Origin of the sequence: Cyanobium gracile UHCC 0139, assembly GCF_034931325.1 — a bacterium.
Classification (GTDB): Bacteria; Cyanobacteriota; Cyanobacteriia; order PCC-6307; family Cyanobiaceae; genus Cyanobium; species Cyanobium gracile_B.
The window spans coordinates 1-55,067 of sequence record NZ_JAYGHX010000009.1 but is presented as its reverse complement, the minus strand read 5'-3'; the positions used below and the strand labels follow the sequence as shown (position 1 = coordinate 55,067).

Annotated in this window: 54 protein-coding genes, 2 tRNA genes and 1 pseudogene (1 of these 57 running past the window's edge); 25 read left to right on the top strand and 32 right to left on the bottom strand. The window is 69.6% G+C overall.

What is annotated here, in order from left to right; translation table 11 throughout:
• Together VB738_RS13415 and polA are read right to left on the bottom strand one after the other, a co-directional pair.
• Window positions 1-1,902 carry the 5' portion of a hypothetical protein gene (locus VB738_RS13415; RefSeq protein WP_323306213.1) on the bottom strand. Its footprint begins 18 nt before the window's first position, so 1,902 of the gene's 1,920 nt are visible here — the first part of the coding sequence; the start codon lies at window positions 1,900-1,902; its stop codon lies beyond the left edge, outside the window.
• A gap of 143 nt (window positions 1,903-2,045) precedes the next feature.
• On the bottom strand, window positions 2,046-4,988 hold the full coding sequence (polA, locus tag VB738_RS13410; protein WP_323306212.1) for a DNA polymerase I: 2,943 nt from the start codon (window positions 4,986-4,988) through the stop codon (window positions 2,046-2,048).
• A 62-nt stretch (window positions 4,989-5,050) separates the two neighbouring features.
• Here polA and VB738_RS13405 point away from each other — a divergent pair, with 62 nt between their 5' ends.
• Window positions 5,051-5,614, top strand: coding sequence for a DUF1643 domain-containing protein (locus VB738_RS13405; RefSeq protein ID WP_323306211.1), 564 nt, complete (start codon window positions 5,051-5,053; stop codon window positions 5,612-5,614).
• Window positions 5,572-5,814 carry a hypothetical protein gene (locus tag VB738_RS13400; RefSeq protein ID WP_323306210.1) on the top strand — a complete coding sequence of 81 codons (243 nt, stop codon included), beginning with the start codon at window positions 5,572-5,574 and terminating at the stop codon, window positions 5,812-5,814. Before VB738_RS13405 ends, VB738_RS13400 begins: the two co-directional genes overlap by 43 nt.
• A 32-nt stretch (window positions 5,815-5,846) precedes the next feature.
• Here VB738_RS13400 and gltX read toward each other — a convergent pair whose 3' ends face one another.
• The 6 genes from gltX to VB738_RS13370 all read right to left on the bottom strand — a co-directional run bounded on the left by gltX (window position 5,847) and on the right by VB738_RS13370 (window position 8,836).
• Window positions 5,847-7,292 (bottom strand): glutamate--tRNA ligase, encoded by a 1,446-nt coding sequence (gene gltX, locus VB738_RS13395; RefSeq protein ID WP_323306209.1) that lies wholly within the window; start codon window positions 7,290-7,292, stop codon window positions 5,847-5,849.
• A gap of 24 nt (window positions 7,293-7,316) precedes the next feature.
• A tRNA-Asp gene (locus tag VB738_RS13390) sits at window positions 7,317-7,390 on the bottom strand.
• 258 nt (window positions 7,391-7,648) lie between these two features.
• Window positions 7,649-7,837: a hyperconserved protein Hcp gene (locus VB738_RS13385; RefSeq protein WP_006043540.1), complete on the bottom strand. Its 189-nt coding sequence runs from the start codon at window positions 7,835-7,837 to the stop codon at window positions 7,649-7,651.
• Window positions 7,838-7,873: 36 nt separating this feature from the next.
• A tRNA-Trp gene (locus tag VB738_RS13380) sits at window positions 7,874-7,946 on the bottom strand.
• 65 nt (window positions 7,947-8,011) lie between these two features.
• Entirely contained in the window at window positions 8,012-8,512 is a 501-nt protein-coding gene (gene rplS / locus VB738_RS13375; RefSeq protein ID WP_323306208.1) for a 50S ribosomal protein L19, read from the bottom strand.
• A 42-nt stretch (window positions 8,513-8,554) separates the two neighbouring features.
• The gene (locus VB738_RS13370) at window positions 8,555-8,836 is read right to left on the bottom strand and encodes a peptidase (protein WP_323306278.1); all 282 of its coding nucleotides are present in this window, start codon (window positions 8,834-8,836) and stop codon (window positions 8,555-8,557) included.
• Between the two features lie 144 nt (window positions 8,837-8,980).
• On the opposite strand from VB738_RS13370, the gene map reads away from it, so the two are divergent.
• Complete coding sequence (map, locus tag VB738_RS13365) at window positions 8,981-9,841, top strand: type I methionyl aminopeptidase (RefSeq protein ID WP_323306277.1); 861 nt, start codon at window positions 8,981-8,983, stop codon at window positions 9,839-9,841.
• Window positions 9,842-9,868: 27 nt separating this feature from the next.
• On the opposite strand, the gene VB738_RS13360 is transcribed toward map, so the two are convergent.
• Window positions 9,869-10,597 carry an NAD-dependent epimerase/dehydratase family protein gene (locus VB738_RS13360; RefSeq protein WP_323306207.1) on the bottom strand — a complete coding sequence of 243 codons (729 nt, stop codon included), beginning with the start codon at window positions 10,595-10,597 and terminating at the stop codon, window positions 9,869-9,871.
• Window positions 10,598-10,659: 62 nt separating this feature from the next.
• Between VB738_RS13360 and VB738_RS13355 the strand changes: the two genes are divergently transcribed.
• Window positions 10,660-11,766 carry a phosphotransacetylase family protein gene (locus VB738_RS13355; protein ID WP_323306206.1) on the top strand — a complete coding sequence of 369 codons (1,107 nt, stop codon included), beginning with the start codon at window positions 10,660-10,662 and terminating at the stop codon, window positions 11,764-11,766.
• A gap of 39 nt (window positions 11,767-11,805) precedes the next feature.
• Window positions 11,806-12,318, top strand: coding sequence for a DNA recombination-mediator protein A (locus VB738_RS13350; RefSeq protein ID WP_094583973.1), 513 nt, complete (start codon window positions 11,806-11,808; stop codon window positions 12,316-12,318).
• An 11-nt stretch (window positions 12,319-12,329) separates the two neighbouring features.
• On the opposite strand, the gene VB738_RS13345 is transcribed toward VB738_RS13350, so the two are convergent.
• Window positions 12,330-12,839: an NfeD family protein gene (locus VB738_RS13345; RefSeq protein WP_323306205.1), complete on the bottom strand. Its 510-nt coding sequence runs from the start codon at window positions 12,837-12,839 to the stop codon at window positions 12,330-12,332.
• A 42-nt stretch (window positions 12,840-12,881) separates the two neighbouring features.
• Here VB738_RS13345 and VB738_RS13340 point away from each other — a divergent pair, with 42 nt between their 5' ends.
• Window positions 12,882-13,796: a stomatin-like protein gene (locus VB738_RS13340; protein WP_323306204.1), complete on the top strand. Its 915-nt coding sequence runs from the start codon at window positions 12,882-12,884 to the stop codon at window positions 13,794-13,796.
• 22 nt (window positions 13,797-13,818) lie between these two features.
• Here VB738_RS13340 and VB738_RS13335 read toward each other — a convergent pair whose 3' ends face one another.
• Entirely contained in the window at window positions 13,819-14,307 is a 489-nt protein-coding gene (locus VB738_RS13335; protein ID WP_323306203.1) for an MAPEG family protein, read from the bottom strand.
• Between the two features lie 60 nt (window positions 14,308-14,367).
• Between VB738_RS13335 and VB738_RS13330 the strand changes: the two genes are divergently transcribed.
• The 3 genes from VB738_RS13330 (at window position 14,368) to ggt (ending at window position 21,247) form a co-directional block, all read left to right on the top strand.
• A complete protein-coding gene (locus VB738_RS13330) occupies window positions 14,368-14,859 on the top strand; it encodes a YajQ family cyclic di-GMP-binding protein (RefSeq protein WP_323306202.1) in 492 nt (163 codons plus the stop codon).
• Window positions 14,860-15,644: 785 nt separating this feature from the next.
• Entirely contained in the window at window positions 15,645-19,427 is a 3,783-nt protein-coding gene (locus VB738_RS13325; RefSeq protein ID WP_323306201.1) for a hydantoinase B/oxoprolinase family protein, read from the top strand.
• Window positions 19,424-21,247 (top strand): gamma-glutamyltransferase, encoded by a 1,824-nt coding sequence (gene ggt / locus VB738_RS13320; protein ID WP_323306200.1) that lies wholly within the window; start codon window positions 19,424-19,426, stop codon window positions 21,245-21,247. The genes VB738_RS13325 and ggt overlap by 4 nt, the downstream gene beginning before the upstream one ends.
• A 3-nt stretch (window positions 21,248-21,250) precedes the next feature.
• Here the strand turns inward: ggt and VB738_RS13315 are convergent, their stop codons facing one another.
• Window positions 21,251-21,769, bottom strand: a complete 519-nt coding sequence (locus tag VB738_RS13315) for an HdeD family acid-resistance protein (protein WP_323306199.1) — start codon at window positions 21,767-21,769, stop codon at window positions 21,251-21,253.
• Window positions 21,770-21,825: 56 nt separating this feature from the next.
• Entirely contained in the window at window positions 21,826-22,212 is a 387-nt protein-coding gene (locus VB738_RS13310) for a hypothetical protein (protein WP_323306198.1), read from the bottom strand.
• 92 nt (window positions 22,213-22,304) lie between these two features.
• Here VB738_RS13310 and VB738_RS13305 point away from each other — a divergent pair, with 92 nt between their 5' ends.
• Window positions 22,305-23,072, top strand: coding sequence for a potassium channel family protein (locus VB738_RS13305; protein WP_323306197.1), 768 nt, complete (start codon window positions 22,305-22,307; stop codon window positions 23,070-23,072).
• Here VB738_RS13305 and VB738_RS13300 read toward each other — a convergent pair.
• A complete protein-coding gene (locus VB738_RS13300) occupies window positions 23,000-24,484 on the bottom strand; it encodes an NAD(P)/FAD-dependent oxidoreductase (RefSeq protein ID WP_323306196.1) in 1,485 nt (494 codons plus the stop codon). The genes VB738_RS13305 and VB738_RS13300 overlap by 73 nt on opposite strands.
• A 543-nt stretch (window positions 24,485-25,027) precedes the next feature.
• Between VB738_RS13300 and VB738_RS13295 the strand changes: the two genes are divergently transcribed.
• The gene (locus VB738_RS13295; protein ID WP_323306195.1) at window positions 25,028-27,190 is read left to right on the top strand and encodes a hypothetical protein; all 2,163 of its coding nucleotides are present in this window, start codon (window positions 25,028-25,030) and stop codon (window positions 27,188-27,190) included.
• A gap of 302 nt (window positions 27,191-27,492) precedes the next feature.
• Here VB738_RS13295 and VB738_RS13290 read toward each other — a convergent pair.
• Window positions 27,493-27,903: pseudogene (locus tag VB738_RS13290) on the bottom strand (NAD(P)/FAD-dependent oxidoreductase); the annotation flags it as partial.
• Window positions 27,904-28,015: 112 nt separating this feature from the next.
• On the opposite strand from VB738_RS13290, the gene VB738_RS13285 reads away from it, so the two are divergent.
• Genes VB738_RS13285 through VB738_RS13265 form a run of 5 tightly spaced genes read left to right on the top strand, consistent with a single transcriptional unit; the run spans window position 28,016 to window position 32,780 of the window.
• Window positions 28,016-29,002 carry a GTP-binding protein gene (locus tag VB738_RS13285; RefSeq protein WP_323306194.1) on the top strand — a complete coding sequence of 329 codons (987 nt, stop codon included), beginning with the start codon at window positions 28,016-28,018 and terminating at the stop codon, window positions 29,000-29,002.
• 7 nt (window positions 29,003-29,009) lie between these two features.
• Window positions 29,010-30,125 (top strand): hypothetical protein, encoded by a 1,116-nt coding sequence (locus VB738_RS13280; protein ID WP_323306193.1) that lies wholly within the window; start codon window positions 29,010-29,012, stop codon window positions 30,123-30,125.
• A complete protein-coding gene (locus VB738_RS13275; protein WP_323306192.1) occupies window positions 30,122-31,150 on the top strand; it encodes a metal ABC transporter solute-binding protein, Zn/Mn family in 1,029 nt (342 codons plus the stop codon). Before VB738_RS13280 ends, VB738_RS13275 begins: the two co-directional genes overlap by 4 nt.
• Window positions 31,150-31,938 (top strand): metal ABC transporter ATP-binding protein, encoded by a 789-nt coding sequence (locus VB738_RS13270; RefSeq protein ID WP_323306191.1) that lies wholly within the window; start codon window positions 31,150-31,152, stop codon window positions 31,936-31,938. The genes VB738_RS13275 and VB738_RS13270 overlap by 1 nt, the downstream gene beginning before the upstream one ends.
• Window positions 31,935-32,780: a metal ABC transporter permease gene (locus tag VB738_RS13265; RefSeq protein ID WP_323306190.1), complete on the top strand. Its 846-nt coding sequence runs from the start codon at window positions 31,935-31,937 to the stop codon at window positions 32,778-32,780. Before VB738_RS13270 ends, VB738_RS13265 begins: the two co-directional genes overlap by 4 nt.
• Here VB738_RS13265 and VB738_RS13260 read toward each other — a convergent pair.
• The 8 genes from VB738_RS13260 to hemL are packed head-to-tail and all read right to left on the bottom strand — an operon-like array spanning window position 32,772 to window position 40,295.
• Window positions 32,772-33,485 carry a 3'-5' exonuclease gene (locus VB738_RS13260; RefSeq protein ID WP_323306189.1) on the bottom strand — a complete coding sequence of 238 codons (714 nt, stop codon included), beginning with the start codon at window positions 33,483-33,485 and terminating at the stop codon, window positions 32,772-32,774. The genes VB738_RS13265 and VB738_RS13260 overlap by 9 nt on opposite strands.
• The gene (locus tag VB738_RS13255) at window positions 33,460-34,410 is read right to left on the bottom strand and encodes an ion transporter (protein WP_323306188.1); all 951 of its coding nucleotides are present in this window, start codon (window positions 34,408-34,410) and stop codon (window positions 33,460-33,462) included. Before VB738_RS13255 ends, VB738_RS13260 begins: the two co-directional genes overlap by 26 nt.
• A 2-nt stretch (window positions 34,411-34,412) precedes the next feature.
• Window positions 34,413-35,132 carry an ABC transporter ATP-binding protein gene (locus VB738_RS13250; protein ID WP_323306187.1) on the bottom strand — a complete coding sequence of 240 codons (720 nt, stop codon included), beginning with the start codon at window positions 35,130-35,132 and terminating at the stop codon, window positions 34,413-34,415.
• Window positions 35,129-35,923, bottom strand: coding sequence for an ABC transporter ATP-binding protein (locus VB738_RS13245; protein ID WP_323306186.1), 795 nt, complete (start codon window positions 35,921-35,923; stop codon window positions 35,129-35,131). The genes VB738_RS13250 and VB738_RS13245 overlap by 4 nt, the downstream gene beginning before the upstream one ends.
• On the bottom strand, window positions 35,920-36,831 hold the full coding sequence (locus tag VB738_RS13240) for a branched-chain amino acid ABC transporter permease (RefSeq protein WP_323306185.1): 912 nt from the start codon (window positions 36,829-36,831) through the stop codon (window positions 35,920-35,922). Before VB738_RS13240 ends, VB738_RS13245 begins: the two co-directional genes overlap by 4 nt.
• 5 nt (window positions 36,832-36,836) lie before the next feature.
• Entirely contained in the window at window positions 36,837-37,766 is a 930-nt protein-coding gene (locus VB738_RS13235) for a branched-chain amino acid ABC transporter permease (RefSeq protein ID WP_323306184.1), read from the bottom strand.
• A gap of 7 nt (window positions 37,767-37,773) precedes the next feature.
• Window positions 37,774-38,970 (bottom strand): ABC transporter substrate-binding protein, encoded by a 1,197-nt coding sequence (locus VB738_RS13230; protein WP_323306183.1) that lies wholly within the window; start codon window positions 38,968-38,970, stop codon window positions 37,774-37,776.
• Window positions 38,967-40,295: a glutamate-1-semialdehyde 2,1-aminomutase gene (gene hemL / locus VB738_RS13225; protein ID WP_254975970.1), complete on the bottom strand. Its 1,329-nt coding sequence runs from the start codon at window positions 40,293-40,295 to the stop codon at window positions 38,967-38,969. The genes VB738_RS13230 and hemL overlap by 4 nt, the downstream gene beginning before the upstream one ends.
• 145 nt (window positions 40,296-40,440) lie before the next feature.
• Here hemL and VB738_RS13220 point away from each other — a divergent pair, with 145 nt between their 5' ends.
• Together VB738_RS13220 and VB738_RS13215 are read left to right on the top strand one after the other, a co-directional pair.
• Window positions 40,441-41,922, top strand: coding sequence for an FAD-linked oxidase C-terminal domain-containing protein (locus tag VB738_RS13220; RefSeq protein ID WP_416233181.1), 1,482 nt, complete (start codon window positions 40,441-40,443; stop codon window positions 41,920-41,922).
• Between the two features lie 53 nt (window positions 41,923-41,975).
• On the top strand, window positions 41,976-42,275 hold the full coding sequence (locus VB738_RS13215; RefSeq protein ID WP_323243557.1) for a hypothetical protein: 300 nt from the start codon (window positions 41,976-41,978) through the stop codon (window positions 42,273-42,275).
• Between the two features lie 109 nt (window positions 42,276-42,384).
• Here VB738_RS13215 and VB738_RS13210 read toward each other — a convergent pair whose 3' ends face one another.
• Together VB738_RS13210 and VB738_RS13205 are read right to left on the bottom strand one after the other, a co-directional pair.
• Complete coding sequence (locus VB738_RS13210) at window positions 42,385-43,209, bottom strand: class II glutamine amidotransferase (RefSeq protein WP_323306181.1); 825 nt, start codon at window positions 43,207-43,209, stop codon at window positions 42,385-42,387.
• 50 nt (window positions 43,210-43,259) lie between these two features.
• Entirely contained in the window at window positions 43,260-44,324 is a 1,065-nt protein-coding gene (locus tag VB738_RS13205; RefSeq protein WP_323306180.1) for a sulfate ABC transporter substrate-binding protein, read from the bottom strand.
• Between the two features lie 144 nt (window positions 44,325-44,468).
• Between VB738_RS13205 and VB738_RS13200 the strand changes: the two genes are divergently transcribed.
• The 3 genes from VB738_RS13200 to VB738_RS13190 all read left to right on the top strand — a co-directional run bounded on the left by VB738_RS13200 (window position 44,469) and on the right by VB738_RS13190 (window position 45,887).
• Window positions 44,469-44,900: an Rrf2 family transcriptional regulator gene (locus VB738_RS13200; protein WP_323306179.1), complete on the top strand. Its 432-nt coding sequence runs from the start codon at window positions 44,469-44,471 to the stop codon at window positions 44,898-44,900.
• 176 nt (window positions 44,901-45,076) lie between these two features.
• Complete coding sequence (locus VB738_RS13195) at window positions 45,077-45,628, top strand: Crp/Fnr family transcriptional regulator (protein WP_106222534.1); 552 nt, start codon at window positions 45,077-45,079, stop codon at window positions 45,626-45,628.
• A gap of 67 nt (window positions 45,629-45,695) precedes the next feature.
• On the top strand, window positions 45,696-45,887 hold the full coding sequence (locus VB738_RS13190) for a hypothetical protein (RefSeq protein WP_323306178.1): 192 nt from the start codon (window positions 45,696-45,698) through the stop codon (window positions 45,885-45,887).
• A gap of 12 nt (window positions 45,888-45,899) precedes the next feature.
• On the opposite strand, the gene VB738_RS13185 is transcribed toward VB738_RS13190, so the two are convergent.
• Window positions 45,900-46,922, bottom strand: a complete 1,023-nt coding sequence (locus tag VB738_RS13185) for a sulfate/molybdate ABC transporter ATP-binding protein (protein ID WP_323306177.1) — start codon at window positions 46,920-46,922, stop codon at window positions 45,900-45,902.
• A 127-nt stretch (window positions 46,923-47,049) separates the two neighbouring features.
• Here VB738_RS13185 and cysT point away from each other — a divergent pair, with 127 nt between their 5' ends.
• The 3 genes from cysT to VB738_RS13170 all read left to right on the top strand — a co-directional run bounded on the left by cysT (window position 47,050) and on the right by VB738_RS13170 (window position 49,757).
• Window positions 47,050-47,901, top strand: a complete 852-nt coding sequence (gene cysT / locus VB738_RS13180) for a sulfate ABC transporter permease subunit CysT (RefSeq protein ID WP_323306176.1) — start codon at window positions 47,050-47,052, stop codon at window positions 47,899-47,901.
• 66 nt (window positions 47,902-47,967) lie between these two features.
• Entirely contained in the window at window positions 47,968-48,867 is a 900-nt protein-coding gene (gene cysW, locus VB738_RS13175; protein WP_323306175.1) for a sulfate ABC transporter permease subunit CysW, read from the top strand.
• Window positions 48,868-48,938: 71 nt separating this feature from the next.
• On the top strand, window positions 48,939-49,757 hold the full coding sequence (locus VB738_RS13170; RefSeq protein WP_323306174.1) for a glycosyltransferase family 25 protein: 819 nt from the start codon (window positions 48,939-48,941) through the stop codon (window positions 49,755-49,757).
• Here VB738_RS13170 and VB738_RS13165 read toward each other — a convergent pair.
• Genes VB738_RS13165 through VB738_RS13150 form a run of 4 tightly spaced genes read right to left on the bottom strand, consistent with a single transcriptional unit; the run spans window position 49,752 to window position 52,907 of the window.
• Window positions 49,752-50,912, bottom strand: coding sequence for a UDP-galactopyranose mutase (locus tag VB738_RS13165; protein ID WP_323306173.1), 1,161 nt, complete (start codon window positions 50,910-50,912; stop codon window positions 49,752-49,754). The two genes, VB738_RS13170 and VB738_RS13165, sit on opposite strands and share 6 nt — an antisense overlap.
• Before the next feature lie 21 nt (window positions 50,913-50,933).
• Window positions 50,934-51,725 (bottom strand): inositol oxygenase family protein, encoded by a 792-nt coding sequence (locus VB738_RS13160; RefSeq protein WP_323306172.1) that lies wholly within the window; start codon window positions 51,723-51,725, stop codon window positions 50,934-50,936.
• A 31-nt stretch (window positions 51,726-51,756) separates the two neighbouring features.
• Entirely contained in the window at window positions 51,757-52,659 is a 903-nt protein-coding gene (locus tag VB738_RS13155; RefSeq protein WP_323306171.1) for a cation diffusion facilitator family transporter, read from the bottom strand.
• Window positions 52,660-52,694: 35 nt separating this feature from the next.
• On the bottom strand, window positions 52,695-52,907 hold the full coding sequence (locus VB738_RS13150) for an acetyltransferase (protein ID WP_323306170.1): 213 nt from the start codon (window positions 52,905-52,907) through the stop codon (window positions 52,695-52,697).
• Between the two features lie 71 nt (window positions 52,908-52,978).
• Between VB738_RS13150 and VB738_RS13145 the strand changes: the two genes are divergently transcribed.
• On the top strand, window positions 52,979-54,256 hold the full coding sequence (locus tag VB738_RS13145) for an FAD/NAD(P)-binding oxidoreductase (RefSeq protein ID WP_323306275.1): 1,278 nt from the start codon (window positions 52,979-52,981) through the stop codon (window positions 54,254-54,256).
• Here VB738_RS13145 and VB738_RS13140 read toward each other — a convergent pair.
• Both VB738_RS13140 and VB738_RS13135 read right to left on the bottom strand, forming a co-directional pair.
• Window positions 54,234-54,647, bottom strand: coding sequence for a cyclic nucleotide-binding domain-containing protein (locus VB738_RS13140; protein ID WP_323306169.1), 414 nt, complete (start codon window positions 54,645-54,647; stop codon window positions 54,234-54,236). The genes VB738_RS13145 and VB738_RS13140 overlap by 23 nt on opposite strands.
• Before the next feature lie 38 nt (window positions 54,648-54,685).
• The coding region (locus tag VB738_RS13135) for a glycogen/starch/alpha-glucan phosphorylase (RefSeq protein WP_323306168.1) at window positions 54,686-55,067 on the bottom strand (382 nt) is incomplete at its 5' end.

Sequence of the window (55,067 nt, the reverse complement as noted above, 5' to 3'; positions counted from 1 at the left end):
CCCCTGGACGATCTGCACCGGCTTGCCGTCGAAGGAGCGGAACCGGAACGAAAGCGGCCGCTCGGCGTACTCGGCGGAGCGCTTGCGCAGGATCTCGATCGCCACCTCCTCGCCCAGGCGCAGGCTGCGGGTGTTGTCGCTGCGCCAGTGGACGCCGCCCATCGAGCGACCCATGGCCACGTTGCTGGCCAGCTTGTTGAGTTCGCCCCCCACCGTGATCCGCTCCGCGTCGGAGGACGCCGCCGGGGGGTAGGGCATCGGCGGGCCGAAGGCCTCCAGGTCGGTGCCGGTCCGGCGGTAGCCCGGCTGCAGCAGCTGCAGGGGGGGGGCGGGGGAGTCGGGGGGATCCTTGGGCCCCACCCGCTCCGCTCCGGCCCTGGCATTGGCCGTTGCGTAGATGTCGCACAGCCGCGCGTCCTCGTCGAACCAGGCCTTGAGCACCGTCACGCAGGCGCCGGCCACGGTGGCATGGCCCGCCCCGTAGGCCGGGTGGCTGGGGGAACCGGCGGAGAAGGCCATCGGCAGGAAGAGCGTGGCGGCGCCGCCGGCAAGGGAGGCGTTGTGGGCGCTCACCGCGGCGAGGGTGTCATCCACGGCGGCCTGGAAGTCCGGAACGGTGGGCACCGAGGTCTGGAGGCCGTAGTCCCGCAGGCAGCCCTCGTAGCCGTTGCGCTCCATCTGCAGCAGTCCACCGAACACCTCCGGCCGGCAGCGCCGGTGCACCAGCCACTTCTGCCGCCACACCACCTTCAGCGCCCGACTGGCCACCTCGGAGACCACCGTCAGCAGGTCGGGTCCACCGAGCGAGGCGAACGCCCCCTCCCTGGAAAACCGTTTGCCGCCATAGGGATTGCCGCCATCGACGGGGGCATCGATGTTGAGCAGGAACAGGGCGGCATTGAAGTAGGCCTGATGCAGGGCATCGCGGTTCACGAACCGAGCCAGATCACGCATCGTGCTGATCAGGCGGCGGCCGTTGCCCGGTGGGTAGTAGCTGGCACCCCGGTGCAGCTGGTCGCCGTAATTGTTGCCGTTGCCGTAATCACGGCCATAGCCGTCCTTGCCGGTGTTCTGCGCCAGCAGCCAGTCCCCGTGGGTGACCAGGAAATCCCGCTTGGCGATGTAGGGCACCTGGCTCTGGTCGATCGTCTGGGTGCCGTAACCGACGTTCTGCAGGAAGAACTGGCTCAGCAGCGGTCCGGCGTCCTCACCGGGCAGGCCGCTGCGGAAGAGGGTGTGAAGGTCGATGCGGGCGCCGCCGCCACCCGGCGCCAGATCCAGGGGGGTGCACAGCCGGCCGGGATCGCCGTCGAGGCGCACGGCGGCATCGAAGCAGCGGTTCACCGCCTGGCGGGCCGTGCCGATCCGGCTGGCGACGCCGTAGCCCAGCTCCCCGTCGTGTCCGCCCACGTCCGCATAGCCGCCTTCGGGGGCTGTGCGGTCGAACTGGAAGGCCACCAGCGGCGCGTCGCGCAGCAGCGCCATCCAGTACAGCTCGACCATTTCCGCGGTGGCGGAGATCGACTGGATGCTGGGTGCCGGTGGCATCTCAAGCGATTTCGGGTCGGGCCCGAAACCCTCGGCCGCGGCGCCGGCCAGGGGGCTGGTGAGCTTCGCGGCCGCCATGCCCAACTCCTGGATGGCGGGGGTGTCGCCTGAGCTGATCTTGAACGCCGTCTGGGGGACATCCGGCGAGGACGGGGCCACCGGGCCCTCCGCCACGCTCTCGAAGTTGATCGGAGCACCGGCCTCGATGGCGACGCAGGTCCGCTCGAAGCGCCGGTAGGCGGCCACGTCCACCTCGCCGAAGCGGTTGTGGGGCAGGGTCTTGTGGAAATTCCCCGCGAAGGGATGTGGACCGGTGACGAGGTTCTCGTCCTGATTGGGGGTGGGGCTGGCCATGGGATCCGTGCCTCTTGGCTGGGCCCCATGACTGTCGGGTCGCTCCCATCGAATCGGCTTGATCGTGGTGCCCGGCGGCTGGTGGGATGGCGACACCGTGCTGTCACCGGGATGCCACCCCACCGCCAGGTGGTCTCAGGCGGCTATTTCGCCTCCATCCAGTTGGGGCCGACGCCGGTGTCCACCACCAGCGGCACCAGCAGCCGCACCGCCTGCTCCATGGTGCGGCGGGTGAGCTCCCGCACCTCCTCGAGCGCCTCCGGCGCCGCCTCCAGTACCAGCTCGTCGTGCACCTGCAGCAGCAGCCGGGCCGGCAGGCCGGCCTCGCTGAGCGCCCGTTGCAGGCCCACCATCGCCAGCTTGATGATGTCGGCGCTGGAGCCCTGGATCGGGGCGTTGGCGGCGGCCCGCAGCTGCTGGGCCTCCATGCCGCCACGGCGGGCCACCTCCAGGTCGATCTCCAGCGGATCCCGCCCCAGCAGCCGGCCCAGGCCGCCGGGATCGAACTGGAACGGGCGCCTCCGCCCCAGGATCGTCTCCACGTAGCCGCGGCTGAGGGCCAGCCGCTCCTGCAGCTCCAGGAACAGGAACACCTTCGGGTAGCGCTGCTTGTAGAGGCTCAGGAACTCCTTGGCGCGGGCCTGGCCCATGCCGGTTTCGCGGGCCAGCCGCTGGGCCCCCATGCCGTAGATCACCCCGAAGTTGATCGTCTTGCCCAGCCGCCGCTCCTCGGGCGTCACCGTGTCGGTGTCCAGCAGCAGCCGGGCGGTGAGGGCGTGGACGTCGTCGCCGTCGTTGTAGGCCTGCACCAGCACCGGCTCGCCGGACAGGTGGGTGAGGATGCGCAGCTCGATCTGGGAATAGTCGGCGCTGATCATCTGCCAGCCCTCCTGGGGCAGGAAGGCCTTGCGGATGCGGCGGCTGAACTCGGTGCGGATGGGGATGTTCTGCAGGTTGGGGTTGCTGCTGCTCAGCCGCCCGGTGGCCGTCACCGCCTGGTTGAAATCGGTGTGCACCCGCCCGGTCTCGGGTTCCACCAGGGCCGGCAGGGCCTCCACATAGGTGCTCAGCAGCTTGCTGAGGGTGCGGTGCTCCAGCACCAGCTTCACCACCGGATGGTCGTCCTCCAGCTTCTCCAGCACCGCCGCGTCGGTGCTCCAGCCGGTCTTGGTGCGGCGCGACTTCTTGCGGTCGAGCCCCAGGGTGTCGAACAGCAGCTCCCCGAGCTGCTTGGGGGAGGCCAGGTTGAAGTCCACCCCCGCCGCCGCCTGGGCCTCCTGCTCCAGGCGGGCCAGGGTGGTGCTGAGCTCCTCGGCCAGCTCCTTGAGGTAGGGGACGTCGATGCGGATGCCGGTGGCCTCCATCTGGGCCAGCACCGGCTCCAGGGGCAGCTCCACCTGCTGCAGCAGCAGGGGCAGCTGGGGTCCCATCGCCGCCAGCTGCCCGCGCAGCACGGCGCCCAGGCGCCGGGTGAGGTGCACGTCCATGGCGCAGTAGAGAGCTGCGGCCGCGACCGGCACGTCGGCGAAGCTCTGCCCCTTGGCCACCAGATCGCCGTAGGTGGTGGGCTGGAGGCCGAACTCCCGCGCCGCCATCGCCTCCAGGCCATGCTTGGCGTTGGCATCCCGCAGGTAGTCCGCCAGCAGGGTGTCCATCACCACACCGGCCAGGGGCAGCCCATGGCGCAGCAGGATCAGGCGGTCGTACTTGGCGTTCTGGAGCGCCTTGGGGTGCGCGGCGCTGGCCAGCCAGGGCCCCAGGGCCAGCAGCACCGCATCGAGGGGCAGCTGCTCCGGCGCCGGCGGCGGTGCGCTGAGCAGGTCGGGGGCCGGTGGGCTGTGGTGGCCGATGGGCACGTAGGCCAGGTCCGCCAGGCCCTCCCCCCAGCAGAGGCCGATCCCCACCAGTTCCGCCTTGAAGGGGTTGAGGGAGGTGGTCTCGGTGTCGAGGGCCACCGGCGCCAGCGGATCGGTGCAGCCCATCAGCCGCTCGATCAGGGCGGCCAGGGTCTCCGGGGTGGTGACCAGCTGCGGCCGCAGCTCGGGCAGGCCGCCTTCGGCCGCAGGCTCCGGGGCGGCGGACTCCGGGGCCGGGGACTCGCCGGTGGCGAGCTCGGCGGCAGGCTCGGCGGCGGCGGAGGTGGCGGCGGCGGGCTCGGGAGGCTCCGAAGAGAACAGGCGGGCGAAGCCCTCGGTCTGCTTCACCAGGCTGAACAGCTCGAGCTCGGTCAGCCGGGCCCCCAGCCCCTGGCTGTCCACCCGCCCCAGGGCCAGGCGGGGCTCCTCGGGCAACGGGATCTGCACCAGGATCTCCGCCAGCATCCGGGAGCGGAAGGCGTTCTCCCGGTCGGTCTCCAGCTTGGTCTTCAGGGCCCCCTTCTGCTGGTCGAGGGCGGCGTAGATGCCGTCCAGGTCGCCGTGGGCCTTGAGCAGGGTGAGGGCGGTCTTGGGCCCCACCCCCTTGACCCCGGGGATGTTGTCGGAGCTGTCGCCGGTGAGGGCCTTGAGGTCCACCACCCCCTCGGGCGGCACCCCCAGCTTCTCGATCACCTGGGCGCGGCGGATCACGGTCGGCCCGCTGTTCTTCGCATAGGGGCCGCCGCCCATGTAGAGCACGGCGATGTCGCGCGCGTCGTCCACCAGCTGGAACAGGTCGCGGTCGCCGGAGAGGATCCGCACCCGCCAGCCCTCGCCCGCCGCCCGGTTGGCCAGGGTGCCGAGCACGTCGTCGGCCTCGTAGCCCGGCGCCATCGACAGGGGCAGGTCGAGGCAGTCCCTGAGGATGGCCTGCAGGTTGGCCAGATCGGCGAAGAAGTGCTCCGGGGCCTCCTCCCGATGGGCCTTGTAGGCGGCGTCCGCCTCATGGCGGAAGGTGGGCTCGGCCGTGTCGAAGGCGATCACCACGCCCTGGGGCCCCAGGCCCTTGCAGTTGTCGAGCAGGGCCTTCAGGAAGCCGTAGGTGACGCTGGTGGGCACCCCGTCCTTGGTGCTCAGTCCCCCCTCGCCGCCCTTGGCGAAGGCGTAGAAGCTGCGGAAGGCCAGGGAGTGGCCGTCCACCAGCAGCAACAGGGGCTTGTCCCGCTCCATGGCTGTTTCCGGGATCCGTCCGCCGTCCGCCACAGCCTGCCATCCGGCGGCCCGGAAGCGCCGTGAAGGCCACCGGCCGGGCCGTCTTCAGCCGCTGCGGCCACTACCGCTGGTGGCTGGAGCGGGTGTGGGAGCCGCGGGGCAGCCGGCTGCTGTTCATCGGCCTGAATCCCTCCCGCGCCGACCATCGCCACGACGACCCCACCCTGCGGCGGCTGATGGCCTTCGCCGCCGGCTGGGGGTACGGCGGCCTGGAGGTGCTCAACCTCTTCGCCCGCATCAGCCCCCGGCCGGCCGCCCTGGCCCTGGCCGCTGACCCGGTGGGCGGCGCCAACCTGGCCTGGATCCGGCGAAGGGTGCGGGCCGGGGCGTCGCCGCCGCTGATCTGGCTGGGCTGGGGCAACGGCGGCCGCCGCTCGGGCCAGGACGAACGGGTGCTGGAGCTGCTGGCCCCCCACCGTTCCCGGCTGGTGTGCCTCGGCTGCACCGCCTCCGGCGCCCCGCTCCATCCCCTCTACCGGCCGGCCACAAGCCTGTTGCGGCCCTATGGGGCATCCTGTGGACGACCAGCCGCCGCCGCTCCATGGCCCGCACCCCCCGCCGCTACGCCATCCACCTGTTCCTGACCGGCGGCCACCACCAGGAGGTGCACTTCAACACCCTCGAAGATTTCCAGAACTGGTACGGCGGCGTGCTGAACGCGGCGGCCCTCGACACCTTCGTGAACGTGCCGATCAGCGACCTGACCAGCGAGTTCCTCGTGCTCCGGGCCGGCAGCGTCCAGGCGATCCGGGTGGAGCCCATCTACGGCGCCCTTGACGACTGAGGCCCGGGGGGCCGGCGTCAGAGGGCTGAGGGTCAGAGGGCCGTGGCGATCCGCCCCCGGTCGCTGCCGAGCCGGTGCAGCAGCAGCCAGGTGGTGAGCAGGTCGGGCCCCTTGAGGCTGCCCAGCAGGGCGGCCCGCAGGCCCTTCATCAGCACCCCTTTCTTGACACCCGCGGCCGTGGCGGCGGCCCCCAGCAGCGCCTGGGCGGTGTCGGCATCGAGCGGCCCCTCCGGCAGCTGCTCCAGCAGGGCCGTCAGGGCGGCGCGCGTGGCGGCGTCGGCCCGCAGGGCCAGGGCGGCCTCGTCCGGCTCCGGCGTTGCGAAGAAGGGGGCCGCCTGGTCGACCCCGTCCGCCAGCAGGCTGAGGGAGGGCCCCAGCAGGGTGCAGAGATCCTCCTGCCAGCCGGCGTCGGCGGCGGGGCCGTCATCGGCCCAGCCCCGGGCCTGCCAGAGGGGCAGCAGCCGCTGGCGCAGTTCGCCGGCCGCCAGCCCGTGCAGCACCTGGGCATTGAGCCAGTTGAGCTTGTCCCAGTCGAAGCGGGCCCCGGCCCGGTTCACCCGCTCGAAGGAGAACACCGCCGCCGCCTGGTCGAGGCTGAACCGCTCGCCGATGCCCTCCGGTGGCGACCAGCCCAGCAGGGTCATGTAGTTGACCAGGGCCTCGGCGGTGTACCCCATGGCGCGGAAATCGCCCACGGAGGTGACGCCGTCGCGCTTGGAGAGCTTGCGGCCCTCCTGGTTGAGGATCAGGGGGGTGTGGGCGAAGTGGGGCGGGGTCAGCCCGAGGGCGGCGTAGAGCAGCAGCTGCTTGCCGGTGTTGGCGATGTGGTCCTCGCCCCGGATCACGTGGCTGATGGCCATGGCGGCGTCGTCCACCACCACCACCAGGTTGTAGAGGGGGTCGCCGATGGCATCGGCGGGCGCCCGGCGGGCGATCACCATGTCGCCGCCCAGGTCGCTGCCGGCCCAGCGCATCTCGCCGCGCACCAGGTCGTTCCAGGTGATCGTGGCGCCGTCGTCGATGCGGAAGCGGATCACCGCCTCGCGGCCCTCGTCGATGTAGGCCTGCTGCTGCTCGGCGGTGAGATCGCGGTGCAGGTTGTCGTAGCGGGGCGCCCGGCCCTCGGCCTGCTGCCGCTCCCGCATCGCCGCCAGCTCGGCGTCGCTGGCGAAGCAGCGGTAGGCGTGGCCGCTGGCGAGCAGCTGCTCGATCGCGGTCCGGTGGGCCGCGATGCGCTGGCTCTGCACCACCGGCTCCTCGTCCCAGGTCAGGCCCAGCCAGCGCAGGCCATCGAGGATGTTCTCCGTGTACTCAGCCTTGGACCGCTCCCGGTCGGTGTCCTCGATGCGGAGCAGGAAGGCACCCCCCAGGTGGCGGGCGAACAGCCAGTTGAACACCGCCGTGCGGGCGGTGCCGATGTGGAGGGTGCCGGTGGGGCTGGGGGCCAGCCGAACGCGTACGGGAACCGCTGCGGCCACGGAATCGGCTCCAGATGGTGAGAACGGGACTGACGGGGCTCGAACCCGCAACTTCCGCCGTGACAGGGCGGTGCTCTAACCGATTGAACTACAGTCCCAGACCGACATTCGAGCCTTGATCCGCCCCGGAGGGTGGAGGCGGCACCGATGGGCGATCGCGACGGCGCGGACGCCGACCAAGGAAGTATCCATCGTCACCGGTCCCTCCGTCAACGGCGCCCCAACGCCACCCGCAAAACCCGCGCGGCCCTGGTGCCCGGCTACGCCGGATTGGGGCAGCGAGGTTGGAACCACACAAAAAGCCCCGTGCGGGGCACGGGGCAGGCGCTGAGCAAAGGGACGCCGAAGCGGTGGGCTCAGGGACGGAAGCCGGCGGGTTCGATCAGACGCACCTGATTACCCCGGGCGGTGAATTCCCGCCCCTGGTCGCTCTGGACCACGACCCGACCTCCGGACTTGACCCGGATGACCCGGGCCCGGACCCAACCAAGGGCAGCTGATTCCAGCACCTTGACCACATCACCGGGTTGTAGATCCAACTCCATGTTCGGAACCACGAGACTGCAAATGGGACCATCGAACGCGCCGTGGAGGACTTGAACCCCCGACATCAGGTTTTGGAGACCTGCGTTCTACCAACTGAACTAACGGCGCAAGGCGATGGCCCCTGGAAAGCGTGAGAGGGATTCGCGGGCAATGGTCACCCGAGAAACCAGGCTTCAGCGATCGAAGCGCTGTTTGACGCGAGTGGCTTTACCCACCCGGTCACGCAGATAGAAGAGCTTCGCCCGACGCACCTTACCGCGCCGCTCCACCTTCACGGAAGCGACCTGGGGGCTGTGCAGCATGAAGACCCGCTCCACGCCGATGCCCTGGAAAATACGGCGCACGGTGATGGTCTGGTTGAGGCCACCATGGCGCTTGGCGATCACCACGCCCTCGTAGGGCTGCACCCGCTCCTTGTTGCCCTCCCGGATGCGCACGCCCACCTTGACGGTGTCGCCCACATAGATCTCGGGCAGGTCGCTCTTCAGCTGGGCCGCCTCGAACTCCTCGATCAGGGCACGGGCACTGAGCTTGCCGGTGGTGACGGTCACGGTGGCAGGGGCCGCCACGGCTTCCGCCGCTTCAGCCACCACATCAGGGGTCGCCTGGTCCACGGTCTGCGGGTCCACGTCGGTGGACTGATCGCTGGTGGTCGGATCGGTCTCGGTTGCCATCCCTTTTCTCGGAGCGCCTGGCCAAACCAACACCTTACCGCCTCAGGTGACCCCCCTCCCCCCGCGCCGTCGCCACTGACGCTGCAGCCGCTCCCAGGCCATGGCGCCGCCGGTCACCAGCATCCACAGCACCCCCAGCCCGTTGAGCAGCACGTAGAGCGTCTCTCCCACCGGGCCCAGCCAGCGCTGGAGCCATTCGCCCTCGTGCAGGACCATCAGCGGATGGACCTGGTCCCGGCCCAGCCCTCCCCAGTCGCGCAGCAGGCGGTAACCCACACCCGTGACGGCCGAGACCAGCAGGGGCGCCAGCACCAGCGGCGCCATCCAGGCATGGGCCTGCCGCAGGCGGGCGCCCCAGGACGGTGAGGCGGGCCGTGGGGGTGCGCTGGGGGTGGGGCTGGACACGGGGAACCGACGGCGGGAGGGACGCCATTGATAACTTGAATGTCCGGCCCCGACTCCCATCGCATGAACCTGTTCGCCGATCTGCTGGCCAGCACCAACGGCGTCAAGGGCGGTGGCACCCCTCTCACCCAGGCCGGCCCCCGCATCCAGAAGGGTCGCCGCGGGGTGGAGGTGAAGTCGGCGCGGGAGATCGCGATCATGCGCCAGGCCAGCCGCATCGTGGCCACGGTGCTGCGGGAGATCATCGACATGGCCGCCCCCGGCATGACCACCGGCGACCTCGACCGCCACGCCGAGGCCCGCATCCGCTCCATGGGGGCCACCCCCAGCTTCAAGGGCTACCACGGCTTCCCGGCCAGCATCTGCGCCAGCATCAACAACGAGGTGGTCCACGGGATCCCCAGCGCCAAACGGGTGATCAACGCCGGTGATCTGGTCAAGATCGACACCGGCGCCTACTTCGAGGGCTTCCACGGCGACAGCTGCGTCACCCTCTGCGTCGGCGAAGGGGTGCCCGAGGAGGCCCGCCGCCTCAGCCGGGTGGCCCAGGAATCCCTGATGAAGGGCCTGGCCACCGTGAAGGCCGGCAGCACCCTGCTGGAACTGGCCGGCGCCGTCCAGGACCACGTCGAGGCCCACGGCTACGCCGTCGTCGAGGACTACACGGGTCACGGCGTGGGCCGCAACCTGCACGAGGAACCCTCGGTGTTCAACTACCGCACCAGGGATCTGCCCAACATGCAGCTGCGTGCCGGCATGACCCTGGCGGTGGAGCCGATCCTCAACGCCGGCAGCAAGGCCTGCCGCACCCTCAAGGACCGCTGGACCGTGGTGACCGTCGACGGCAGCCTCTCCGCCCAGTGGGAGCACACCATCGTGGTCACCTCCGACGGCTGCGACATCCTCACCGACCGCGACTTCTAGGCCCGGCCGACACTCCCGCTTCGGCGTTCAGCGCCGCCGCAGCACGCCGTAGTAGGCCCAGCGGCCCAAGGTCGCCAGGGGCATCAGCACGTAGGTGAGCGGGTTGGGCGTCACGATGATCAGACCGCAGTTCCAGTCGGCCTGTCGCATGATCTCGCCGGCCACCCAGTCGGCGCCCATCACACCGATCGGATTGAGGGCCGAGCGGAACGGCCCCAGCACCAGCCGCCGCAGCCGCAACGCCTGTGCCAGCTCCGGGGCCCGCAGGCTGAGCAGCTGGCCCAGCAGCCGTTTGCTGATCTCGTAGAGGGGGCTCAGGGCCGGCTGGATCTCCGCTTCCGAGGTGTTCACCCACACCTGGGGCCGCCAGCGCCCCTCACGATCCCCCTGGCGCCGTGCCGCCACCACGGCGAACAGCTCCAGCAGCCGCCAGGCGCTCAGGGCATTGACCTCCAGGGAACAACCGGTCGCTTCGGCGCTGCCGTCGCCATGGACATTGATGCCGTGGTTGATCACCAGCACGTCCACCTCCTCGAGCAGGGATTCGAGGGCCGCCTCCTGGCCCACCTGCCAGTGCACCTGGCGCAGGGGGATCGGCTGCCCGTCCGGGCCGGCCAGCTGCAGCGGTGTGTGGCTGTGGCAGAGGGCGATCAGCCGGGCGCCGCGGCGGTGCCAGCGGCGCAGCAGGGCCTGGCCGAGGGCGCCGCTGGCACCGGTGACGGCAACGGTGAGCGCTTCGTTCGAGGGGTCCGGCATGGGCCTGCGGTGGTCGTGCTGCCTAGATTGCCCGGCACCTGCGGGACCGGCGAGGTCGCACCATGTCCATCCCCCTGCTGATCGGCTCCTGCGAACCCTTCAGCGGCAAGTCGGCGGTGGTGCTCGGGCTCGGCCGCCAGCTCGCCCGCCAGGGCGTGCCGCTCGCCTTCGGCAAGCCGCTGGCCACCTGCCTGGACGACCCGCACGACGCCCCCCCCGACGGGGTACCGGGCAACCCGCTGCTGGATCCCGATGTGCGTTTCATCGGCGCCACGCTCGGACTGGAGCCGGAGCAGCTGATTCCTTCGCTGCACGTGCTGGAGCCGGCCGCCGCCCGGGCCCGCCTGCTGGCCGGGGACCTGGCCCCGGGTGAGGGGCTGACGCTCCTGCAGCGACGCATCCAGGACGACGGCGATCGGTTGGTTCTGCTGGAGGCGGCCGGCAGCCTCAGCGAAGGGCAGCTCTACGGCCTGGGCCTGGTGCAGCTGGCCCAGGCCCTGCAGGCCCCGGTGCTGCTGGTGCACCCCTGGAGCGACAGCCGCAGCGTCGATTCCCTGCTGGAGGCCCGGCACCAGCTGGGCGATCTGCTGGCGGGTGTGGTGCTCAACGCCGTGCTGCCCGAGGTGGTGCCGGAGGTGCGGGAGGCGGTGCTGCCGGCCCTGGAGCGGCTCGGCATCCCGGTGCTGGGGGTGATGCCCCGCAGCCCCCTGCTGCGCAGTGTCACGGTGGAGGAACTGGCCCGCCGGCTCGCGGCCACCGTGCTCTGCTGCCACGACGGCCTCGACCTGCTGGTGGAGACCCTGTCGATCGGCGCCATGAACGTCAATTCGGCGATGGAGTTCTTCCGCCGCCGCCGCAACATGGCCGTGGTCACCGGCGCCGACCGCACCGACATCCAGCTGGCGGCCCTGGAGGCCTCCACCCAGTGCCTGATCCTCACCGGGGCCGGTGAGCCCCTGCCCCAGTTGATCAGCCGGGCCGAGGAGCTGGAGGTGCCGGTGCTCAAGGTCGACCACGACACCCTCTCCACCGTGGAGGTGATCGACGCGGCGATCGGCCATGTGCGGCTGCACGAAGCGGTGAAGGCCACCTATGCGATCCGGCTGGTGGAAGAGAACTGCCACTTCGAACGGCTGTTCCGCCGGCTGCGTCTGGCGGTCCATGCCTGAGGGCGCTGCTAGTTTCAGTTCGTTGGTTGTCGATAACGGGTGACCCGGTCCCTAGATCTTCCGGCCCTGGACCGGATCGATACGCTCGCCCAGGAGCTGGCCATGCTCCAGGACCGGGGCAAACGCAGAATCGCCTTCCTCGGCAGCCGCCATGTGCCGGTGGTGTCGATCCATCTGGTGGAGCTGGTGGCCCGCTCCCTGGCCCAGGAGGGCCACAACCTGATCACTTCCGGCGCCCAGGGGGTCAATGCGGCGGTGATCCGCAGCGTGCTGGAGGTGGATCCGGCCCGGCTCACCGTGCTGCTGCCCCAGAGCCTGGAGCGCCAGCCGGGCGAATCCCGCAGCCAGCTGGAGCGGGTGCTGCACCTGGTGGAGAAGCCGGAAAATGATGAGCTGCCCCTGCCGATGGCCAGCAGCCTCTGCAACCAGGAGATCATCAACCGCTGCGACCAGCTGATCTGCTACGCCTTCCACGACAGCGAGACGCTGCTCTCCAGCTGCCGCACCGCCGAGGACATGGGCAAGGTGGTCAGCCTGATGTTCTTCGACTGATCCCGCGGCTTTCAGTCCAGCAGGGTCTCCTGCCGGGGCAGCACCTGCAGCCGCGTTCCCTCCCGGCCCATCACGGTCACCTGGGTTCCCGGGGGCAGGGCCTGGCCGGGGGCCAGGTTCAAGGCGGCCCAGCTCTGGCCCTGCCAGCGCACCCGGCCCTCGCCGTTGGCATCAAAGGCCGTGGTCACCTCCGCCAGTTCGGCGCGGGCGCCGGGGGGGATGGCCCGGGCCTGGCGGCGGGCCGACCAGCGCCGCATCCAGCCGTAGCCCGTGCCCACCAGCACGGCGTAGAGGAGCAGCTGGGCCAGGGGCGGCACCACCGGCGCCAGGATGGCGACCAGCGTGAGCAGCAGGGCCGCCACGCCCCCGATCAGCAGCAGGCCGTCCCCGTCGGCACCCACCAGCTCCAGCAGCAGCAGCACCCCCGCCAGGGCCAGCCAGAGGATCGGGGGTGCGGGCATCGGCGGGGAGCGACGGGGCGGGGGCGGTGGAACAACGAAACCAACGGGACCGTTGGCCATCGCCCCCATCCTGCCTAGCGTTGCGCCAGTGAAGACGTCCGCATGGAAGCGCTCATCATCCCGGTGCTCGTGGTGCTCGCCGGACTGGGCATCAGCGGCGTCAAGGTCACCAGCAGCAGCCGCTCGATGCTGGTGGAGCGCCTCGGCAAGTACGACCGCCAGCTGCGCCCCGGCCTCTCGCTGGTGATTCCCGGCCTGGAGCGGGTGGTGAGCCACGAATCGCTCAAGGAGCGGGTGCTCGACATCCCCCCCCAGCAGTGCATCACCCGCGACAACGTCTCGATCGAGGTGGATGCGGTGGTGTACTGGCAGCTGCTGGAGCATGCCCGCGCCTACTACGGCGTCGACAACCTCCAGGCCGCCATGGTCAACCTGGTGCTCACCCAGATCCGGGCCGAGATGGGCAAGCTCGACCTCGACCAGACCTTCACCACCCGCAGCGAGGTCAACGAGACCCTGCTCAAGGAACTCGATCAGGCCACCGACCCCTGGGGCGTCAAGGTGACCCGGGTGGAGCTGCGCGACATCCAGCCCTCCCAGGGGGTGCAGCAGGCGATGGAGCAGCAGATGACCGCCGAGCGGGAGAAGCGGGCGGCGATCCTGCGCTCCGAGGGGGAGCGGGAATCCCAGGTGAACGCCGCCCGGGGCCGGGCCGAGGCCCTGGTGCTGGATGCCAAGGCCAAGCAGGAGGCGGTGCTGCTCGATGCCGATGCCCAGGCCAAGCAGCAGCTGCTGCTGGCCAAGGCCCGGGCCCAGGCCGCCACCGAACTGGCGGCCGTGATCGAGGCCCATCCGGCGGCGGCCGAGGGCCTGCGGCTGCTGCTGGCCAAGGACTGGATGGCCATGGGTCAGGAGATGGCCCGCTCCCAGGGGGGGTCGGTGCTGATGGTGGATCCCCAGAGCCCGGCCTCGCTGCTGGCGGCCCTCAAGGGGCTGCAGGAGAAGGGCGGCAGCTGAGGCCCGTCCGCCTCCCTGGCCCTCAGCTGCGCAGCACGGCCCGCAGCCCTTCCGAATACAGCAGGGCGGTGCAGAGGATGCCGCCGGCCCAGCAGAGGCTGCGCACCTGGGGGATGTTGGCCACATAGGCCGCCAGGTAGCCCACCCGCAGCAGGGGGTGCAGCCAGGCCACCAGCGCCAGCCAGGGGGAGGCCGCCAGGGCGCCGGCGGCCACCACCAGGCACAGCAGGCAGGCCGGCGCGTGCAGGGTGAAGGCCTCGAAGCTGTTCTGGTGGGCCCAGTTGGCCCGCTTGCCCCAGGCCGGCAGCCGCTCGAACATCGCCCGTGGCGCGGCCAGGTCGGAGGGTTGGAAATCGGCCTGGGAGCGGGCGGCCCCCAAAGGGATCAGGCTGAGCACCACCACGGCGCCCGAGAGCACCAGCGACCAGGCGAAGGGCCCGCCGGCGGCGGCGGGCAGCACCGGCAGGGCGATGCTGGCCGCCAGGAGGGGGGGGAGCAGGGAGGTGGCCATCGGGACAGGGCGGCTGGGGTCTCTTTTCTAGGCTGGCGCTGCCTTGCCTTCGCCCGCGCCATGGCCGACAGCTATTCCTTCGACGTCGTCTCCGACTTCGACCGCCAGGAGCTGGTGAACGCCGTCGACCAGGTGCGCCGCGAGGTGGGCCAGCGCTACGACCTCAAGGACTCCAACACCGAGATCGACGTGGAGGAAGCCACCCTCACGATCACCACCGCCAGCGACATGACCCTCGACGCGGTGGTGGACGTGCTGCGCCAGAAGGCCACCAAGCGCAATCTGTCGCTGAAGATCTTCGATCTGCAGACCCCCGAGCCGGTGGGCGGCAACCGGGTGAAGCAGGTGGTGAAGCTGCGCAAGGGCCTCAGCCAGGAGCTGGCCAAGAAGCTCAGCAAGAAGGTGCGCGATGAGGTGAAGAAGGTGACCGTGGCGATCCAGGGCGAGAGCCTGCGGGTGACCGGCAAGAACAAGGACGACCTCCAGCAGGTGATCACCCTGCTGCGGGCCGAGGATCTGGAGGTGCCGCTGCAGTTCGAGAACTACCGCTGAGGGCTGTTTCGGATCCTGCGTCTCAGCTGACGACTGAATCCGAAGGCGGTGGCGACGCCCAGGAAGGGGAGTGGACCTGGGACGCCGTCGTCTCCGGGGTCGCCATGGGGGGGTGGTGTGAGCCATCCGGACCGGGGCTCGCTGCCCGGGCCCGGAGCCGGACACCTCTCAGGATCGCCGTCCACTTCATAACCTGGGCAATACATCAGGGTTCCAAACAGGGGCCATGGAGATGGTGACGGGGAAGGGGACGTGATCAGAAGTTGCCAACCATCCTTATGGCCATGGAAGTGAGCTGGAGGTGTGAAAATGGATCCGTCGGCCGTCACCGAGACGTAGCCGCAGTCTGGAAGGATGCATCGCGGAGCCTTGGTGTAGCGCCCCTTGGGCGATCCTGATGACGAGGCGAAATTCATTTCGACTTCGGCGGGAGGGACAGCCGTGGCGGTTCCAGCTTCAAGATTGCGAAAGGTGCCGATCGTCCCGTCAAAGACGAAGATCAAGTCCAGAGCGAAAGCGGCTGGCGGTTGTACCAGCAGTGCTGATGCGAGGACTCCAATGAAGACCGCTGAAGATCCGCGAAGGCTTGCCGGCTTCATTGCGACTTGCTCCTACTTCACTATCATTGTTTGTTTTTGGGTTTCTCTGTGCCGTCCAATCGGATGCATCTTCATGATTGATGCAGATGTGCTGCAGGGGTGTTCGAGCAGCAGCGCTTCATTCTGGGAGGGCCCCTTTGCGCAGATTCCGGTGCGCCCCCTCTGCCACTGCCTTGACCCCCAGCCGTGACGCTTACGGGCTGGCGCTTCTGGATCGACCGCGGCGGCACCTTCACCGATGTGGTCGCCTGCACGCCCACCGGTGAGCTGCTGGTGCGCAAGCGCCTCTCCGATCCGCCGCGCCCGGCCGATGGCTCAACCCCGCAGGATCCCGCCGTGGCCGCCCTGCGCGAGCTGCTCGAGCTGGCGCAGGACCAACCCATCCCCCCCGGCCTCGTTGCGGAGCTGCGGCTGGGCACCACCGTGGCCACCAATGCCCTGCTGGAGTGGCAGGGGGCACCGGTGCTGCTGCTGGTCAACCGTGGCTTCGCCGACCTGCAGCGCATCGGCGACCAGCACCGCCCCGACCTCTTTGCCCTGGAGATCCGGCGGGCCGAGCCCCCGCCCCTGCGGGTCATTGAAGTAGGCGGCCGGCTGGCGGCGGATGGGGTGGAACTGGAGCCCCTGCAGCTGGATGCAGTGCTGGAGCACTCCCTGGCCCGGGCCCGCTCCGATGGCTTCGGCAGCGTGGCCGTGGCCCTGCTCCATGCCGGTCGCCACCCGCTCCATGAGCAGGCCCTGGGGACCTGGCTGGCCACGAAGGGTTTCGGCCCGGTGGTGCTCTCCCACCAGCTCAGCCGCCAGCCCCGGCTGGTGCCCCGCCTCGACACCAGCGTGCTGGAGGCCTCCCTGGGCCCCGTGCTAGGCGCCTATCTCGATCAGGTGCGCGCCGCCATCGGGGCGGCCATTCCGCTGCGGGTGATGACCTCCGCCGGGGCCCTCCGGGCCCCCGCCCTGCTCCAGGCCAAGGACACGATCCTCTCCGGCCCCGCCGGCGGCATGGTGGCGGCCGTCGCGGTGGCGGCGGCCGCCGGGTTCGGTGATGGCCCGATCCTCGGCTTCGACATGGGCGGCACCTCCAGTGACGTCTTCCACTTCGATGGCAGCCGCGGCGAGGCGGCCTGGGAGCGCAGCAACGACACCGAGATCGACGGCCTGCGGCTGCTGGCACCGATGCTGCCGATCCACACGGTGGCGGCGGGCGGCGGCTCGGTGCTGCAGGTGCGGGACGGGCGCCTGCAGGTGGGCCCCCGCTCGGCCGGCGCCAACCCCGGCCCCGCCTGCTACGGCCGCGGGGGTCCCCTGGCGATCACCGACGCCAACCTTTTGCTGGGCCGGCTCCCTGTGAACGCCCTGCCGCGCCTGTTCGGCCCAGGCGGCGACCAGCCGGCCGATCGGGGGGTGGTGGTCGAGCGCTTCGAGGCCCTGGCCCGCCAGCTGGGGGTGGCCGGGCCGGAGGCGGCGGCCCAGGGGGCGCTGACGATCGCCATCGAGCGCATGGCCGAGGCGATCCGGCGCATTTCGATCCAGCGGGGCCATGACCTGCGCGGCGCCGTGCTCGTCAGCTTCGGCAGCGCCGGCGGCCAGCTCACCTGCCCCCTGGCCGATGCCCTCGGCCTCACCCGGATCCTGCTCCATCCCCTGGCTGGGGTGCTCTCGGCCTACGGCATCGGCCTGGCCCGCCCCTCCCTGTTGCGGGAGCGCACCCTGCGGCAGCCCCTCGAACCCGCCCTGCTGCCCCGGCTGGAGCGGGAGATCGCGTCGCTCTTGGCTGAAGCCAGCGCTGAACTGGGCACCAGCGGTGATCTGGCCCCCGGCGAGGCGCCGTGCTGGCAGGCCCGCCTGGAGCTGCGCTACCGCGGCAGTGACCAGGGGCTGGAACTGCCCTGGCCCGCGGGTTCGCCCGAAGGGGTGCTGGCGCTGCGTAAGGGTTTCGAGGCCCGCCACCGGCAGCGCTTCGGTTTCGTGGTGCCGGACGAGCCGCTGGTGGCGGAGCGGCTGCAGGTGGAGGTGGGTGCCCCGGCCCCCGAGACCCCGGCGGGGTTCGTCCGGGCCGCTGAACTTCCTGAGGCGGCGGATCCGCCCGAGCCTTCCGAATGGGTGCCCCTTTGCCTGGCGGAAGAGCACGGCGGGGGCAGTGGCGCCGCGATGGTCTGGCGCCAGGTGCCCCTCTGGCGTCGGGAGCAGCTGGCGGCGGGCCAGCGCATTGCCGGCCCGGCCCTGGTGGTGGAACCAACGGGCACCACGGTGCTGGAGCCCGGCTGGGGCGGCCGGGTGCTGGCGGGGGGCGAGCTGCTGCTGGAGCGGCAGGCGCCGTCAGCCGGGGCGGCCCTGGCCACCGGCAGCGTCGGGGTGGTGGATCCGGTGCGGCTGGAGCTCTACAACCATCGTTTTGCCGCCATCGCCGAGCAGATGGGCGAGCGGCTGCGCCAGTGCAGCCGCTCGGTGAACATCCGTGAGCGGCTCGATTTCTCCTGCGCCCTGTTCGATGGCGCCGGGCGGCTGGTGGCCAACGCCCCCCACATCCCCGTGCACCTCGGCTCGATGGGCGACAGCGTCGCCAGCCTGCTGGCCGCCGTGGCCGCCGGCACCCTGCCGCCCCTGGCGCCGGGCGATGCCTACGCCGCCAACGACCCCTTCGACGGCGGCACCCACCTGCCCGACATCACCTTGATCACGCCGGTGTTCGCCCCTGACGCCGCAGACCCTGCCGCTTCCTGCGAAACACCGCCGAAGCCGCTGATGTTCGTGGCCTGCCGCGGCCACCACGCCGATGTCGGCGGCCTCACTCCGGGATCGATGCCCCCCTTCAGCCGCCGCATCGAGGAGGAGGGGCTGCTGCTGCGCCATGTGCCGCTGCTGCGCCAGGGCCGGTTCGATGCGGACGGCTGGCGGCAGCGCCTGGCCGCCGGCCCCCACCCGGTGCGCAATCCTGACCAGCTGCTGGCCGATCTCCAGGCCCAGGTGGCCGCCAACCGGCTGGGGGAGAGCGAACTGCAGCGGCTGCTGACCCGCGATGGCACCGGGGAGGTCAGCGCCTACCTGGGCCACGTGCTGGCCAATGCGGCCGAGGCCGTGCGTGACGCGATTGCTCGCCTCACAGGCGGCGAGCACAGCGTCGAGCTCGACAACGGCAGCCGCATCGCCGTGGCCGTGCGCATCGACCGCACTGCCCGCCGGGCCCGCATCGACTTCAGCGGCACCTCCCCCCAGCTGGAGGGCAATTTCAACGCCCCGCTGGCGATCACCAAGGCGGCGGTGCTCTACGTGTTCCGCTGCCTGGTGGGCCGAGCGATTCCGCTCAACGCCGGTTGCTTCGAACCGATCGAGCTGGTGGTGCCCGAGGGCTGCCTGCTGCACCCGCGGCCGCCGGCGGCGGTGGTGGCCGGCAATGTGGAAACCTCCCAGGCGGTCACCAACGCCCTGTTCGGGGCGCTGGGGGTGATGGCGGCGGCCCAGGGCACGATGAACAACCTCAGCTTCGGCGACGCCGACCATCAGTACTACGAGACGATCTGCGGCGGCACCGGCGCCGGGGTGCTGGCGGATGGCCGTGGCTTCGCGGGAGCCAGCGCGGTGCAGAGCCACATGACCAACTCGCGCCTCACCGACCCTGAGATCCTCGAGGACCGCTTCCCGGTGCGGCTGGAGCGCTTCGCGATCCGTCGCGGCAGTGGCGGCACCGGCCGCTGGGGCGGCGGTGACGGGGTGGTGCGGCGGCTGCGCTTCCTGGCGCCGATGACCGTCGCCATCCTCTCGGGTTCCCGCCGGGTGCTCCCCTTCGGCCTGGCCGGTGGTGGCGATGGGGCGGTGGGGCGCAACCGGCTGGAGCGGGCCGATGGCCGCCTCCAGGAGCTGGCCGGCTGCGACCAGGTGGCCGTGCAGCCGGGCGACCTGCTGGAGATCGCCACCCCCGGGGGTGGCGGCTACGGCGCCCCTGATGCCGGTGGGGCGGGAGAGTGGCTGTGAGCGCGGTTCGCCGGGGAGCCGCCGGGGCGGTGCTGCTGCTGGTGGGATGGGGCGCCGTGCCGCTGGCGCGGGCCCAGGCCGTGGCGCCCGCCGCTTCGGAGAGCAACGTGCTGCTGGAAGGGGAGCAGCGCTCTCGGCCCCAGTGGTCGGCCCGGGGGCTGGTGGCGGCCCAGGAGCCGCTGGCCTCGGCGGCGGGGGCGGCGATCCTGCGCCAGGGGGGCAATGCGGTGGATGGGGCGGTGGCCACCGCCTTCGCCCTGGCGGTCACCCTGCCCCAGGCGGGCAACCTGGGCGGCGGCGGCTTCCTGCTGCTCTGGCTGCCCGGCCCCTCGCCGGCCCGCCAGCGGGGCTGCCTGGCCGAGGCTCCCGCTGGCACCCAGGCGGCCGGGCCCGAGCTGGCCATCGGCGGCGGTACGGCGGTGGCGGTGAATTTCCGCGAGACGGCCCCGGCGGCGGCGACGGCCACCATGTTCCTGGGCCCCGACGGCCAGGTGGACCGGGCCCGCGCCACCCGCAGCCTGCTCAGCACCGCCGTGCCGGGCAGTGTCGCCGGGCTTGCCCTGGCCCAGCGCTGCTACGGCCGCCTGCCGTTGCAGGTGGTGATGGCGCCGGCGATCCGGCTGGCGGCCCAGGGCTTCCCGGTGAGCCGCGAGCTGAGCGATTCCCTGGCCGCCGCCGCCCCGCGGCTGCAGGCCGATCCGGTCTCCCGCCGCCTGTTCCTGCCGCCGCCGGTGCCGGGAACCGTGCTGCGCCAGGGCGAGCTGGCCGCCAGCCTGCGGCGCATCGCCGCCGAGGGGGAGCGGGGTTTCTACGCAGGGCCGGCGGCCGACGCCCTGGTCGGCGCCATGGAGCGGGGCGGTGGCCTGATCACCCATGCCGACCTTCGCGCCTACCGCGCCCGGCTGGTGCGGCCCCTGCGGGGCGAGTTCCGCGGCCATCCGGTGCTCTCCATGCCGCCCCCCGGGGGCGGGCTCACCCTGCTGCAGCTGCTGGGAATCCTCGAACCCTTCGACCTGGCGGCCACCGGTCTCAACAGTGCCGCCAGCCTCCATGTCATGGCCGAGGCCATGAACCTGGCCTACCGCGACCGCAATGCCCTGCTGGGCGACCCCGACCAGGTGCCGGTGCCGGTGGAACGGCTGCTGTCGCCGGCCCACCTCGACGGCCTGCGCCGCCGCATCGATCCGCAGCGCCACACCCCGGCCCCGGCGCTGGAGGCGGCCGCTGCCACAGAAGGCACCAACACCACCCATCTCTCGGTGGCCGACCGCCAGGGCGGCCTGGCGGCCCTCACCACCACCCTCAACTTCCCCTACGGCAACGGCATCAGCGTGCCCGGGATGGGCTTCCTGCTCAACAACGAAATGGACGACTTCTCCTCCCTCCCCGGCAGCGCCAACGCCTTCGGCCTGCGCCAGGGGTCGGCCAACGCCATTGCGCCCGGCCGGCGGCCGCTCAGCTCGATGGCCCCCACCCTGGTGTTCCGCCCCGATGGCCGCCCCTGGATCGCCACCGGCAGCCCCGGCGGCAGCCGCATCATCACCACCATCCTGCAGGTGCTGCTCAACCGGATCGTGCACGGCCTCAACCTGGCCGGCGCCGTGGCCGCCCCCCGCATCCACAGCCAGCTCTGGCCGGATCGGATCGATGCGGAAGAGGGCCTCAGCCCCGACAGCCGCCGCCTGCTGGAGGCGATGGGTCACAGCGTCCGGCGGGCCCCGGCCATGGGGGCGGCCAACAGCGTCGAGGTGCTGGTGGAGGGCGGCAGCCTGGGGACGGTGGATCCGCGCCGGGCTGAGGGCCCGGCTGCGGCCGAATGAGCCTCAGCCCTCCGCAGCCGGCGGTGCGGCGGTGATCAGGTTGAAGGCGGAGAAGGCCAGGCCGAAGCCCAGCAGGGTGCCGATGGCCCAGATGCTGTCGGAGGGCCACTCGGCGATCAGCATCCCCCCCAGCACGACGGTGACGATGCCATCGAGCAGCACCAGGCCCCGGGCCGGCCCGGCGCCGGCGGCGGCGCCCGCCAGCTCCATCACCCCCTCGACGGCGAGCAGGACGCCGATGAACAGGGTCAGGCTGACGGTGCTGGCCACCGGGAAGACCACCAGACCGATGCCGCCCACCACGTAGAGCACCCCGGAGATGGCGCGGAACACCTTGCTGCGGGTGTCATCGGCCGAGGTGAGCCGCAGCAGCTGGGAGATCCCCGCCGCCACCGCCACGCCGCCGAGGGCGATGGTCAGCAGGGTGGCCGAGACGAAGGGAAGCGCCAGGCTGAGCACGGCGGCCACCAGCAGCAGGCCGGCGGTGACCCAGCGCAGGGTGGGGGAAGCGGGGACGGACAAGGGCTTGGGGAGGCTGGTGGGAGGTTAGGCCGCTTTCCCCAGGCCGACCGCCGGGCTCAGCGGGAGCGCGGCGGGCCGTTGTAGAGGATCGCCACCACCCGGCGGCCGTCCGGGGCGATCTGGATCTCCGTTTCCGTGGTGGCCGGCAGGCCCTTGGCCTCCCAGCCGGGGGGGCCTCCGAGGAAGCGGTAGACGAAGCCGTCGGCGTCGCTGCGCACCAGGCAGGGATTGCTGGCCGCCGAGGTGCTGAACATGCAGTTGGCCGGGGTGTACACCGTCAGCCCGCCGTTGCTGAGCACCGCTGCGTTGCGGGCCAGGTTGAGGGCCCGGATCTCGTTGAAGGGGATCCCCTGGGCCAGGGCCGGGGCCATGGGGGCCACCGCCAGCAGGAGACCCGCGGCGGCGGGCAGCAGGCGGGCGGCGGGCCGGAAACGGAAGGCCATGGGATTCCTTGCGGAGGTCCCCATTATCGAGGGCGCCCGGAAGGACGCCGAGGAACCCCGGCCTACCTTGTCGATCCCGACCCATCCTCCCCGTGATCCGACCTCTGGCGGCGCCGGCCACGCCCGACGGTCTGCGGCGCCGGCGGCACCGCTTCTACCGCCGGCTGCTGTTTCTGTGTCTGCTGGTGATGCTGAGCCTGGCGTTTCCCCAGACGTTGCGCCTGGCCGGATCGGCGGGCTACTTCCTGATCACGCTGTTCACCACCGTCGAGCTGGGTGGCTTCCTCGCCGGCTCGGTGGCCCGTGACTGGGGGGACCGTCTGTACCTGGCGCTGGGAGGCGCCAACCTCGTCGCCCAGCTGTACTGGCTGCTGACCCCCGAGTCGCGGCGCCTGTCCGGGGTGCCCCTGCTGCTGATCACCACCCTGTTCATCGGCTGGAGCCTGGTGCGGCTGCTGCGGACCCTGGGCCGGGAGCCCCGGGTTACCCGGTCGGTGGTGGTGGGGGCGGTGGCCGGCTATCTCCTGCTCGGCCTCAGTGGCGGCCTGGTGCTGAGCGTGCTGGAAACCATCCAGCCCGGCAGCTTCCTGGCCAACACCGCCGATGGCCAGGCCGCCATCGTCCGCTCCCACGCAGGGGTTCCCACCAGCAACCACTGGGAGCTGGACTTCGCCCGCATCAATTACTTCGCTTTCGTGAGCCTGACCACCACCGGGTATGGCGACATCACCCCAGCCCGGCCCCCGGCGCGCATGGCCAGCGTGGTGCTGGGCATCACCGGGCCGCTCTACATCGCCGTGATCCTGGGGGTGCTGATCAACCGGTTCAAGGGGCCGGAGGGGGGCGCTTCCGGCGACTGAGTCGCGCCATCCGGCGGCACGGCCCGCTCCAGGCCCACATCCACCCCGAGGTGCTGGTCGGGCCGGCCGATGATCAGCAGGGCCGTGCGCTGGCGGGTGGCGATCTGCCACATCCATTTGCTGAACAGGGCGATGCGGTTCTCGGTGTCGGGAATGAAGGCGAGATGGGCCAGGGCCCACAGGATCCAGCCGGCCAGCCCGCTCACGTGCAGCCCGCGCAGATCCGCCACCGCGTACCAGGGACCGATCACGGCCATGCTGCCCAGATCAAACCAGCGGAACGGCGCGCTTTGGCGGCCCTCGAGCCCCGCCAGGATGTCGCGCGCCACCCAGCCGCCCATCTGCACCGCCGGCCCCGCCATGCCTGGCAGCACCCGGCCGTCGGCGGTGTGGGCGTAGTGGCAGAGATCGCCCACCGCCCGGATCTCCGGGTGCCCCGGCAGCGAGAAGTCGGCCTCCACCTGCAGGCGTCCCCCCCTGTCGACCGGGGCGCCGGTGCGCTCCGCCAGCAGCCGGCCCAGGCGCGAGGCGCGCACCCCGGCGGTCCAGCAGATCGTGGCGGCCTCCAGGTCGCCGAGGCCACCGCCGCAGGCGTCCGCCTCGTCAGCGGCGGTGTCCGGGGGGCGCCGCAGGAGCACCCGGCCGGGTTCGATGGCGGCCACCATCGTGTTCAGGCGCAGCTCGACGCCGGCCCGCTCCAGGTAGGCCGCGGCGTCGGCGGAGAGAGCAGCCGCCATCGTCGGCAGCACCCGATCCACCGCATCCAGCAGGATCACACGGCACTGGGCCCTGTCGAGCTGCTTGAAGTCCCGCTCCACGGCGCGGTGCATCAGCTCGATCAGGGAACCGGCCAGTTCGCAGCCCGCCGGGCCGGCCCCCACCACCACCACCGACTGCAGGAAGCGGCGCCGCCCGGGATCCCTCGTCTGCTCGGCCTCTTCGAGGGCCATCAGCAGCCGGCGGCGAATCTCGTCGGCGTGCTCGAGGATCTTCATCGGTGGCGCCAGGGGCCGCCACTCCTCATGGCCGAAGTAGGTGCTGCCCGATCCACTGGCCAGGATCAGGTGGTCGTAGCCGTAGCGGTGGTCGTTGAAGACCACCTCCCTGGCCTCGGTGTCGATGTCGACCACTTCGCCCAGCAGGATCTGGATGTTGGGGGCCTGGCCCACCATCTGCCGCAGGGGAGACGCCACATCCGCCTCCGACACCAGACCGGAGGCCACCTGGTACAGGAGCGGCTGGAAGAGGTTGAAGTTGCGCTTGTCGATCAGGGTCACCCGCACCGGCCTGCCGGCCAGGGCGTGACAGGCCTTGAGCCCGGCGAAGCCACCGCCGACGATCACCACATGGGGCCAGTCGGCCATGGCGCCGTGGGGCGGATCCAGTTCGAGGAAGAAGCGTTCCGGGGCCATCGCACGCCTCCAGGGTCTCTCAACGTATCCAGCTCACCGGGGTACGGGTGGTAGTAAGGGCAGCGGTTTGACTGAGCAGGGAAGGCGAGGTTTGCAGCAAGCTGCTCCCGATCGTGAACAATCACGTCCTCCGCCTCGTCATGGCTCTGCTTATCCCGTAGCCATGGGTCCGTGGCCGCGGCGCGCCCTTCTTTGCTCAGGCCAGGGTGCGCCAGCCGTCGGATCATGCAAGTTGGGTTGTGGATATGGCCGTGACCCTTCTGTTGATATCTCGAGAGTGGAAACGATCGACTGACCTCTGCTGCTCGGCTGATCTCTCCTGCTGGCTCAGCACCATGATGCAGGAATGCAAGAAGGGGAGGTCATCTCTGGAGGCAACTCGATCGAAAAGGCCATGGACGCCCGTTGAATCATCACGAACTGACCCTAGGGCGCCGCTCCAGTTCAGCCAACGCCAGAAGCGGCTACTCGGCAGCACGTCACCACGGGCTTAGGATGGGACTCTTCTCCTCAAACCGTGCACTTTCGTTGCACTGACCTGCTGTGGACATTGCCCCTCCAACGAAGGGAAGCTCGGACGCAAAGCAAGATCTTGGCGTGCTTTTTGTTCATGGTATTGGACAGCAGAAACGAGGATCAACGCTCGTCAGTTTTGGAGAGCCACTTTATCGCTGGTTCCAGGAGCGCTTTGATGGCATTGCTCGCAGTTGGTTGTTTACTGGTCTGACTTTTTCCCAGCAGAGTGACTGGCTATCCCGTAAGGCGCCGAGTTGGAGCGACCCAGGGCTCTCTCTTGATCCCACCAAACACTTTGAGACGCTCAATTGCCTCATCAGTGGCCTGTCGATGGAGACGCCAGAGGGTCCGCTGATGCCGTTGGAGGAGGTGGTGAATGATGCCGCCGGTAACTTTGTGTGTGCACGTGCCTCCCTGCGTGACGCCCAGGTCACAACCACCTTTAACGATGCGCCGTCCCATGCCGTTCTTGAGCTGCATGCGTTGGACAGGGAGGGCACCCTGCACGCGTCGCGATGGTTGATGGCCGAGTCGTGGTGGGCTGAGTCGTTTGCCGCACCTCGGTTTCGTACGCTGGCCACCTGGCTCATCGCCATCGTGCCTTGGACGATGGGATCGCACTTCGGTGTTCGTGTCAGGCGGTCGGTCAGGACGTTCAAAGCTCAATCTGGCCTTGCACGATTTCCTGCAGTGCTGTCGCTGCTGAAGAATTTGTTGTTGCTGTTGTTTTCCTTGCCATTAGCTGTATTGCTTGAACTATGCATAGCTGCCGTTGTGATGCTTGGCTTGCTGCCTATTCCTGGGCTTGGCCGAGTCTTGCTCGCGATGGAAGGTCTACTGGCAAATTTTCTCGGTGATAGCCTGGTGTTGGTGGCGAGTCCGCTGCAGCAGGCGGCCATGATCGCTCAGGTGCATCGCGATCTGGTTTGGCTTTCTGACCGTTGCAAGCGTGTGGCTGTGGTTGCGCACTCCCAGGGAGGCGCGGTGGCCCACCGAGCGCTGCGCCAGGCGCGTCCGCCCGAAGTCGCTTTGCTCTTGACGTTCGGATCGGGATTGCGAAAGCTTGAGGAATTGGAGCAGATGTCCAAAGAGAATGATGGCTTCTTCGGACGTATTTATCTTACTTTCGCGGCTGTCTTGCTGATTGGATTCTCACTGACTGGAGCGAAGATTCTTGGGGCGTTTGGAGTCATGTTGACTGGAGTGATCGGCATCAGCATATTCGTTTTTTTGGTGTTCATGTATCTCTTCGAGTACCCGGCTCACGCGATCAATTGGTACGCGTCTCAATTCAGGGACCAGGGCCTATGGTGGGTGGATCTCTATGCCACCGATGACCCGGTTTCCAATGGTTCGCTCATGGATCATGAGTCTGACGTGATTGGGCCAGAGTCAATTGAAATCGTTAATGAACGCTCTCTGGCAAGAGATCACACGACCTACTGGCAAAATACCGAAGAATTTGTCTCCCGCGTATCTTGGGCTCTTTTGCATGTTGTGGGTGAGCCGTGGAAGTCACTGAGTGCACTGCCTGCCGGTTCCTTTGTTACGGGGAAGGTTCGGCGGAGATGGCGTGTGAGGTCCTTGTCCGCGGCGCACTTGCTTGCGACAGGTTCTGCTCTGGCCGTGGTTTGGTCCCATGCAGGGTCCTGGAGAACAGTGTGCATGTGGGCTTTTGCGCAGATGATCAGCGGAGTCAATGCCCTGTTTCCGGGCTTGATTCGACATGCGACGCCTGTGCCGCCTGGCAGAGAAGTCTGGTTGGCAACCTGTGGTTCCCTAATCACGATCTACGCATCAACCCGTGTGTTGCGGTGGCTATGGGAGCGATGGGGCTCTCACGAGCTGAGTAACTTTTTCGGCGTTCGTCCAGGTGCTGAGCCTGGCGCACCGGTCAGGTCGTGGGTTCAGCGTTTCAATCCGACATCAGCTGACACAAAGATTCTGAATGACATGTGGCTATTCTTCGCGATGGCTGTGACTCCAGTCTTTATGGCGATCTGGTTTGCCCCTGCCCTCGTCGGCGGCCATGTGATCCGTGTTGAGAGTGCACTGAATTGGATTCTTGGTGTCGGCCTGGCAGCCAGCGCGATGGCTCTTCTTGGCATGGATCTTGCTACCGCTCGAGCCAGAAGAATTGCGCGTGAAAGTGAGCAGGCACCTGCCAGGGCTGCAGCCAAAGAAAACTAGATCACCAGGCGCACATCATCCCGGTAGATTGATCACGCCATCTGGGCGTCCCCAGTCACACCCAGAGGAACTCCTGCCTGACTTGCTTGGGATACATCTGTTGATGATGAGCCTTGCCAAGGGGGTGCTCTTTCTCAGTCGCCTGCTCAATAACGGCACGATGATCCAAATTACCAGTCTGCTCAGATGGCCCCGGGATGCGCTTGAACGTGCTTACTCGGTGAGGAACCTGCAGGCGAAGCTTCCCTCATTCAACGATGACGCAGAGAGCCGAGTGAGAGGCACCCATCGCGGCGGTTCGGCAGCCGGCGGCGAATCTCGTCGGCGTGCTCCAGGATCTTCATCGGTGGCGCCAGGGGCCTCCACTCCTCATGGCCGAAGTAGGTGCTGCCGGCTCCACGGGCCAGGATCAGCTGGTCGTCGCCGTAGCGGTGGTTGTAGCCGTAGCGGTGGTCGTTGAAGACCACCTCCCTGGCCTCGGTGCCGATGTCGACCACTTCACCCAGCAGGATCTGGGTGCTGGGGCCCTGGCCCACCATCTGCCGCAGGGGAGACGCCACATCCGCCTCCGGCACCAGACCGGAGGCCACCTGGTGGAGGAGCGGCTGGAAGAGGTTGAAGTTGCGCTTGTCGATCGGGGTCACCCGCACCGGCTTGCCGGCCATGGCGCCGTGGGGCGGATCCAGCTTGAGGAAGAAGCGTTCCGGCGCCATCGGGCTCATCCTCAGGAACGAACCGTAGGCAGCCCACCGCGGCGGCCAGGGGGGACTGGAACTGCTAGGTTGAAAATGATTCCCATGACCGGCCCCTTGGTGGCCTGCTCCGATGCTCTCGGCCCCCTCTCTGGCCCCTGATCGGGAACGCCTGCCCGTCACCGTCCTCACGGGGTATCTCGGCTCCGGCAAGACGACGCTGCTCAACCGCATCCTCACCCACGAGCATGGCCTCAAGGTGGCGGTGATCGTCAACGAATTCGGTGAGGTGGGCATCGACAACCAGCTGGTGATCGATGCCGATGAGGAGATCTTCGAGATGAACAATGGCTGCATCTGCTGCACCGTTCGCGGGGATCTCATCCGCATCATCGGCAACCTGATGAAGCGCCGCGACCGCTTCGACCACCTCGTGATCGAGACCACTGGCCTGGCCGATCCGGCCCCCGTGATCCAGACCTTCTTCGTCGACGAGGATCTGCGGGAGCAGCTGCGGCTCGACGCGGTCGTCACCCTCGTTGATCTCCGGCATGTGGAGCAGCACTGGGAGAGCGAAGAGGTGCAGGAACAGCTGGCCTTCGCCGATGTGCTGCTGCTCAACAAGACCGATCTGGTGGAGGAAGACGCGCTCGAGGCCATCCGCCAGCGCACCCGGGCCATCAATCCCCTCGCCCGGGTGATCCCCACCTGCCGGGCCGATGCGGCGATGGACGAGATCCTGGGCGTGGGGGCCTTCGAGCTTGATCGGGCCCTGGCGATCGATCCGGAGTTCCTCGCCTCCGACCATGACCACGAACACGACGATGCCGTCAGCTCGGTGGCCTTCATCGAAGCGCGGCCAATGAGTTACAAGAAGCTGGGCGAATGGATCGACCGGCTGGTGAGCGAGCGGGGTCCCGATCTGTTCCGCATGAAGGGCATCATCCAGTTCGATGGCGAGAGCCACCGCTACGTCTTCCAGTCGGTGCACATGCTGGTCGACAGCGCCAGGGATCGCCCCTGGCGGGCCGAGGAAACCCCCCGCACCGATTTCGTGATCATCGGCCGCGATCTCGATGAATCCGCCCTGCGGGCCGGTTTCGAGGCCTGTGTCGCCTGATCCGGCCATGGCGCCCCCCCAGGCCCTGGTGCAGGAACGCCTCTGTGGCACCTGCGGCAACGCCATCACCGCCCAGGCCTGGTCGGCCGATGGTGAGTTCCTGGCGATGGCGACGGCCGGCGGCGAGCTGCTGCTGCTCGATTTCCGGGCGGGCTGCGAGGAGCTGCTGCGGGGCGAGCGCGACAGCAGCCTCGATGTGCTCGGTTTCAGTCCCGACGGTCGCTTTCTGATGGCGGCGGGCCAGAACGGCGAGCTGCTGCTCTGGGAGATGGGCGGCACGGGGGTGCGGCCGATGGCCTTCGACCCGGTGCCGTTGCAGGCCGGCTGGCTGGACGCGGCCGCCTGGCGGCCCCACGGCGCCCTGCTGGCGCTGGGGGCCGGCCGGCGGGTGCGGCTCTGGGACGGGGAGCGTCGCTCGTGGCGGGAGGAGAGCCAGGAGCTGGTGCGCACGGTGCTGTCCCTGGCCTGGAGCCGTGATGGCCAGCGGCTGGCGGCCGCCTGCCACGGCGAGGTGCTCCTCTGGCGGCCGGACGACATCGACGAGCTGCCCCAGCGTTGCGCCACCGGCTCGGCCGGCGTGGCCCTCGGCTGGTCCGACCAGGGGACCCTGCTGGCCAGCGGCCAGCTCGATGGTTCGCTGATGCTCTGGCCCGACGGTGCGGCCGGCCGTGGCTGGCAGTTCAGCGGCTTCCCCGGCAAGGTCCGCTCCCTGGCCTGGTGCGACCAGCCGGGGCGCCTGGCCCCCCTGTTGGCCGTGGCCTCCACCGACATCGCCGTGCTCTGGAGCCAGCAGGATCGCGGCGCCAAGGGCTGGAAGCCGGAGCCCCTTGTCCTGCATGAGGGCCGCGTCAACACCGTCGCCTTCGCCCCCGGCAGCAGCCTGCTGGCCAGCGCCTCCAGTGATGGCACCGTGGCGCTCTGGGATGGCCGCGGCCGCCTGCAGCAGCTGCTCGAGGGCGATGGCCAGGCCATCACCTGTCTGAGGTGGCGACCTGACGGCCGCCACCTGGCCGCCGGTGGTGACCAGGGGCAGTGGTGGCTCTGGCCGGTCACCCTGCCCCCGTCTGTCCGTTCTCGCTCCCAGCCTTCCCGCCCACCCCGTTCCGGAGGTTTCGCCCCATGATTCAGCCCCCCGTCCGCCGCCCCGTCCTGGCCATGGCCGCCGGGCTCTCCGCCCTGCTGCTGGGCTGCCGCCCCGCGGTGCAGGCACCGGACGCCCAGGCCGGCCGGGCCGATCGCCCCAGCGTGGTGACCACCTTCCTGCCGATCACCCTGTTCACCCGGGCCGTCGCGGGCGACTGCGCCGAGGTGACGGCCCTGATCCCCGCCAACAGCGGTCCCCATGACTTCCAGGCCCGGCCGGGGGATGTGGCGGCCCTGAAGAACGCCCGGGTGCTGGTCAAGAACGGTCTGGAGATGGAGTCGTTTCTGGACAAGCTGGTCAAGGGGGCCGAGAACCCGGATCTGAAGGTGATCGACTCCAGCCGCGGCATCCCCACCCTGGAGAACCCGGAGAAGGCCGCCAAGTCCCACGACGACCATGGCCACGGCGACGACCACGGCCATGACCACGACCACGGCGACGACCACGCCGAGGCGGAGGGCCAGGATCACGGCCACGACCACGGCCCGATCAATCCCCACATCTGGCTCGATCCGGTGCGCGCCGCCCAGCAGGTGGACAACATCCGGGACGGCCTGATCGCCGCCGATCCCGCCTGTGCCGACGGCTACCGCCGCAACGCCGCCGCCTTCAGCGGCCAGCTGCGCCAGCTCAACACGGAATTCGAGAAGCAGCTGGCGCCGTTCCGGGGCAAGACCTTCGTCGTCCTGCACGACTTCGCCCCCTACTTCGCCGACCGCTACGGCCTCAAGGCCGAGTACCTGGTGGATGTGCCGGAGCAGAACCCCTCGCCGGCGGATCTGGCTCGCGTGGCGGAGACCGTGAAGAGCACCCAGCTGCGGGCCCTGCTCAGCGAACCCCAGGAGGGCAACCGCTCCTTCAACGCCCTGGCGGGGGATCTGGGGATCCGCATCAGCGTCTTCGACCCGCTGGAGACGGGCTCGGAGGAGGCTTCCCGCAACCCGGGCACCTATGCCGAGGTGATGCGCCGCAATGTCACCGACCTGGTGAGCGCCTTCCGCTGATGGCCGTGCTGGAGGTCGAGGGGCTGCGGGTGGTGCGGGATGGGGTGCTGGCGGTCGACGACGTCAGCTTCCAGCTCGCGGCCGAGAGCGACACGGCCCTGGTGGGGCCGAACGGGGCCGGCAAGAGCTCGCTGGTGGGGGCGATTCTCGGCCTGATCCCCCGCCAGGCCGGGGAGGTGCGGATCCTTGGCCACCGGCTGGGGCCCGCCGGCCAGCTGCCGGCACAGGTCCGGGCCCAGCTGGCCTTCCTCCCCCAGGCCCTGCCGCTCCAGGGGCGCCTGCCCCTCACCGTGGCCGAGTTCGTCGGCTTTGGCTGGGATCCTCCCGGCCCGCGCCTGCCCTGGAGCGGCGGCGGTGCGCGCCGCTCCGCCGTGCGCTCCGCCCTGGCCAAGACGGGCTGCGGTCCGCTGGCCGGGCGCCTGCTGAGCGAGCTCTCGGGGGGCCAGCTGAAGCGGGTGCTGCTGGCGTTCTGCGTCGTGCGGCCCCGGCGCCTGCTGGTGCTGGATGAGGCCCAGGCCGGTCTGGACGCCCCCTCCACCGAACAGTTCCACAGCCTGCTGTTCGACCTGCGCCGCAGTGAGGGCTGGACGGTGCTGCAGGTCTCCCATGACCTGGACATGGTGCGCCGCAGCTGCGACCAGGTGCTGTGCCTTAACCGCCAGCTGCGCTGCAGCGGCCGTCCCGAACTGGCCCTCTCCCGGGCCCAGCTGGAGCGGCTCTACGACCCGGCCGATGTCCCCGGCCCCCCCGGGCGCCGGGCGCCCCAGGGCAGCCCCCGGATCCGATGATGGAGATGTCCCAGTTCGCCACCGTCATCGGCCAGCCGTTCATGCAGCGGGCCCTGATCGGCGGGTTGCTCACCGGGTCCCTGGGCGGCCTGCTGGGGAGCTTCGCGGTGCTGCGGCAGCTGTCGTTCTTCAGCGATGCCCTGGGTCATTCGGCCCTGCTCGGCATCAGCCTGGGCATCCTGCTGGGGCTCAATCCCACCCTGGTGCTGATCCCCTTCGCGGTGCTGTTCGCCCTGCTGGTGAACCTGCTGGTGCAGCGCAGCCAGCTCCCCACCGATGCCCTGCTGAACATCGTCTACTCCACGTCCCTGGCCTTCGCCGTGGTGGCCCTCAGCCTGGTGACCACCTACAAGGGCGGGATCCAGCAACTGCTGTTCGGCGACATCCTCGGCATCTCCTGGCTGGATCTCGCCCTGATCGCGGTGCTGCTGGTGGCGGCGGTGGCCTACCTGCTGGTGAGCCTGCGGGCCCAGGTGCTGGTCACCCTCCATGCCGATCTGGCCGGGGCCTTCGGCGTGGGCAGCCAGTGGCACCGGATCGCCTTCATCCTGCTGCTCGCTGTGGTGGTGGCGGTGTCGATCAAGGCGGTGGGGGTGCTGCTGATCAGCGCCTTCGTGGTGATTCCCGCCTGCGCTTCCCGGCTGGTGAGCCGCCGTTTCGGCACCTACCTGGTGCTCTCCTCCGTCATCGGCGGCGGCTGCGCGGTGCTGGGGCTGCTCGGCTCGGGCCTCACCAACCTGCCCTCGGGCCCCTGCGTGGTGATCGTGCAGTTCTTCGGCTTCCTGCTGGCCCTGGGCGTCAGCCTGTGGCGGCGAGAGCGGGGCAGGGCGGTCCTAGCCTGAACCAAGGGGACCGGCCGCCAGCACGATGCCGGCACAGGCCTCGGCATCGGAGAGGGCATCGTGGTGCCGGAGTGGCAGACCCAGGTGCCGGCACACATCCGGCAGCTTGGTGGGCCGCAGATTCCAGGCCTGCCGAGCCACCTGCACGGTGCAGACGAAGGGCTGGGCGGGGGGCCGCAGGCGGGCCTGCTCGCAGCAGGCCCGCAGCACACCGGCATCGAAGCTGGCGTTGTGGGCGGCGATGAACTGCGCCCCATCCAGGCAGGCCGCCAGCTGGGGCCAGAGTTCGGCGAAGGTGGGCGCATCGGCCACCTGGGGCCAGCTGATCCCGTGGATCGCGGTGAACTGGAAGGACCGGCGCGGCGGCCGGATCAGGTGGTGCTCGCGGCGCACAATGGCGCTCCCCTCCACCCGCACCAGGGCGATCGAGCAGGCGCTGTCCCTCCCCTGGTCCGCCGTCTCGAAATCCAGCGCCACGAAACAGCCCTGACGGAGATCGGTCAGGCCCTTGCGTGAGACCGGAGCCGGTGACCGCTGGATCGTCCGCAGGGCAGCGTCGCCCCTGCCCAGGAAGCGCCGCTCGTCGCGATCCAGGTTGGCGGCGCCCCAGCGGCTGCGGTACGTCCACAACTGGCGGTAGCGACGCACGTCCTGCTCCGACCAGCCCGCAGCCAGGAGTTCAGTGCTGGGGCTCGGCTCCTCCATCGGCACCAGGGGTGGGCTCGTCGCGACTGGGGGGATTCTCACCGAGAGCATTCCCGGTCAGCGCCGCGCCGCAGTGCCGGCAGTGGCGGGCGTCGGCCTGGTGGTCGGCCAGTCCGCAGGCGGGGCAAGGGGTCCCAGCCTCTGGGCGGCCCGTCGGCCGCAGCACCGACAGGCCGATCTCGGCGCTGAGGATGCCGGTGGGCACGGCAATGATGCTGTAGCCGATCAGCATCACCACCGAGGCCATGAAGCGCCCCAGGGGTGTCACCGGGGCCACATCGCCATAGCCCACCGTCGTGATCGTGACGCAGGCCCAGTAGATGGCCACCGGAATGCTGCTGAAGCCGTCATTGCCGGCCTCGATCACGTACATGAAGGCGCCGATCAGGATCACCAGCGTCACCATGGCCAGCAGGAACACGGTGATCTTGCGGCGGGCGGCGATCAGGGCGCTCCAGAGGAGTTCGGCCTCCTGCAGGTAGGCCCCCAGCTTCAGCACCCGGAACACCCGCAGCAGCCGCAGCACCCGCACCACCAGGAACAGCTGGCCGCCGCCGATCAGCAGCCCCAGGTAGGAGGGCAGGATCGCCAGCAGGTCCACCAGCCCGAAGAAGCTGGTGGCGTAGCGCCGCGGCTCCGCCACCAGCCGCAGCCGCAGCAGGTACTCAAGGCTGAACAGCAGGGTGAACCCCCACTCCAGCCCCAGGAAGGCGCCCGCCAAGCGCTGCCGCACCAACGGATCGCTCTCCAGCACCACCGCCAGCACGCTGAGGGCGATGGCCAGCATCAGCAGGGCATCGAAGGCCTTGCCGGAAGGGGTGTCCGTCTCGAGGATAGTGCGCTCCAGCCAGGGGCGCCCCACCACCCGCACCAGGGCCAGGGCCAGGACGATCAGGCCGCCCAGCAGCAGCGGCACCACCAGCATCCTCAGCCGCTCCCCAGGTAGGAGGCCCGCAGCCCCGCATCGGCGAGCAGGGCGTCGGCGCTGCCCTCAAGGGCGATGCTGCCGCCCTCCAGCACCACGCCGCGGTCGGCGATCTCCAGGGCGGCGGTGGCGTTCTGCTCCACCAGCAGCATCGAGAGCCCTTCGCTGTGCAGCGCCGCCAGGGCGGCCATCACCTCGGCCACCAGCTTCGGCGCCAGGCCCAGGCTGGGCTCATCCAGCAGCAGCAGGCTGGGCCGGCCCATCAGGGCCCGGGCGATCGCCAGCATCTGCTGCTCGCCGCCCGAGAGGTTGCCGGCCAGCTGGCGCCGCCGTTCCGCCAGGCGCGGGAACAGGCCGTAGCAGCGCTCCAGGTCGGTGGTGATGCCGGCCCGGTCGCGGCGCAGCCAGGCCCCCAGCTCCAGGTTGGTGGCCACGGTCTGGCGGGCCAGCACCCGCCGGCCCTCCGGGCAGTGGCCGATGCCGAGGCGCACCGTGCGGTGGGTGCTCACCCCCGCCAGGTCGGCGCCGCGCCACAGCACCTGGCCGGCGGCGGCGCCCACCAGCCGGGAGATGGCCCGCAGGGTGGTGCTCTTGCCGGCGCCGTTGGCGCCCAGCAAGGTCACCAGCTCCCCCTCGCGCACCTGCAGATCCAGGCCCCGCAGGGCGGTGAGGGCGCCGTAGCGCACGGTGAGGCAACGCAGCTCCAGCAGCGGCGCGCTCACGGCCGTCCCCCCAGATAGGCCTCGATCACCCGCGGATCGGAGCGCACCGCGGCGGGGCTGCCCAGGGCGATGCGCCGGCCGAAGTTGAGCACCGCCAGCCGGTCGCAGAGCCGCATCATCAGTGGCACGTGGTGCTCGATGATCAGCACCGTCAGCGCGAAGTGCTGGCGGATCGTGCCGATCAGCCGCCGCAGGTCGTCCTTTTCGGCGGGGTTCATGCCGGCGGCGGGTTCATCCAGCAGCAGCAACTGCGGCGCCGTCGCCAGGGCCCGGGCGATCTCCAGCCGGCGGCGATCGCCGTAGGGCAGGTCCCCGGCCCGCTGGTCGGCCAGGGCCTCCAGCTCCAGCAGGGTGAGCAGCTCAATCGCCCGCTCCTGCAGCTGCGCCTGCTGGCGGCGGAAGGCGCCGCTGCCCAGCAGCGACCCCAGCAGGGGGGTGCGGGCGGCGTGGTGCAGGCCCACCAGCACGTTCTCCCGCACCGACAGGCTCTCGAACAGGCGCAGGTTCTGGAAGGTGCGGGCGATGCCCAGCCGGTTGAGGCCGCTGGCCCCCAGGCCCGTGGTGGGCGCGCCCCGCCACAGGCAGCGGCCGCCGCTGGGGGGGGTGAGGCCGGAGATCACGTTGAACAGGGTGGTCTTGCCGGCGCCGTTGGGGCCGATCAGGCCGAAGATCTCTCCGTCCTCCAGCTCCAGGCTCACCTGATCGAGGGCCAGCAGGCCGCCGAAGCGGCAGCTGACGGCCTCCACCTGCAGCAGGGGCACCGGGGCGGTGCCGTCGGGGCTTCGGCTCATGGGGCCTGGGGAGCCCGGTGGCCCCGTTGGCGGCCCCGGCCGAGCAGGCCGGCCAGCCAGCGCAGCCGCTCCGCCGTGACCAGTCCCTGGGGAAAGAACAGCGGACCCAGCAGGATCACCGCCCCGAACAGGATCAGGCGCAGGTCGCCCACCGGGCGCAGCAGCTCCGGCAGGGCGGTGAGCAACAGCCCCCCCAGCACCGGCCCCGGCCACAGGCGGGAACCGCCGAACACCACGAAGGCCAGGGTGGTGATGCTGGCGTCGAAACTGCCGGCCCGGGCGTTCCAGGAGTTGAGGAAGTGGGCCGCCAGCGCACCGGTGACACCGGCGAGCACGGCGCTGGCCACGAAGGCGATCAGCTTGGTGCGGGGGGTGTCGATGCCGACGCAGGCGGCCGCCAGTTCGTCATCGCGGATGGCGGCCATGGCCCGACCCAGCCGCAGGGCCTCCAGCCGCTGGCACAGCCAGCAGGCCAGGGCCAGCAGCGCCAGGGTGAACAGCACGTACCCCTCGGGGTGGGCGAAGGGCTGGGGGATGCCGAAGATCCCCATGGCCCCGCCGGTGAAGGGCAGGTTGAGGTTGAGCACCCGCAGGATCTCCACCAGGGCGATGGTGGCGATGGCCAGGTAGATCCCCCGCAACCGCAGCACCGGGCCGCCGATCGCCAGGGCGATCAGTCCCGCCAGGGCCCCGCCCAGCACCATCTCCGCCAGCAGGGCCGGCAGCGGGGAGGTGGCGCCGCTGCCGGCGAAGACGGGGATGCCGGTGGAGAGCAGGGCGGCCACGTAGCCCCCCACCGCATAGAAGCCCGGGGTGGCCAGGGACAGCTGGCCGCAGCGCAGGGGCAGGTAGACCGAGAGCGCCAGCAGGGCGCCGAGCAGCATCTGTTCGAGCAGGGCGGCGTCCATGGTCTTCACACCTTGGTGGGCAGGGGCCGGCCCAGCAGCCCCCGGGGCCGCAGCAGCAGCACCAGGAACAGGAAGCCGTAGCTGACCGCATCCTTCCAGCCCGACCACTCGGCCGGCACCAGGGCCTCCGCCAGGCCGACGATCAGGCCCCCCAGCACCGCCCCGGGCACGCTGCCCAGCCCGCCCAGCACCAGCACCGCCAGCCCCTTGAGGCCGTAGCCGATGCCGAAGTAGGGGCCGGCGATGCTGACGCTCAGCCCCACCAGGCCACCGGCCACCCCGGCCAGAAAGCCGCTGAGCCCGAAGGCCAGGCGCACCATCGCCGTGCTGTCGATGCCCAGCAGCTGGGCGGTTTCAGCGTCCTCCGCCACCGCCTGCAGCCCCTTGCCGTTGCGGCTGCCCTCCAGCCAGACGGTGAGCAGGGCCAACAGCAGCACGGCGATCCCCAGCAGCAGGGCCTGGACCGTGCGCACCCGGGCGCCCAGCAGGGGGAAGGAGGCCGGCAGGCCGCCGAGGGCGCCGGTGGGGATGGCGTAGCTCTCCGCCCCCGCCAGCAGCTGGATCAGGTTCACCAGGATCACCCCGGCCCCCAGGCTGGTGATCAGGGCCAGCAGCGGGTCGGCCCGGCGGCGGCGCAGGGGGCGGAAGGCCACCCGTTCCACCAGCAGGGCCACCAGGGCCGCCCCCAGCCCCGCCAGGGGCAGGGCCCCCCAGAAGGGCAGGGCGACGGGCAGCTGGAAGCCCGCCAGCAGACCGTTGGCCCCCACCGCGCCGCCGATCAGCAGGTAGGTGAAGTAGGCCCCCAGGGTGAACACCGCCCCATGGGCGAAGTTGATCACCCCCAGGACCGAGAACACCAGGGTGTAGCCGAGGGCGAACAACCCGTAGACCGCCCCCACCGACAGACCGTTGACCAGGATCTGGAGCAGGTCCACCAGGGACTTACTTGAGCAGGGCGAAGCGTCCGCTGCGCCCGCCCGGATCCATGCGCACCTGGGCCACGAAGAACTGGCTCTGGACCACCTCGCCCTCCGGGGTGAAGCGGATCTCCCCCAGGGGGGTGGCGTAGGTGCCGGCCAGGATCTCCTCCATCAGCGCCTTGCGCGCGTCGGCCAGGGTGGCGCCTTTGAGGGGCTGGCGTTTGTCCAGCCGCACCAGGGCCTCGCCGATCACCTGCAGGGCCGTGTAGGCCTGGGCCGTGAGCTGGGGCGGGATGGCGCCGCCCTTGGCCGCCTGGAAGGCCTTGAGGAAGGCCGTGTTGGCGGGGGTGTCCAGTTCGGGGCTGTAGGCCTGGGCGATCAGCAGCCCGTCGCAGTACTTCTGGCAGATCGGGTAGATGTTGGGGGTGTTCATGCCGTTGCCGGCCACGATCAGGCCCTTGTAGCCCAGCTCCCTGAGCTGGCGGATCAGGTTGCCGCCGTCCACCGCCTGCAGCGACAGCACGATCAGGTCGGGCTTCTCCCGCAGGGCGGCGCTGATCTGGTTCTGGAAGTCCTGGTCGTTGAGCTGGGTGCGCTGCACCGTGACGGGATCGAGGCCCTTCTGCTTGAGGGCCGTCTGGAAGATGGTGGTCTCGGCGGTGCTGTAGGCGTCGTCCTGGGCGTAGAACACCGCCGCCCGCTTCAGGCCCGGCTGGATTGACAGGGCCCGGTCGATGGCCAGGGGCGCGATCACCGAGCTCTGGGCCGAGACCCGGCTGATGAAGAAACCGATCTCCGGGATGCCGGTGGCGGTGTTGGAGGGGGCCACCACCGGCACGCCGCGGCGCTGGGCGATCGGGTCGGCAGAGAAGGCCTGCTGGGAGAGGGTGGGGCCGACCAGGGCCAGCACGCCCCGGTTGATCTGCAGGGTGAAGGCCGCGTTGGCCCCCGGCTCGTCGCTGCCGCTGTCCTCCAGGGCCAGCTTCAGGGGGTTGCCGTTGATGCCGCCGGCGCCGTTGCGGTGCTGGAGCGCCAGCTCCAGGCCGATCTTCTGGTCCTGGCCGTAGACGTTGGCGTTGCCCGTCAGGGCGAGCACCGCCCCTACCGGCACGCCGCCGGCCAGATCGAGGGGCTGGCTGCCGGGGTCGGTGGCGCAGCCCGCCAGCAGGGTCAGGGTCAGCAGCCCGGTGCCGACCCCCAGCAGACGACCGACGCTCACGCCAGCGAGAGGAAGACGTCGCGGAAGGCGTCGATGGTGGCGTCGATGTCGGCGTCGCTGTGGGCCAGGGAGGTGAAGCCCGCCTCGAAGGCGCTCGGTGCCAGGTAGACGCCGCGTTCGAGCATGCCGCGGTGCAGGCGGCCGAAGCGCACCGTGTCGGCGGCCTTGGCCTGCTCGAAGTTGTGCACCGGCCCCTCGCAGAGGAAGAAGCCGAACATGGCGCTGATGCTGCCACCGCAGAAGGGGATGCCCGCCTCGGCGGCGGCGGCGCGGACGCCGTCGATGAGCCGTTTGGTGATCGTTTCCAGCCGCTCGTAGGTGCCGGGCTGGCTGAGCAGCTGCAGGGTCTTGATGCCGGCGGTCATGGCCAGGGGATTGCCGCTCAGGGTGCCCGCCTGATACATGGGGCCGGCGGGGGCCACCATCGCCATGATGTCGGCCCGGCCGCCGTAGGCGCCCACCGGCAGGCCGCCGCCGATGACCTTCCCCATGGTGGTGAGGTCCGGGGTGACCCCGAAGCGGGCCTGGGCCCCGCCGTAGCTGATGCGGAAGCCGGTCATGACTTCGTCGAACACCAGCAGGGCGCCATTCTCCTTGGTGAGTTCGCGCAGGCCCTCCAGGAAGCCGGGCTCGGGGGTGATGAAGCCCGCATTGCCCACCACCGGCTCGAGGATCACCCCGGCGATCTCCCCGGGGTTGTTGGCGAACAGCTGTTTGACCGACTCCAGGCAGTTGTAGGGGGCGGTGAGGGTGCCGGCGGTGACGGCGCGGGGCACACCGGGGGAGTCGGGCAGGCCGAGGGTGGCCACCCCGGAGCCCGCCTTGACCAGGAACATGTCGGCGTGGCCGTGGTAGCAGCCCTCGAACTTGATCACTTTCTCCCGGCCGGTGAAGGCGCGCATCAGCCGCAGCACCGCCATGCAGGCCTCGGTGCCGGAGTTGACGAAGCGCACCATCTCCACCGAGGGCACGGCGGCGATGACCAGTTCGGCCAGCTCGTTCTCGAGCACGCAGGGGGCGCCGAAGCTGGTGCCCTTCTCCAGAGCCTGGTGGAGGGCGGCGATCACCTCGGGATGGCTGTGGCCGCAGATGGCGGGCCCCCAGCTGCCGACGTAGTCGATGTAGCGGTTGCCGTCGACGTCCCAGGCGTAGGCCCCTTTGACCCGGTCGAAGACGATCGGTTGGCCGCCCACCGACTTGAAGGCCCGCACGGGGGAACTGACGCCCCCGGGCATGAGGGTCTGGGCGGCGGCGAAGATCTCCTCGGATCGGGTGGTGAGGAGGGAAGGGGCCGAGGCGGGCGCTGAAGGGGTGGCCGAACTCAAGGCGGGATCCGCGGAAGGTGGAGGCAATCGTTTCCCATCCTGACCCAGAAGGGTGCCGGGGTGCCGGGCGTCGGTAAGTTCGGAAGCAATGGCACCCCCTTCACCGGCCCACCGGACCCCTTCCGTGACGATCGACTGGGCAGCGATGGAGCGTGACTGCCGCGCCCTGCTGCCGGCGCGGGCGGTGGTGGCGGCGCCCCAGGAACTGCTCGCCTACGACTGCGACGGCCTCACCCTGCACCGGGCCCAGCCCCCCCTGGTGGTGCTGCCCGAAACCACCGAACAGGTGGCCGCCATCCTGCGGCTGTGCCACCGCCACGGGGTGCCTTTCCTGGCGCGAGGCAGCGGCACCGGCCTCTCGGGGGGCGCCCTGGCGGAGAACGGAGCGCTGGTGATCGCCACCAGCCGCATGCGCTCGATCCTCGATGTCGATCTGGCCAACCGGCGCATCACCGTGCAGCCGGGGGTGATCAACGGCTGGGTCACCCGGGCGGTGGCCGGCGACGGCTTCTACTACGCCCCGGACCCCTCCAGCCAGGTGGTCTGCTCGATCGGCGGCAACGTGGCCGAGAACTCCGGCGGCGTGCACTGCCTCAAGTACGGCGTCACCAGCAACCACGTGCTGGAGATGGAGGTGGTGCTCCCTGACGGCACGGTCACCACCCTGGGCAGCGGCCTGGCCGAGACCCCCGAGCTGGATCTGCGCGGGGTGTTCATCGGCAGCGAGGGCACCCTCGGCATCGCCACCGCCATCACCCTGCGGCTGCTGCGGGCGCCCCAGAGCGTGGCGGTGCTGCTGGCCGATTTCACCGCCATGGAGGCCGCCGGTGAGGCGGTGCGCCTGGTCACCGCCGCCGGGGTGCTGCCGGCCGGGATGGAGATCATGGACAACTTCACCATCAACGCCGTCGACGATCTCTTCGGCCGGGACGAGTATCCCCGCGATGCGGCTGCCGTGCTGTTGATTGAACTGGACGGGCAGGAGCGGGAGGTGGCCGCCGCCGTGGAGATGGCCGGTGAACTCTGCCGACAGGCCGGTGCCCGCACGATCCGGCGGGCCTCCAGCGAGGCCGACCGGGCCCTGCTGTGGAAGGGCCGCAAGTCCGCCTTCGCCGCCGTCGGCCGCATCACCCCCACCTACTACGTCCAGGACGGCGTCGTGCCCCGCAGCGCCCTGCCTTCGGTGCTGGCGGCGATCGAGGAGCTCAGCCGCCGCTACGACCTGCCGGTGGCCAACGTGTTCCATGCCGGCGACGGCAATCTCCACCCCCTGATCCTGTATCGGGCCGATGAGCCCGGTGTGACCGACCGGGTGCAGGCGCTGGGGGCCGACATCCTGCGCCTCTGCATCGACGCGGGCGGCAGCATCACCGGCGAGCACGGGGTGGGCAGCGACAAGCGCTGCTACCTCGACTGGATGTTCGCTCCCGACGACCTGGCCACCATGCGCCTGGTGCGCGAGGCCTTCGACCCGGCGGGCCTGGCCAACCCCGGCAAGATCTTCCCCACCCCGCGCAGCTGCGGCGAATCGGCCCGGCTCCAGGCGACGTCGCTCACCGTGCGGGTCGACGCCCTCTCCGCCGGTGCCGCCCAGCCGCCCAGCCTGGAGCCCCTCGATGTTTTCTGAGCCCGTCCGAGGGGACGGTTCTACGTTGGGAGGACCTTCTCCCCTGGCGCTCCATGCTGATCCGCCCGATGGCCCGTCTGGGTGTCGCTCTGGGTGTCACAGGCAGCCTGCTGACCGCAGCGCCGGTTTTCGCCCAGTCCCCGGTCGTCAATCTGGTGGCCAAGAAAGTGATCGAGCGCTATCAGAAATCCAGCTGCGAGCAGCTCTGGGCCGCCCGCAGCGAGCGGCGTGGGTCCCAGGAGCAGCGTGTGCTCGACATGCTCAATGACGATCCCCAGCTGCGTCAGTCCTTCATCGACCAGGTCGCCGCTCCGGTGATGAACAAGCTGTTCGTCTGCGGGATGCTCCCTTGACTGCCGGCTTCCGCTGCCCACGCGCGGCCCATCTGGTGTGCATGGATGTCTCTGCTGGCGGAGGATCTCTTCTGCCAGGTGATGGCTTGCCTCACCCAGACGTTCGTTCTCATCGAAGCGTTCTGTCCGGTACTGGGCTGGCTGTTCCCGGCGCCCCAGGGGGCTGGTGCCGCACCACTTCGCCCCCCACCAGCAGAACGGCCTCGCCGGCCTGAAGCGGCAGCCATTCCTCATCCCTGGTCAGCGGTTCGGTGCTGACGATCGTCACGACGTCGTCGACGCCGGCCAGCTCGGAGAAGTCGACGCTCAGGTCGTCATCCGCCAGGGTGGCCCGGCCGAACGGGGCCCGGCGGGTGATGCGGTGCAGCCGGCTGCTGGCGTGGGCGAACAGCCAGCTGCCGTTGCTGATCAGACAGTTGAAGGTGCCCTGCTGCTCCAGCTGCCGGGCGCAGAGCACCAGCGTGCCGAAGATGGCGTCCAGGTCCGCCGGATCGGCACCGGCGGCGTGCAGTTGCTCCAGGATCCAGCAGAAGGCCACTTCGCTGTCGGTGGATCCCTCCGGAACGAACAGCCGCGTCGGCGGCAGCGGCCCCAGCAGATTGCCGTTGTGGGCGAACACCCATTCCCGCCCCTGCCAGCGCCGGTGGAAGGGGTGGCAGTTCTCCAGGGCCACCACCCCCTGGGTCGCTTTGCGGATGTGGGCGATCGAGCAGTGGGAGCGCAGATCCAGGCTGGCCACCCGGGCGGCGATCGGCGAGAAGGCCGCCGGGGCGTCCTCCCGGTAGAGATGCACCCCGCGGCCATCGGAGTCGAAGCTGGCCACGCCCCACCCGTCCCCGTGGCAGCCGGTGGCACCCCCCCGGCGGGTGAGGCCATGGAAGGAGAAGCGCATGTCGGTGGGGGTGTTGGCGCTGAGGGCTAGCAGTTCGCACATCACCCGGGGTCCACCGCGGCCCCCATTCTCCCCACTGGGGCGGACCCGGATCAGCGGGAGCTGCTGAACAGCTGGTCCCAGACCCCGTCCTTGCCGAAGAAGGTGGCGTTGATCTTGTCCCAGCCGCCGAAGTCGCCGGCCGAGAACAGCTGCCTCACCGGGGCGAAGCGTCCCTTCACGCGGCTCCAGACGCCCGGGCTGACCGGACGGAAGCCTTCCTCGGCGAAGATCTCCTGGGCCGGCTCGCTCTGGAGAAAGGCGGCCAGGGCTTCGGCAGCCTTGCGGGTGCCCTTGCGATCCACGTTGCGGTCGATGACGGTCACCGGGCCCTCGATGCGGATGTTGACCTCGGGCACGATGAAGGGTGCCTTGAGATCGCCACTGCGCTTGGCCAGGATCGCCTCGTTTTCGTAATTGAGCAGCACGTCGCCTTGGCCGCGCTTGAGGAACACGTCACTGGCCTCGCGGGCGTCCTTGGGCAGGTTGTCCACATTGCGGTAGACCGAACTGACGTACGCCCTGGCCTGGGCCTCGCTCCCCCCGGTCTGGCTGATCGACCCCCAAAGACCCAGGAAGTTCCAGCGGGCACCGCCGGAGGTCTTGGGATTGGCCGTCACCAAGGTCACCCCTGGCTTGGTCAGATCCGCCCAGCTCTGAACACCTTTGGGGTTGCCGTCGCGGGTGATGAAGGCCACCACCGAGTTGGTGATCATCGATCCATCGGGCAGCTCCTTCTCCCACCCCGGTTGCACCAGCCCCGCCGCCTGGAGCTTGAGCACGTCACCGGCCAGGGCGAGGGTGGCCACGTCGGCATCGAGGCCGTCGATGATCGCCCGGGTCTGGGAACCGGAGCCGCCATAGCTCGTCTTGACGTTGATGGTCTGGCCGGTTCTGGCCTTCCAGTCGGCTTCGAACTTGGGCAGGATCCGGTCGTAGGCCCCCTTGGTCACGGCGTAGCTGACCAGCAGCAACTCCTGGGGAGCGTCGCTGCCGCCGGCACCGGCACCGCCCTCGGGCCGGGGGCTGCAGCCGGTGAGGGCCAGGCCCCCCAGCAGGAGACCGGTGATGGCCAGAGGGGCGGCGGACGGAAATGGCGAGGAGAACGAATAAAGCACGGTTGACCGATGGGTGTACTGGTGAAAGCTGTCCGTCGCGCCGACACGGTGGTGTAGGGCGGATGACATCCCCCGGGTGCCGGGCCGGCGGCTGGCCCGGGGGTGGTGACTGTCACAATCCCCGTAAGAGAACCGTGGATTCCCTTGGCCTTCAGCGCGAAAACCGGCTACGGCCTCGTCTCGCTCATCGAGCTGGCTGCCATCCACTCCCGCGGCGGCGTGCTGCAGGTGGCGGAGATCGCCCAGCGCCAAGGCATCCCCGATCGCTACCTGGAGCAGATGCTCGCCAGCCTGCGCCGGGGCCAGATCCTGCGCAGCATCCGGGGGCCGAAGGGGGGCTACCAGCTGGCCCGGCCACCGGCCGAGATCCGGGTCGATGACGTGGTGAGCTGCCTGGAGGGGGAAGTCACGCCGCGGGGTGGCGGCGAGAGCGCCACCCCGGAGTTCGAGGTGCTGGGCCGGCTGGGGGATCAACTCGAAGAGGCCCGTCGCGCCATCCTCTCGGGGACCACCCTGCAGGACCTGCTGGACCAGCGCGATCACCTGGCCCAGGCTCAGGCGATGTACTTCATCTGAGCGGTCCGCGGTGGTCCGTTTAATAGACCACATTGCCGATGGGGAATGTGAGGTATGGTGCTGGGGTCCCCGCAGGCTCCCCATGTGCTGTTGTCGGCGAATGCCTGTCGCCAGCCGAAGGCTGGCCGTCCGCCCTGCCCTGAACCCCTCCAACCCATTGCTTTCCGCCTGCGGCCATGACCACCTCACGCACGCCCCAGACCCTCCGCCTGACGCTCCTGCCCCATGACGTCCTGCCCGACGGACTTCACTGGAAGATCCAGGACGGCTACATCCGCACCGCCTCTCACGACGAGGAGGGCGAATCCTTCACCCTCGGCCTGTGGGGCCCGGGTGACTGGGTGACCAACGCCTATTCCACGCTGCGTCCGGTGGAGATCCAGTGCCTGTCCACGGTGGTGGTGGAGCAGGGCCATCCCAGCGAGGCCGAGATCCTGGCCTTCCTGCATCACCAGATCCGCAACACCGAAGAGCTGTTCGAGATCAACCGGGTCCGCGGCGCCGATTCACGACTGCTGCGGCTGTTGCGCTGGATCGGCATCCGCTTCGGGCAGGTGAGCAGCCGCGGCTACCGCCTCTCCCTGCGGGACATGAACCTCACCCATCAGGCCCTGGCGGAGATCTGCGGCCTCACCCGGGTGACGGTCACCAAGACCCTCAACCATTTCAAGCGCCTCGGCCTTCTGCATCAGGTCAGCGACACCGACCTGATGGTCAGCATCCCCTGAGCGCACCGGCGCCCCATTCCCAGCGTCCTTTCTGTTCAACAACACCCACGCATCAACACCCACCGTCATGGCTGCCCAGTACTTCCGCTCCAGGCTCAATGAGCCCCATCCCCAGCGCTTCACCCTCGTCTTCCGCAACGGTGAGCTACTGCGCCACCAGGATCCCCTGGCCGTGGCCCAGTACCTCGCCGATGCCCGCCTGGCGGAGGTTCATTCCGAACCTCCGCGCCGCCGAGTCGCCACGGCTCGGATCGACTGATCAGATCACTGATCAGATCGAATAATCGGGCTGGAAGGCGTGTGCCTGGCGGCTGATCACATGCAGTCGGTCGCCGGGCTTGAGGTTGACATAATCCACCTCTTCCCGGGGGAACTGGGCCACCACCACCTCCGCGGAGTCGAGCACCAGTTCCGCCTGCAGGTCGCGGCCCATGTGGGTGAGGCGCCGCAGGCGGGCTGGCACCGTGCCCGGCTGGGGGGTGGCATGCACCTGCACATGGTGGGGGCGCACGAAGATCCGGCCCTCCGCCGGCAGCGGCGGAACCGCATCGCGCCGCACGGGCAGGGAACCGCTGGGCAGCTCGTTGACGGCGCCCACGAAACTCATCACGAACGGGGAGGCGGGATGGTCGTAGATCTCCGCCGGCGAACCGATCTGCTCCACCCGGCCTTCGTTCATCACCACGATCCGATCGGCCACCTCCATGGCCTCCTCCTGGTCGTGGGTGACGATCACGGTGGTGACGTGCATCTCGTCGTGGAGATGGCGCAGCCAGGCGCGCAGTTCCTTGCGCACCTTGGCATCGAGGGCGCTGAAGGGTTCATCCAGCAGCAGCACCCGGGGCTGCACCGCCAGGGCGCGGGCCAGGGCCACCCGCTGGCGCTGCCCGCCGGACAGCTGGGAGGGGTAGCGGTTGCCGTAGCCCCGCAGGTGCACCAGGTCGAGCAGCTCGTCGACCCGACGACGGATCGCCTCGGGCTTCCAGCGGCGCAGTTCAAGGCCGAAGGACACGTTGCGACGCACGTTGCGGTGCTTGAACAGGGCGAAATGCTGGAAGACGAAGCCCACCTGGCGTTCCTGCACCGACCGTTCGGTCGCCTCCTCGCCGGTGATCCAGATGCGGCCGGCATCGGCCTCTTCCAGTCCGGCGATCAATCGCAGCAGGGTGCTCTTGCCCGACCCGGAGGGACCGAGCAGGGCCACCAGGGAGCCGGTGTCCACGTCGACGCTGACGTCGTCGACGGCGCGGAAGTCGCCGAAGCGCTTGCTGACGTTGGCGACGCGGATGCCCATGGGAGCGGCCTGGGTGGCTGGAGAAACTGACTATACCGGTAAGCGCACCGATGAACCGTCCTTTAGCCTGACGCCGTCGTCGCCCCCAGCGCCGCGCCCTCCGCCGCCCCCCTGTCCCCCTGCCCCGATGACCCCCGCCCTCCTGCGTCGCTGGCGCCTGCCGGCCTTGGCGCTGCCCAGCTGGCCCTGGCGCATCACCTGGACCTACCTGGGCCTGATCCTGTTCCTGCCCCTGGGCGCGATGCTGCTCAGGGCCGCCGAGGTGGGACCCGTCGGTTTCTGGGAGATGGCCACCACGCCGGAGGCCATCGCCACCTACAAGGTGAGTTTCGGCCTGGCCCTGGTGGCCAGCGTGATCAACGGTGTCTTCGGGCTGGTGGTGGCCTGGGCGCTGGTGCGCTGCCGCTTTCCGGGCCAGCGCCTGCTCGATGCCCTGATCGATCTGCCCTTCGCCCTTCCCACCGCCGTCGCCGGTCTTGCCCTCACGGCCGTGTACAGCACCAACGGCTGGCTGGGCCAGCCGCTCAACGAGGCCTTCGGCCTCAAGGTGGCCTTCGCCGCCCCGGGGGTGACGGTGGCGATGGTGTTCATCTCCCTGCCCTTCGTGGTGCGCACCGTGGAACCCGTGCTGCGTTCCCTCGAGAAGGAGCAGGAGGAGGCCTCCTGGTGCCTGGGGGCCACGCCGCTCCAGACCACCCTGCGGGTGGTGCTCCCCCAGCTCCTGCCGGCGATCCTCGGCGGGGTGGCCCAGGGCTACAGCCGGGCCGTGGGGGAGTACGGCTCGGTGGTGATGATCTCCAGCAACGTGCCCTTCCGGGACCTGATCACCCCCACGTTGATCATCCAGAAACTGGAGGAGTACGACTTCGACGCCGCCACCGTGATCGGCGCGGTGATGCTGATCTTCTCCCTGCTCAGTTTGCTTGTCATCAACCTGCTGCAGGTGTGGGGCCAGCGCTACCAGGGCGATGCGGCCTGATCCCGCCTCCCTCAGCCTTCACCCCGATTCCTGTCCGCCTTCCGTTCCCGCCATCGGCTGTCCGCCATGACCATCGTCGTCCCCACCCTGGAGAGCCCCGCCGCCGTTCGGGCTCCGCGTCCGAGGTCCCGTCGCCCGGGCCCTGATCTGGCGGCGATCCTGATCCCCCTGATCGCCTGCCTCTATGTGGGGGTGGTGATCCTGCTGCCCGCCCTGAGCGTCGTGGCCTCCGCCTTCGCCAAGGGGCTGGGGCCTTTCCTGGAGAACTTCCAGTCCCACGAACTGCTCTCGGCCCTGCGCCTGACCCTGTTCGCCACCGCCGTGGCGGTGCCCTGCAACGTCATCTTCGGCCTGGCCGCGGCCACCGCCATCGCCCGCCGCCAGTTCCGGGGCAAGGCCCTGCTGCTCAGCATCATCGACCTCCCCTTCTCGATCTCGCCGGTGGTGGTGGGCCTGATGCTGGTGCTGCTCTACAGCCCCACCCATGGCCTGCTGGGGGGCGTCATCGAGAGCCTGGGCTGGAAGATCATCTTCTCCTGGCCGGGGATCGTGCTGGCCACGATCATCGTCACCTTCCCCTTCATGGCCCGGGAGGTGATCCCCCTGCTGGAGGAGGAGGGCTGGGAGCAGGAGGAGGCCGCCCGCACCCTCGGCGCCACCAACTGGCAGGTGTTCTGGAAGGTGACGCTTCCCTCGGTGCGCTGGGCCGCCCTCTACGGCCTGATCCTCACCACGGCCCGGGCCCTGGGGGAATTCGGTGCCGTCGCGGTGGTCAGCGGCAACATCGAGGGCCTCACCCAGACCCTGCCCCTGTTCGTGGAGGACGCCTACAAGAACTACCAGACCGAGCTGGCCTTCGGGGCGGCGATGGTGCTGGGGGGCGTGGCGATCGTGTCGCTGCTGCTCAAGCTCCTGGTGGAGCAGCTGCTGGAGCAGGACAAGAAGGCCGCCAGGATCGAGCCCTGAGCGGCAGCGCCCTGATCCGGGCCGGCCACGGGGCGGTTCCCTAGCGTTCGCTTCGGCAGCGAGCGACAGCCATGGGGCCTTGGCAGCAGTTTCTGGAGGCCCCCGCCTTCTGCATCAATCTGGAGCGCCGTCCCGACCGGCGCGACGGGCTGCTCCAGCGCCTGGGGGAGGCGGGCTTCTCCCGGGTCTCGATCTGGCCAGCGGTGGATGCCCGATCGGAGGATCTGGAGGCCCTGTTCGAGCGCCACGGCCTGGGCAGGCCGATCGACGTCGACCGCTTCACGGCCCGCCGCGGCTCCCAGGGGTCCCTGCTCTCCCACCTGGGCCTGCTGGCCCATGCCATCGAGCGGGACCTGCCGATGGTGCACATCTTCGAGGACGATGTCTTCTTCCCGCCCATCTGGACGACCCATGCCAAGGTCTTCCATGACGCCACCCCTGCGGACTGGGAGCTGCTGTTTCTTGGTTCCCAGCTCCTCTACGAGGAACTCCCCTGGCCCAGTCCGTTCCGCTTCCTCGATCGCCATCCCCGCCTGAGGTCGGCCTCCCGCCGCGTCGTCTCCAGGCCGACCCCCCTCCTCCAGGACATCGTGGTCTGTCCGCTGTTCTGCACCCACGCCTACACCTTCACCCAGGCCGGATGCCGTCAGCTGTACGCCTGGCTCACCGGCCAGCCGGTGGTCTATGGGTACGACTTCATGATCTGCGATGGCATGCGGAACTCCCCGCGCGTCAGCTCCTTCCCGCTGAAGTGGTACGCCTGGAACAGCCTGCGGCTGTGTCCCGACCCGGCCGGCCGCGGCACCGATCCGGCCATCACCCGGCGCAACCGGGGGCTGGTGTTCCAGCTGGAGGAGGACGGCCCGGGTGTGGTCGGCGACAAGCTATGAAAGGCTGCGGCGGAAGGCCTCCGGGAAGATGGGCCGGGGCTGCCCTGAGGCGAGCGCGGCGATGAACTCCCGCGCCAGGGAGAGGGACTCGGCGATCACCTGGTGCATGTCCATGTATTTGTAGAGCCCCAGCCGGCCCAGGAAGCTGGTCCTGTCGGTCTGCAGGCAATCGCCCAGATAGCCGTGCATCAGGGCCTTGTCGGCCGCCAGGCGCTTGGGGTAGTAGGGCTCATCCTTGCTGCCCGTTTCCTTGCTGTATTCGGTGAACACGATCGTTTTCTCGTGCTGCTTCCAGTATTCGTAGTGCTTGTGCTCCCTGCGGCGGGTGAAGCCCACATCCAGCGAGGGATAGTTGATTCCGGGATGGCCCAGGGCATCGCCTGTTTCGATCTGCCGCTCCCAGAACACGGTGCGATAGCCCAGCCGGCCCCGCCGGTGGCCGAAGAAGCCATCGAGGGGGCCTGAGTAGAAGACGTGGTCATAGGCCTGACCATCGGAGGGTTGCCAGCGGTGGTTGAGGCTCAGGGAGATGCGGGGATGGTCGAGGAGCCGCTCAAAGATGGCGGTGTAGCCATCTCTGGGGATGCCCTGGTAAATCGAGGCGTAGTAGTTGTCGTTGTAGTTGAAGCGCAACGGCAACCGCTTCAGCACGGAGGCCGGGATCTGCTGCGGCTCGCAGCCCCAGTGTTTCTTCGTGTAGCCATGGAAAAATGCCCGGTAGAGCTCCTCGCCCATGAAGTGCAGCGCCTGCTCTTCGAAGTTCCGGGGCTCCTTGATGTCATGGCGCCGGATGGTGTCGACGAACTGCCGGGCCTCCGATGGCGAGAACTTCTTGCCGAAGTACTGGTTGATGGTATGAAGATTGACGGGCAGGCTGAAGATTCCCTTGTCGATGCTGGCCTTGGGACGGTTGATGAACGGCATCATCTCCGTGAAACGCTGCAGGTAGTTCCAGACGTTCAGATCGCTGGTGTGAAAGATATGGGCCCCGTAGGTATGCACGGTGATGCCCGTTTCCTGCTCCCTGTGGGTGTGGCAGTTGCCGCCGATGTGATCCCTGGCTTCAACCACATCGATGCAGTGGTCGGTGTGATCAGCAAGCTCCCTGGCCAGCACGGCGCCGGCGAAGCCGGAGCCAACCACAAGAAAACGCATGATGGAAAGCCTGGGAGAAGATCAGAAAAGGATGCGATCGGGGAGTCTTGATTCGATGAAATCTCGGTAGTCGTCCAGCCGGGTTTCGGGACGGATGTCGATGGATTTGGAGGCCGTGTCGTAGTGGCGGAAGCGCTTCATGATGCCATTGAAGTGCTGTTCATCGCGGCCATCCATGTAGTCGACGGGGTTGGTGTTCTTGAGGCCGTGATAGCGGATCGTCCAGCTGAGATGGGGCGGTAGAAAGGAGCGGAACCGCAGGTAGCCGAATTCGCAGTGGTTCCACTGGCAGATGTGCTGGTCGAGGCCGGTCCTGGCCCTGGGCGTGAGGATGGCATTGGTGCCCACCACGTTGGCCGGGTCTTCACCGGTGAGCAGCAGCAGCTTGCCGAGGTCATGGAGGAGGGCCAGCAGCAGCAGATCGTCGTCGCGCACGCCATCACCAACCATCGCCTCGATCACCTGCAGGCTGTGGGTCAGCTGGCTGGCGCAGCCCAGCAGATTGTCCGTCGGATCCAGGCACTCCCCCAGCATCCGGAACAGATCCATCGGCCGGAGGCTGCCCAGCACCGGCGTCCGATAGCGGTCGTTGAGGGCCTCCACATCGGCGATCGTCTGCTGGTCGTGGCGATCCAGGATCTGCCGCTGCAGGGTCCGCTGACGCTCGGCGGCCCGGTGCGCCGCCGAGTCGGGAGGATCGAGTTTCACGAGGCCGAGGCCGGCCGCGGCCAGCCCCCGTTCCAGCCCGCGTCGGGCCCGTCCCTTCAGCCGGGGCATCAGGTGGCTCGGCAGCAGCGGAGGCGAGAACAGCAAGGCGTCCGCTGCACCGAATCTGTTCCTCACCCTATCGAGGCTCGTGGGCCCCGTCCTCCCCGCAGCTGCCGGGTGCCTCGATCTGGAGCGTGCTGTGGCTGATGCCGAGCTGGGCGAGCCGTTGCCGGGCGAGCGACAGCAGCTCCCCGTCGAGCGGCCCATCACAGCGGCCGACGAGATGGGCCGTGAGGGCGCTGCGGGAGGTGCTCATGCCCCAGACGTGCAGATGATGGACGTTCTCCACCCCGGGCAGGGTCCGCAGGGCCGCCTCCACCGCGGCCAGGTCAATGCCCCGCGGCACGGCGTCGAGGCTGGCGCTCAGCGCCTCCAGCAGCAGTTCCCAGCCGCTCCAGGCCACCGCCAGCCCCACGCCGATGGCCGTGGCCGCATCCAGCCACATCCAGCCCACCAGCCCCACCAGCACGGCGCTGACCAGCACCGCGGCCGAGACGGCGGCATCGGTGAGCAGGTGCACCACCGCCGCCCGCCGGTTCAGATCGTGGTGGTGGCCGCTGCCGAACAGCCGGGCCGACAGCAGGTTGACGACGATGCCGGACGCCGCCGCCCAGGCCACCGGGCCACTGACCACCGGCACCGGATCCAGCAGCCGCTGCACCCCTTCGACGATCACCACCCCGGCTGCCATCAGGATCAGGGCCGCGTTCATCAGCGAGGCCAGCTGGGTGCTGCGACCGAAGCCGTAGGTGAAGCGGGCCGTGGCCGGGCGGGCGCTGAGCCGTTCAGCCCCCCAGCCGAACAGCAGGCCGGCCACATCGCCCAGGTTGTGGATGGCGTCACCGATCAGGGCCAGGGAGCCGAAGCCGATGCCGATCACCAACTGCAGCCCCGAGAGGCCGCTGTTGAGCACCACCCCCCAGAAGAAGGCCCTCGGGGCCCCGTGGTGCTGGTGATCGTGGTGGGAATGGGACGCCATGCCGGCGTCTTAGCAACGTTGCCGCCCTGGGGACGTCAGCTGTTGAAGTGGGAATCAACCCAGCAGCGGGGCAGGGACTCGCCGGAGGGGAAGATCAGTTCGGCCTTGGAGAAGTCCCCGGGGTCCTGGAGCTCTTCGCCGCCATGCAGACGGGCCCGCACCAGCTCCTCGAAAGGATTGAACAATTGCTTGACGTTGAGGACCTCCACCAGGCTGGCGTCGTCATCGTGGCGTACCTTCAGAAACATCACCCTGCACCGGTTGTCGATCCCTTCAGTCTGCTGGCGCTTCGGTGCCACGAAGGATCAGGACCGTAACGATTCCCCTCACCGCTGCCGGGTCCTCCGCGTCTGATCTCCTTTCCATGGCCCATCACCAGATCCTGATCGTCGGCGGAGGGGCTGCGGGCCTCACCGTGGCCAGCCAGCTCAAGCGGGCCCGGCCCGGTCTGGAGATCGCCATCCTGGAGCCCTCCCCCGACCACTACTACCAACCCGGCTGGACCCTGGTGGGCGGCGGCGTCTTCACCCTTGAGCAGACCCGCCGCGCCGAAGCCGATCTGATTCCCGAGGGGGTGCGCTGGATCCGCGCCGCCGCCACCGGTTTCGACCCGGTGGCCGGCACCGTGACCAGCAGCGATGGTGAAACGCTTCACTACGACGCCCTGGTGGTGGCCACCGGCATCAAGCTCTGCTGGGACCGGATCAAGGGGCTGCCGGAGGCCCTGGGCACGGGCGGGGTCACCAGCAATTATTCCAAGGATCTGGTCGATTACACCTGGAAGACCATTCAGGCCTTCAGCGGCGGCAACGCGATCTTCACCTTCCCCGACACGCCCATCAAGTGCGCCGGGGCGCCCCAGAAGATCATGTATCTGGCCGACGACGTCTTCAAGCGCTCGCCGACGGTGGCCGCGGCCACCAGCGTCATCTTCGCCACCGCCACTCCGGGGATCTTCGGCATTCCCACCTTCGCCGAACCCCTGCGCCAGGTGGTGGCCCGCCGCGGCATCGAGCCCCGCTACCTGCACACCCTCACCGAGGTGCGCGCCGCCAGCAAGGAGGCGGTGTTCGCTGTCAAGGACGGCGACACGGTGCGCGAAGAGGTGCTCCCCTTCGGCATGCTGCACGTCACCCCGCCGATGGCGGCCCCCGATGTGGTGGCCACCAGCCCCCTGGCGGTGGCCGGACCGGGCGGCTGGGTGGAGGTCGACAAGTTCACCACCCAGCACGTGCGCCATCCCAACGTCTTCTCCCTCGGCGATGTGTCCTCCCTGCCCAACTCCAAGACCGCCGCGGCGGTGCGGGGCCAAGCGCCGGTGCTGGTGGCCAACCTGCTGGCCCATCTCGATGGCCAGCCCCTGGCCGCCCGCTACGACGGCTATGCCTGCTGCCCGCTGATCACCGGCTACGGCCGCGTGATCATGGCCGAGTTCAATTACGACGGACAGCCCGTTCCCTCCTTCCCCCTCGATCCCACCCAGGAACGCTGGAGCATGTGGGTGGTCAAGAAGGATGTGCTGCCCTGGATCTACTGGAACCGCATGCTCAAGGGGGCCCCGCACGAGCGGCGCTTCATGCCCGGGGTGGCGCGCTGAGGTCGCTGCCGGAAGGCTTCAGATGGCCCAACCGCTCCTCGAGGCCATGGAGCATCTCCAGGGCGAACATCGGCAGTTCCTGGAGGGCGAACAGGAATTCCTCCCTGTTCATCTCCAGCAGTTGCGTGTCCTGCACCGCGGTGGCGGTGCCGAAGCGCTGATGCTCGGGGCCCACCAGGGCACCCACCCCGAAGCTGCTGCCGGGGCCGAGGATTTCACTTTCCCTGCCTCCGGTCCAGTCGATCTGCACCGCACCCTCGACGATGCCGAACACGGAGTCGCCGGCCTCCCCGGCACGGAAGATCACCTCCCCGGCGGCGATGGTCCTCAGCTCCCTGTCCTGGGCCAGGAGCCGCATGGTGGTCAGGGCGCCTGGGGAGGGCGAGGTCATGGGGAACTCCGGAATGGTTCCACCTTGCTGGCGGAGGGTTAAGGATCCGTTGGCATCGGCGCTGCCCCCAACGCCACCGGGGAGGGCGTCACGTCCCAGATGCGTTCCGCATACGCACCGATGGCCCGATCGGAGGAGAAGAAGCCACTGCGGGCCGTGTTCAGCAGGGCCATCTGATGCCATCGGCGGCGGTCGGCCCAGGTGGCGCTGACCCTGGCCTGGGCCTGCAGGTAGGAGGCGAAGTCAGCCAGCACAAAGAACGGGTCGCTCCCCCGCAGCTGGTCGCTCAGGGGCCGGAAGCGGTCCATGTCCCCCTGGCTGAAGTGCCCCCGCTCGATCAAGGCGAACACCTCCGCCAGCAGGGGATCGGCGGCGATCCATTCCCAGGGCCTGTAGTGGCCGTGCAGCTGGGCGATCTCC

Coding starts and splice junctions, on each gene's coding strand:
- VB738_RS13310 (WP_323306198.1), bottom strand. CDS start 22,212: ATGGCCTTCCGTTTCCGGCCCGCCGCCCGCCTGCTGCCCGCCGCCGCG.
- cysT (WP_323306176.1), top strand. CDS start 47,050: ATGACCCCCGCCCTCCTGCGTCGCTGGCGCCTGCCGGCCTTGGCGCTG.
- VB738_RS13280 (WP_323306193.1), top strand. CDS start 29,010: ATGGCGCCCCCCCAGGCCCTGGTGCAGGAACGCCTCTGTGGCACCTGC.
- VB738_RS13400 (WP_323306210.1), top strand. CDS start 5,572: ATGGCCCGCACCCCCCGCCGCTACGCCATCCACCTGTTCCTGACCGGC.
- VB738_RS13360 (WP_323306207.1), bottom strand. CDS start 10,597: ATGCCGGACCCCTCGAACGAAGCGCTCACCGTTGCCGTCACCGGTGCC.
- VB738_RS13165 (WP_323306173.1), bottom strand. CDS start 50,912: ATGCGTTTTCTTGTGGTTGGCTCCGGCTTCGCCGGCGCCGTGCTGGCC.
- VB738_RS13355 (WP_323306206.1), top strand. CDS start 10,660: ATGTCCATCCCCCTGCTGATCGGCTCCTGCGAACCCTTCAGCGGCAAG.
- VB738_RS13150 (WP_323306170.1), bottom strand. CDS start 52,907: ATGTTTCTGAAGGTACGCCACGATGACGACGCCAGCCTGGTGGAGGTC.
- VB738_RS13170 (WP_323306174.1), top strand. CDS start 48,939: ATGGGGCCTTGGCAGCAGTTTCTGGAGGCCCCCGCCTTCTGCATCAAT.
- VB738_RS13195 (WP_106222534.1), top strand. CDS start 45,077: ATGACCACCTCACGCACGCCCCAGACCCTCCGCCTGACGCTCCTGCCC.
- VB738_RS13255 (WP_323306188.1), bottom strand. CDS start 34,410: ATGCTGGTGGTGCCGCTGCTGCTGGGCGGCCTGATCGTCCTGGCCCTG.
- VB738_RS13215 (WP_323243557.1), top strand. CDS start 41,976: ATGCTGATCCGCCCGATGGCCCGTCTGGGTGTCGCTCTGGGTGTCACA.
- VB738_RS13335 (WP_323306203.1), bottom strand. CDS start 14,307: ATGGCCACCTCCCTGCTCCCCCCCCTCCTGGCGGCCAGCATCGCCCTG.
- VB738_RS13330 (WP_323306202.1), top strand. CDS start 14,368: ATGGCCGACAGCTATTCCTTCGACGTCGTCTCCGACTTCGACCGCCAG.
- VB738_RS13260 (WP_323306189.1), bottom strand. CDS start 33,485: ATGGAGGAGCCGAGCCCCAGCACTGAACTCCTGGCTGCGGGCTGGTCG.
- map (WP_323306277.1), top strand. CDS start 8,981: ATGAACCTGTTCGCCGATCTGCTGGCCAGCACCAACGGCGTCAAGGGC.
- VB738_RS13190 (WP_323306178.1), top strand. CDS start 45,696: ATGGCTGCCCAGTACTTCCGCTCCAGGCTCAATGAGCCCCATCCCCAG.
- cysW (WP_323306175.1), top strand. CDS start 47,968: ATGACCATCGTCGTCCCCACCCTGGAGAGCCCCGCCGCCGTTCGGGCT.
- VB738_RS13265 (WP_323306190.1), top strand. CDS start 31,935: ATGATGGAGATGTCCCAGTTCGCCACCGTCATCGGCCAGCCGTTCATG.
- VB738_RS13275 (WP_323306192.1), top strand. CDS start 30,122: ATGATTCAGCCCCCCGTCCGCCGCCCCGTCCTGGCCATGGCCGCCGGG.
- VB738_RS13270 (WP_323306191.1), top strand. CDS start 31,150: ATGGCCGTGCTGGAGGTCGAGGGGCTGCGGGTGGTGCGGGATGGGGTG.
- VB738_RS13385 (WP_006043540.1), bottom strand. CDS start 7,837: ATGGAGTTGGATCTACAACCCGGTGATGTGGTCAAGGTGCTGGAATCA.
- VB738_RS13155 (WP_323306171.1), bottom strand. CDS start 52,659: ATGGCGTCCCATTCCCACCACGATCACCAGCACCACGGGGCCCCGAGG.
- VB738_RS13245 (WP_323306186.1), bottom strand. CDS start 35,923: ATGAGCCGAAGCCCCGACGGCACCGCCCCGGTGCCCCTGCTGCAGGTG.
- VB738_RS13210 (WP_323306181.1), bottom strand. CDS start 43,209: ATGTGCGAACTGCTAGCCCTCAGCGCCAACACCCCCACCGACATGCGC.
- VB738_RS13370 (WP_323306278.1), bottom strand. CDS start 8,836: ATGGCGCCGCTGGTGCTGGCGCCCCTGCTGGTCTCGGCCGTCACGGGT.
- VB738_RS13240 (WP_323306185.1), bottom strand. CDS start 36,831: ATGGACGCCGCCCTGCTCGAACAGATGCTGCTCGGCGCCCTGCTGGCG.
- VB738_RS13185 (WP_323306177.1), bottom strand. CDS start 46,922: ATGGGCATCCGCGTCGCCAACGTCAGCAAGCGCTTCGGCGACTTCCGC.
- VB738_RS13285 (WP_323306194.1), top strand. CDS start 28,016: ATGCTCTCGGCCCCCTCTCTGGCCCCTGATCGGGAACGCCTGCCCGTC.
- VB738_RS13140 (WP_323306169.1), bottom strand. CDS start 54,647: ATGACCTCGCCCTCCCCAGGCGCCCTGACCACCATGCGGCTCCTGGCC.
- polA (WP_323306212.1), bottom strand. CDS start 4,988: ATGGAGCGGGACAAGCCCCTGTTGCTGCTGGTGGACGGCCACTCCCTG.
- VB738_RS13300 (WP_323306196.1), bottom strand. CDS start 24,484: ATGGCCCCGGAACGCTTCTTCCTCGAACTGGATCCGCCCCACGGCGCC.
- VB738_RS13220 (WP_416233181.1), top strand. CDS start 40,441: ATGGAGCGTGACTGCCGCGCCCTGCTGCCGGCGCGGGCGGTGGTGGCG.
- VB738_RS13340 (WP_323306204.1), top strand. CDS start 12,882: ATGGAAGCGCTCATCATCCCGGTGCTCGTGGTGCTCGCCGGACTGGGC.
- rplS (WP_323306208.1), bottom strand. CDS start 8,512: ATGGCAACCGAGACCGATCCGACCACCAGCGATCAGTCCACCGACGTG.
- VB738_RS13345 (WP_323306205.1), bottom strand. CDS start 12,839: ATGGCCAACGGTCCCGTTGGTTTCGTTGTTCCACCGCCCCCGCCCCGT.